Annotated in this window: 64 protein-coding genes, 1 pseudogene and 1 riboswitch (1 of these 66 only partly in view); of the genes and pseudogenes, 54 read left to right on the top strand and 11 right to left on the bottom strand. The window is 39.0% G+C overall.

Annotated elements, in window-relative coordinates; all coding sequences use genetic code 11:
- The 11 genes and pseudogenes from nrdE to GVV22_RS03350 form a co-directional block, all read left to right on the top strand.
- Positions 1–1792, top strand: partial view of a class 1b ribonucleoside-diphosphate reductase subunit alpha gene (gene nrdE, locus GVV22_RS03400; protein ID WP_159648765.1) — the 3' portion only. 323 nt of this gene lie to the left of the window's left edge; only the last 1792 of its 2115 coding nucleotides appear in the window; the start codon falls outside the window, past its left edge; the stop codon is at positions 1790–1792.
- Positions 1793–1813: 21 nt separating this feature from the next.
- Entirely contained in the window at positions 1814–2890 is a 1077-nt protein-coding gene (nrdF, locus tag GVV22_RS03395; RefSeq protein ID WP_159640850.1) for a class 1b ribonucleoside-diphosphate reductase subunit beta, read from the top strand.
- Entirely contained in the window at positions 2887–3144 is a 258-nt protein-coding gene (locus tag GVV22_RS03390) for a glutaredoxin (RefSeq protein WP_159635608.1), read from the top strand. The genes nrdF and GVV22_RS03390 overlap by 4 nt, the downstream gene beginning before the upstream one ends.
- 120 nt (positions 3145–3264) lie before the next feature.
- Entirely contained in the window at positions 3265–5343 is a 2079-nt protein-coding gene (locus GVV22_RS03385; RefSeq protein WP_159648764.1) for a glutamine synthetase III, read from the top strand.
- A gap of 209 nt (positions 5344–5552) precedes the next feature.
- Positions 5553–6929: a dicarboxylate/amino acid:cation symporter gene (locus tag GVV22_RS03380; RefSeq protein WP_159648763.1), complete on the top strand. Its 1377-nt coding sequence runs from the start codon at positions 5553–5555 to the stop codon at positions 6927–6929.
- Positions 6930–7064: 135 nt separating this feature from the next.
- Positions 7065–7244 carry a hypothetical protein gene (locus GVV22_RS03375; protein ID WP_159648762.1) on the top strand — a complete coding sequence of 60 codons (180 nt, stop codon included), beginning with the start codon at positions 7065–7067 and terminating at the stop codon, positions 7242–7244.
- Between the two features lie 108 nt (positions 7245–7352).
- A complete protein-coding gene (locus GVV22_RS03370) occupies positions 7353–8639 on the top strand; it encodes an Ig-like domain-containing protein (RefSeq protein ID WP_159648761.1) in 1287 nt (428 codons plus the stop codon).
- The gene (locus GVV22_RS03365) at positions 8640–8936 is read left to right on the top strand and encodes a Cna B-type domain-containing protein (RefSeq protein WP_159649201.1); all 297 of its coding nucleotides are present in this window, start codon (positions 8640–8642) and stop codon (positions 8934–8936) included. It begins immediately after the preceding gene.
- Positions 8937–8948: 12 nt separating this feature from the next.
- Positions 8949–9308 (top strand): annotated as a pseudogene (locus GVV22_RS03360) (Cna B-type domain-containing protein); the annotation flags it as partial.
- A gap of 149 nt (positions 9309–9457) precedes the next feature.
- The gene (locus tag GVV22_RS03355; protein ID WP_159648760.1) at positions 9458–10246 is read left to right on the top strand and encodes a YihY/virulence factor BrkB family protein; all 789 of its coding nucleotides are present in this window, start codon (positions 9458–9460) and stop codon (positions 10244–10246) included.
- Positions 10247–10255: 9 nt separating this feature from the next.
- Positions 10256–11089, top strand: coding sequence for a mechanosensitive ion channel family protein (locus GVV22_RS03350; RefSeq protein WP_159648759.1), 834 nt, complete (start codon positions 10256–10258; stop codon positions 11087–11089).
- A 20-nt stretch (positions 11090–11109) separates the two neighbouring features.
- Here GVV22_RS03350 and fabV read toward each other — a convergent pair whose 3' ends face one another.
- Positions 11110–12267 carry an enoyl-ACP reductase FabV gene (gene fabV / locus GVV22_RS03345; protein WP_159648758.1) on the bottom strand — a complete coding sequence of 386 codons (1158 nt, stop codon included), beginning with the start codon at positions 12265–12267 and terminating at the stop codon, positions 11110–11112.
- 85 nt (positions 12268–12352) lie between these two features.
- Here fabV and accB point away from each other — a divergent pair, with 85 nt between their 5' ends.
- The 12 genes from accB to GVV22_RS03285 all read left to right on the top strand — a co-directional run bounded on the left by accB (position 12353) and on the right by GVV22_RS03285 (position 21273).
- Positions 12353–12769, top strand: a complete 417-nt coding sequence (gene accB, locus GVV22_RS03340; protein WP_159648757.1) for an acetyl-CoA carboxylase biotin carboxyl carrier protein — start codon at positions 12353–12355, stop codon at positions 12767–12769.
- 2 nt (positions 12770–12771) lie between these two features.
- Entirely contained in the window at positions 12772–14127 is a 1356-nt protein-coding gene (gene accC, locus GVV22_RS03335; RefSeq protein WP_159648756.1) for an acetyl-CoA carboxylase biotin carboxylase subunit, read from the top strand.
- The gene (gene accD / locus GVV22_RS03330; RefSeq protein ID WP_159648755.1) at positions 14120–14968 is read left to right on the top strand and encodes an acetyl-CoA carboxylase, carboxyltransferase subunit beta; all 849 of its coding nucleotides are present in this window, start codon (positions 14120–14122) and stop codon (positions 14966–14968) included. The genes accC and accD overlap by 8 nt, the downstream gene beginning before the upstream one ends.
- 1 nt (position 14969) lies before the next feature.
- Positions 14970–15761 (top strand): acetyl-CoA carboxylase carboxyltransferase subunit alpha, encoded by a 792-nt coding sequence (locus GVV22_RS03325; protein ID WP_159648754.1) that lies wholly within the window; start codon positions 14970–14972, stop codon positions 15759–15761.
- Positions 15748–16713: a beta-ketoacyl-ACP synthase III gene (locus GVV22_RS03320; protein WP_159648753.1), complete on the top strand. Its 966-nt coding sequence runs from the start codon at positions 15748–15750 to the stop codon at positions 16711–16713. Before GVV22_RS03325 ends, GVV22_RS03320 begins: the two co-directional genes overlap by 14 nt.
- 67 nt (positions 16714–16780) lie before the next feature.
- A complete protein-coding gene (locus GVV22_RS03315) occupies positions 16781–17005 on the top strand; it encodes an acyl carrier protein (protein ID WP_159635569.1) in 225 nt (74 codons plus the stop codon).
- Positions 17005–17904, top strand: a complete 900-nt coding sequence (locus GVV22_RS03310; RefSeq protein WP_159648752.1) for an ACP S-malonyltransferase — start codon at positions 17005–17007, stop codon at positions 17902–17904. The genes GVV22_RS03315 and GVV22_RS03310 overlap by 1 nt, the downstream gene beginning before the upstream one ends.
- Complete coding sequence (gene fabG, locus GVV22_RS03305) at positions 17894–18619, top strand: 3-oxoacyl-[acyl-carrier-protein] reductase (protein WP_159648751.1); 726 nt, start codon at positions 17894–17896, stop codon at positions 18617–18619. Before GVV22_RS03310 ends, fabG begins: the two co-directional genes overlap by 11 nt.
- A gap of 8 nt (positions 18620–18627) precedes the next feature.
- Positions 18628–19857: a beta-ketoacyl-ACP synthase II gene (gene fabF / locus GVV22_RS03300; protein WP_159648750.1), complete on the top strand. Its 1230-nt coding sequence runs from the start codon at positions 18628–18630 to the stop codon at positions 19855–19857.
- Between the two features lie 4 nt (positions 19858–19861).
- Positions 19862–20287, top strand: coding sequence for a 3-hydroxyacyl-ACP dehydratase FabZ (gene fabZ / locus GVV22_RS03295; protein ID WP_159648749.1), 426 nt, complete (start codon positions 19862–19864; stop codon positions 20285–20287).
- The gene (acpS, locus tag GVV22_RS03290; protein WP_201290686.1) at positions 20256–20609 is read left to right on the top strand and encodes a holo-ACP synthase; all 354 of its coding nucleotides are present in this window, start codon (positions 20256–20258) and stop codon (positions 20607–20609) included. The genes fabZ and acpS overlap by 32 nt, the downstream gene beginning before the upstream one ends.
- Positions 20602–21273, top strand: a complete 672-nt coding sequence (locus GVV22_RS03285) for a lysophospholipid acyltransferase family protein (protein ID WP_159648748.1) — start codon at positions 20602–20604, stop codon at positions 21271–21273. The genes acpS and GVV22_RS03285 overlap by 8 nt, the downstream gene beginning before the upstream one ends.
- Before the next feature lie 12 nt (positions 21274–21285).
- Here GVV22_RS03285 and ybaK read toward each other — a convergent pair whose 3' ends face one another.
- A complete protein-coding gene (gene ybaK, locus GVV22_RS03280) occupies positions 21286–21798 on the bottom strand; it encodes a Cys-tRNA(Pro) deacylase (RefSeq protein ID WP_159648747.1) in 513 nt (170 codons plus the stop codon).
- A 170-nt stretch (positions 21799–21968) separates the two neighbouring features.
- Positions 21969–22059, top strand: a riboswitch (THF riboswitch).
- A 42-nt stretch (positions 22060–22101) separates the two neighbouring features.
- Here ybaK and GVV22_RS03275 point away from each other — a divergent pair.
- The 25 genes from GVV22_RS03275 to GVV22_RS03155 all read left to right on the top strand — a co-directional run bounded on the left by GVV22_RS03275 (position 22102) and on the right by GVV22_RS03155 (position 42356).
- On the top strand, positions 22102–22611 hold the full coding sequence (locus GVV22_RS03275; RefSeq protein WP_159648746.1) for a folate family ECF transporter S component: 510 nt from the start codon (positions 22102–22104) through the stop codon (positions 22609–22611).
- Positions 22612–22660: 49 nt separating this feature from the next.
- Positions 22661–24301 (top strand): formate--tetrahydrofolate ligase, encoded by a 1641-nt coding sequence (locus tag GVV22_RS03270; protein WP_159648745.1) that lies wholly within the window; start codon positions 22661–22663, stop codon positions 24299–24301.
- Positions 24302–24402: 101 nt separating this feature from the next.
- Positions 24403–26574, top strand: coding sequence for a Tex family protein (locus GVV22_RS03265; protein ID WP_159648744.1), 2172 nt, complete (start codon positions 24403–24405; stop codon positions 26572–26574).
- Between the two features lie 221 nt (positions 26575–26795).
- Positions 26796–27137, top strand: coding sequence for a hypothetical protein (locus GVV22_RS03260; RefSeq protein ID WP_159648743.1), 342 nt, complete (start codon positions 26796–26798; stop codon positions 27135–27137).
- A gap of 51 nt (positions 27138–27188) precedes the next feature.
- The gene (locus GVV22_RS03255) at positions 27189–27350 is read left to right on the top strand and encodes a hypothetical protein (protein WP_159648742.1); all 162 of its coding nucleotides are present in this window, start codon (positions 27189–27191) and stop codon (positions 27348–27350) included.
- 50 nt (positions 27351–27400) lie between these two features.
- Entirely contained in the window at positions 27401–27631 is a 231-nt protein-coding gene (locus tag GVV22_RS03250) for a hypothetical protein (protein ID WP_159648741.1), read from the top strand.
- 138 nt (positions 27632–27769) lie between these two features.
- Entirely contained in the window at positions 27770–28333 is a 564-nt protein-coding gene (locus tag GVV22_RS03245; RefSeq protein WP_159648740.1) for a hypothetical protein, read from the top strand.
- Between the two features lie 11 nt (positions 28334–28344).
- Positions 28345–28893 (top strand): hypothetical protein, encoded by a 549-nt coding sequence (locus GVV22_RS03240; RefSeq protein WP_159648739.1) that lies wholly within the window; start codon positions 28345–28347, stop codon positions 28891–28893.
- A gap of 87 nt (positions 28894–28980) precedes the next feature.
- Positions 28981–29727 carry a polysaccharide deacetylase family protein gene (locus GVV22_RS03235; protein ID WP_159648738.1) on the top strand — a complete coding sequence of 249 codons (747 nt, stop codon included), beginning with the start codon at positions 28981–28983 and terminating at the stop codon, positions 29725–29727.
- A 1-nt stretch (position 29728) separates the two neighbouring features.
- A complete protein-coding gene (locus GVV22_RS03230; RefSeq protein WP_159648737.1) occupies positions 29729–30652 on the top strand; it encodes an ABC transporter substrate-binding protein in 924 nt (307 codons plus the stop codon).
- Positions 30653–30957: 305 nt separating this feature from the next.
- Positions 30958–31308, top strand: a complete 351-nt coding sequence (locus GVV22_RS03225) for a hypothetical protein (protein ID WP_159635527.1) — start codon at positions 30958–30960, stop codon at positions 31306–31308.
- Positions 31295–31969: a F0F1 ATP synthase subunit A gene (locus GVV22_RS03220; protein ID WP_159635524.1), complete on the top strand. Its 675-nt coding sequence runs from the start codon at positions 31295–31297 to the stop codon at positions 31967–31969. The genes GVV22_RS03225 and GVV22_RS03220 overlap by 14 nt, the downstream gene beginning before the upstream one ends.
- A gap of 19 nt (positions 31970–31988) precedes the next feature.
- Positions 31989–32228, top strand: a complete 240-nt coding sequence (gene atpE / locus GVV22_RS03215) for an ATP synthase F0 subunit C (RefSeq protein ID WP_159635521.1) — start codon at positions 31989–31991, stop codon at positions 32226–32228.
- An 18-nt stretch (positions 32229–32246) separates the two neighbouring features.
- The gene (locus tag GVV22_RS03210) at positions 32247–32759 is read left to right on the top strand and encodes an ATP synthase F0 subunit B (protein WP_159635518.1); all 513 of its coding nucleotides are present in this window, start codon (positions 32247–32249) and stop codon (positions 32757–32759) included.
- On the top strand, positions 32743–33273 hold the full coding sequence (atpH, locus tag GVV22_RS03205) for an ATP synthase F1 subunit delta (protein ID WP_159648736.1): 531 nt from the start codon (positions 32743–32745) through the stop codon (positions 33271–33273). Before GVV22_RS03210 ends, atpH begins: the two co-directional genes overlap by 17 nt.
- Positions 33270–34790, top strand: coding sequence for a F0F1 ATP synthase subunit alpha (gene atpA, locus GVV22_RS03200; protein WP_159648735.1), 1521 nt, complete (start codon positions 33270–33272; stop codon positions 34788–34790). Before atpH ends, atpA begins: the two co-directional genes overlap by 4 nt.
- Complete coding sequence (locus GVV22_RS03195; protein ID WP_159648734.1) at positions 34783–35559, top strand: FoF1 ATP synthase subunit gamma; 777 nt, start codon at positions 34783–34785, stop codon at positions 35557–35559. Before atpA ends, GVV22_RS03195 begins: the two co-directional genes overlap by 8 nt.
- Positions 35560–35561: 2 nt before the next feature.
- A complete protein-coding gene (atpD, locus tag GVV22_RS03190; protein WP_159635506.1) occupies positions 35562–36950 on the top strand; it encodes a F0F1 ATP synthase subunit beta in 1389 nt (462 codons plus the stop codon).
- A 4-nt stretch (positions 36951–36954) separates the two neighbouring features.
- Positions 36955–37347, top strand: coding sequence for an ATP synthase F1 subunit epsilon (gene atpC, locus GVV22_RS03185; RefSeq protein WP_159648733.1), 393 nt, complete (start codon positions 36955–36957; stop codon positions 37345–37347).
- The gene (locus GVV22_RS03180) at positions 37344–38696 is read left to right on the top strand and encodes a TrkH family potassium uptake protein (RefSeq protein WP_236261916.1); all 1353 of its coding nucleotides are present in this window, start codon (positions 37344–37346) and stop codon (positions 38694–38696) included. Before atpC ends, GVV22_RS03180 begins: the two co-directional genes overlap by 4 nt.
- Before the next feature lie 9 nt (positions 38697–38705).
- The gene (locus tag GVV22_RS03175; RefSeq protein WP_159648732.1) at positions 38706–39377 is read left to right on the top strand and encodes a potassium channel family protein; all 672 of its coding nucleotides are present in this window, start codon (positions 38706–38708) and stop codon (positions 39375–39377) included.
- A gap of 133 nt (positions 39378–39510) precedes the next feature.
- Complete coding sequence (locus tag GVV22_RS03170) at positions 39511–39984, top strand: hypothetical protein (protein WP_159648731.1); 474 nt, start codon at positions 39511–39513, stop codon at positions 39982–39984.
- A gap of 157 nt (positions 39985–40141) precedes the next feature.
- Positions 40142–40453 (top strand): thioredoxin, encoded by a 312-nt coding sequence (gene trxA / locus GVV22_RS03165; RefSeq protein ID WP_159648730.1) that lies wholly within the window; start codon positions 40142–40144, stop codon positions 40451–40453.
- 2 nt (positions 40454–40455) lie between these two features.
- Positions 40456–42111, top strand: coding sequence for an FAD-dependent oxidoreductase (locus GVV22_RS03160; RefSeq protein ID WP_159648729.1), 1656 nt, complete (start codon positions 40456–40458; stop codon positions 42109–42111).
- A 5-nt stretch (positions 42112–42116) separates the two neighbouring features.
- On the top strand, positions 42117–42356 hold the full coding sequence (locus tag GVV22_RS03155) for a metal-sensing transcriptional repressor (protein WP_159635488.1): 240 nt from the start codon (positions 42117–42119) through the stop codon (positions 42354–42356).
- Between the two features lie 35 nt (positions 42357–42391).
- Here GVV22_RS03155 and GVV22_RS03150 read toward each other — a convergent pair whose 3' ends face one another.
- From GVV22_RS03150 to GVV22_RS03130, 5 genes are all read right to left on the bottom strand, one after another.
- Positions 42392–43066, bottom strand: coding sequence for a hypothetical protein (locus GVV22_RS03150; RefSeq protein WP_159648728.1), 675 nt, complete (start codon positions 43064–43066; stop codon positions 42392–42394).
- 62 nt (positions 43067–43128) lie between these two features.
- Entirely contained in the window at positions 43129–43542 is a 414-nt protein-coding gene (locus tag GVV22_RS03145; protein ID WP_159648727.1) for a gamma-glutamylcyclotransferase family protein, read from the bottom strand.
- Positions 43542–44183 (bottom strand): pyroglutamyl-peptidase I, encoded by a 642-nt coding sequence (pcp, locus tag GVV22_RS03140; protein WP_159648726.1) that lies wholly within the window; start codon positions 44181–44183, stop codon positions 43542–43544. Before pcp ends, GVV22_RS03145 begins: the two co-directional genes overlap by 1 nt.
- A 13-nt stretch (positions 44184–44196) precedes the next feature.
- A complete protein-coding gene (locus GVV22_RS03135; RefSeq protein WP_159648725.1) occupies positions 44197–45147 on the bottom strand; it encodes a DUF979 domain-containing protein in 951 nt (316 codons plus the stop codon).
- On the bottom strand, positions 45147–45836 hold the full coding sequence (locus tag GVV22_RS03130; protein WP_159635473.1) for a DUF969 domain-containing protein: 690 nt from the start codon (positions 45834–45836) through the stop codon (positions 45147–45149). Before GVV22_RS03130 ends, GVV22_RS03135 begins: the two co-directional genes overlap by 1 nt.
- 290 nt (positions 45837–46126) lie before the next feature.
- On the opposite strand from GVV22_RS03130, the gene GVV22_RS03125 reads away from it, so the two are divergent.
- Both GVV22_RS03125 and GVV22_RS03120 read left to right on the top strand, forming a co-directional pair.
- Complete coding sequence (locus GVV22_RS03125) at positions 46127–47353, top strand: DUF349 domain-containing protein (RefSeq protein ID WP_159648724.1); 1227 nt, start codon at positions 46127–46129, stop codon at positions 47351–47353.
- Positions 47354–47436: 83 nt separating this feature from the next.
- On the top strand, positions 47437–48492 hold the full coding sequence (locus GVV22_RS03120; protein WP_159648723.1) for a hypothetical protein: 1056 nt from the start codon (positions 47437–47439) through the stop codon (positions 48490–48492).
- Positions 48493–48526: 34 nt separating this feature from the next.
- On the opposite strand, the gene GVV22_RS03115 is transcribed toward GVV22_RS03120, so the two are convergent.
- Positions 48527–49825: a dicarboxylate/amino acid:cation symporter gene (locus tag GVV22_RS03115; RefSeq protein ID WP_159648722.1), complete on the bottom strand. Its 1299-nt coding sequence runs from the start codon at positions 49823–49825 to the stop codon at positions 48527–48529.
- Between the two features lie 295 nt (positions 49826–50120).
- Here GVV22_RS03115 and GVV22_RS03110 point away from each other — a divergent pair, with 295 nt between their 5' ends.
- Complete coding sequence (locus tag GVV22_RS03110) at positions 50121–51299, top strand: NAD(P)/FAD-dependent oxidoreductase (protein WP_159648721.1); 1179 nt, start codon at positions 50121–50123, stop codon at positions 51297–51299.
- A 70-nt stretch (positions 51300–51369) separates the two neighbouring features.
- Positions 51370–51939 (top strand): VanZ family protein, encoded by a 570-nt coding sequence (locus GVV22_RS03105; protein ID WP_159648720.1) that lies wholly within the window; start codon positions 51370–51372, stop codon positions 51937–51939.
- Between the two features lie 29 nt (positions 51940–51968).
- On the opposite strand, the gene GVV22_RS03100 is transcribed toward GVV22_RS03105, so the two are convergent.
- Positions 51969–52250, bottom strand: coding sequence for a hypothetical protein (locus GVV22_RS03100; protein WP_159648719.1), 282 nt, complete (start codon positions 52248–52250; stop codon positions 51969–51971).
- Between the two features lie 156 nt (positions 52251–52406).
- Between GVV22_RS03100 and GVV22_RS03095 the strand changes: the two genes are divergently transcribed.
- Positions 52407–54182: a DUF885 domain-containing protein gene (locus GVV22_RS03095; RefSeq protein WP_159648718.1), complete on the top strand. Its 1776-nt coding sequence runs from the start codon at positions 52407–52409 to the stop codon at positions 54180–54182.
- A gap of 16 nt (positions 54183–54198) precedes the next feature.
- Here the strand turns inward: GVV22_RS03095 and GVV22_RS03090 are convergent, their stop codons facing one another.
- Together GVV22_RS03090 and GVV22_RS03085 are read right to left on the bottom strand one after the other, a co-directional pair.
- Positions 54199–56070: an FtsX-like permease family protein gene (locus GVV22_RS03090; RefSeq protein WP_159648717.1), complete on the bottom strand. Its 1872-nt coding sequence runs from the start codon at positions 56068–56070 to the stop codon at positions 54199–54201.
- Positions 56071–56169: 99 nt separating this feature from the next.
- A complete protein-coding gene (locus GVV22_RS03085) occupies positions 56170–56733 on the bottom strand; it encodes a TetR/AcrR family transcriptional regulator (protein ID WP_159648716.1) in 564 nt (187 codons plus the stop codon).
- Positions 56734–56830: 97 nt separating this feature from the next.
- On the opposite strand from GVV22_RS03085, the gene GVV22_RS03080 reads away from it, so the two are divergent.
- The gene (locus GVV22_RS03080) at positions 56831–57157 is read left to right on the top strand and encodes a zinc ribbon domain-containing protein YjdM (protein ID WP_159648715.1); all 327 of its coding nucleotides are present in this window, start codon (positions 56831–56833) and stop codon (positions 57155–57157) included.
- Positions 57158–57306 lie beyond the last annotated feature (149 nt).

Below are 57306 nucleotides of genomic sequence, written 5' to 3'. Positions count from 1 at the left end.
TGCAATGAAATCAAATGATGAACGCCGTGTATTCCTGGAGCGTTATGAAGATCGACTTTCAATTATTGCGCTCTACCATGCGGATGGTGATGTAGAGACAGCACGTCGTCTTATCAAATCACTTATTGCTCAAGACTTTACGCCAGCAACACCAACACTACTCAATACAGGGAAGAAAAAACGTGGCGAATTTGTCTCGTGTTTCTTATTGGAAGTGGATGATTCTTTAAATGACATTGCACGTGTTCAAGAGTTTGCGATGCAACTTTCAAAACTGGGTGGTGGAGTGTCGATTAACTTAACCAACCTTCGTGCGAAAGGTGAAACCATTAAAGACATCCCAGGAGTCGCTAAAGGTGTCGTAGGGGTAGCGAAACTTCTCGATAATGCGTTCCGTTATGCTGATCAAATGGGTCAACGTCAAGGTGCGGGTGCTGTTTACTTAAACGTATTCCACAGTGATATTGAAGATTTCCTCTCAACTAAAAAGTTGAATGCTGATGATGATGTTCGTGTTAAAACATTATCAATGGGTGTGGTCATGCCTGACAAGATGATTGAATTAGCACGAGAAGATAAAGATATGTATGTCTTCTATCCGCATACTGTTTATAAAGAATATGGAATTCCGTTCTCAGATATCGCAATTGATATGGATAACTGGTATGAGAAACTTGTAGAAAATCCAAATGTTCGTAAGCGTAAAATAAACCCTCGTAAACTCTTCGATATGATTGCGCAATTACAAGGGGAATCCGGATACCCATATATCATGTATGCTGATAACGTTAATAAGGAAAACCCTCTTGCGGATCCAATTAAGTTCTCTAACTTATGTACAGAAATTCTGCAACCATCTGTTGTCTCAACATATGCAGATTACAACAATCGTGATAAAGACCAAATTGGTTTAGATATTTCATGTAACCTTGCAAGTGGACACATGGGAAATATGATTAAAAATAATACTATTGAAGAAACAGTATATGCTGCCATGGACATTATGAACTCTGTATCTGAAAAGACAAATATCGCTCATGTACCAGCAGTTGCTCGTGCTAATAATATTATGCGTTCTGTTGGTTTCGGAATTATGGGCCACCACGGCTATATTGCGGAAAATTATATTGCTTATGGTAGCGATGAAGATATCGATTTAATTGATGTATTCTTCAGTCTTGTTAACTTCTATAGTTTGAAGCACTCGATGACGAAAGCACGTGAAACAGGACTTCGTTTCTATGGTTTTGAGCGTTCAAAATATGCTGATGGGTCATACTTCAATGATCGTGGACCTGTTCATGCACAAACGGATGTAGTTAAAGATATTATGAAAGATATCTATATTCCAACTGAAGAAGAATGGACACAATTAAAAGATGACGTCATGACATTTGGTCTCTATAACTCCAACCGACTAGCAGTTGCTCCAAATGGTTCAATTGCATATGTTATGAGTGCAACACCTTCATTAACACCGATTAAACAAATTGTAGAAGAGCGTACTTACGGGAACTCAAAAACATATTTCCCAATGCCGGCATCTGATGTAGCGGGCTTTATGTATGAATCTGCATATACAATGGACAAATATAAAGTTATTGATGTTATTGCAACAGCACAAAAACACGTGGACCAAGGAATTTCATTCGAATTATGCATTACATCAGATGAAACCACACGTAGTTTGCAAAAATACTACTTATATGCACATTACCAAGGCATTAAAACACTATACTATACACGAACACATAAATTGAGCATCGAAGAATGTATCGCATGTGCAGTTTAGTTTGGGAGGGAAATGATTGATATGTTACTAAAAGAAATTGAAGCAAAAAGTGCAGTTCGCCATTACGATGGTGCAAACTGGAACGAAAATGAAGATAACTTTACACAAACGTTTTATGAACAAAATCTAAGTCAATTCTGGAGACCTGAAGACATCAGTCTTCAGCCAGATTTGAACTTGTGGGCAACCTTGCCTCAAGATGTTCGTAAAGCTTACTCACAAAACCTTGCTGTTTTAACATTCCTTGATACGTATCAAGGAGATATTGGGATGCCTGTTGTGTCACGCTCAATTGATGATCGTTTCCATCAACGTAAGGCAGTGTTAAACTTTATGGCCGCCATGGAAAATGCGGTTCATGCGAAGTCATACTCAAATATTTTTATGACATACCTGCAAAATGACGAGATAGATGAAATGTTTGCATGGACAGAAAACAATAAAAATATGCAACGACTGCTTGCGTTGATTGTTGGCTATTATGAAGATTTGGACCGTCTTACTTATAAACGTCGCTATGATGATTTAGGGACACCTGTTGATTCATTAGAATTTGATGTCGCACAGTGGAAAGCGATGGTTGCGTCCGTCTTTTTGGAATCGTGCTTATTCTACAGTGGTTTCTATTACCCACTTTATTTCTATGGACAAGGAAAACTTATGCAAGCTGGAGAGATCATTAACTTGATCCTTCGTGATGAAAGTATTCATGGGCTTTATGTTGGAAACTTGGCAATGGAAATTTATAACAAGTTTGATAAATCACTTCAAGCTGAATTGTATCAATGGCTAACAACATACCTTGACGAAATCTATGGAGAAGAAGTAGAATTAATTGAATCCATCTACGATGCAGTAGACTTGTCCCATGATGTTAAGATCTTTGTGCGTTATAATGCAAACAAAGCGATGATGAACTTAGGGTTTGATCCATATTTTGACTACGAAGAGGTAAACCCGGTTGTCTTGAATGGATTAAATACCGAAACAAAAACAATGGATAACTTCTCAATGAAAGGAAATGGGTATCAAAAAATGAAATCAGAATCACTTCAAGATGATGATTTCTCATTTGACGCTCCAAGAATTAAACGATGAGCAAAATTAAAATGTTGACACAGGACAACTGTGCTAAATGTGTTACTTTAAAACAATTCTTAGAACTTGGTCTTCGCAACAAATATGCGGACGATATTGAAATTGTAAAAAAAGAAAACAATCCAGAGGCATTTATGAAGCTAGCATTAGATAATGATATTATGGCTACACCTGCATTAATTGCGGATGGCGATGTACTTCTTGATGTTGCGCCTTCAAAGGTGACGGCTTTCCTCGAAAAGCATATTCAATAAAAATAGTGGACCTGAAAGGGTTCACTTTTTTTGTGGATGTTTGCACTTTTCAGTAAATACCTCAAAAATATTTACATATTCCCGATATTTTTTTAAAATAATGCAATCAAGGAGAAAAATATGACAAATATCATGGAAAATTTTGGAACAAAACTCTTTTCGTCGGAAAAAATGCGTAAATATATGCCGCGGCCAGTCTTTTTAAAATGGGAACGGTCGGTAAGTCAAGAAGAACCAATGGATCGTGAAACTGCTGACGCGATTGCGCACGCGATGAAGGTTTGGGCGATGGAAAATGGTGCAACTCACTACTCACACTGGTTTCATCCTATGACGGGTTCTAGCGCCGAAAAGCATGATGCATTTATTGAAGTCACTCCAAGTGGCGAAACAATTACCCGCTTTTCAGGAAAAAATCTGATCAAAGGTGAAACCGATGGCTCTAGTTTTCCCAATGGTGGGCTTCGTCAAACATTCGAGGCTCGTGGTTATACATACTGGGATGTGACCTCACCAGCATTCTTGCGTGGCCATGTTCTCTTCATACCCTCAATTTTTATTGCATACCACGGAGAATCATTGGATGAAAAAGCACCATTAATTAAGGCGATGGACGCATTGAGTGAACAAGCAACTCGAGTCGTCCATGCGCTAGGTGATAAGTCCGTCACTTCAGTTCGTGCAATGGTCGGTTTAGAACAAGAATACTTTCTCGTAAATAGTGAAACGTTTCAGGGACGCGATGATTTAAAATTTACGGGACGAACCCTTCTCGGTCATGAAATACCGAAAGATCAAGAACATGTCGGTCATTACTTTGGAGCGATTCCAGCGAAAGTTATCGATTACATGGAAGCGGTCAATGAGGAACTATGGAAATTAGGAATTCATGCAAAGGTTGAGCATAATGAGGTGTCCCCTGCGCAGTTCGAAATTGTTGTAATCTATGCTGAGGCGAATATAGCGATTGATCAGAATATGCTCGTAATGGAGACATTAGAGCGTGTAGCGTTAAAACATAATATGAATGCATTATTGCATGAAAAGCCATTCGCTAAGGTTAATGGATCAGGAAAGCATAATAATTTTTCGCTTGTCACGGATACTGGACTCAATCTCTTCGATCCTGGGGATCGTCCTCATGAAAATGTTCGGTTCTTGATTTTTGTAAGTGCTATGATTCGTGCCGTAGATACACACGCAGAATTACTCCGATTCGCGGCTTCGACTCCGGGTAATGATTATCGTCTGGGTGCAAGTGAAGCGCCTCCCGCAATTATATCAATGTTTGTGGGTCAAACCTTGGAGTCGATTCTCAATCAATTAATGCAAACGAAAGAGCTAACACTTAATAAAGATGATCAGTACTTTAGTCCTTTAGCATCTTTGTCGGCTACGCGTAAAGACGGTGCCGATCGCAACCGAACATCACCATTTGCGTTCACTGGTAACAAATTTGAGTTCCGAATGCCGGGTTCTGCAATCTGTAGTGCTTTCGTGAATACTGTATTGTGTGCGATTCTGGCAGAGTCGCTTGAATTAGTTGCAGATGAATTGGAACAATACAAATATGTTCAGGAAAGCCGCGAGCGTGCGCTTGAAGTTTGCCAAGAGATTGTGCAAGCCCATCATCGTATCTTATTTAGTGGTGACGGTTATCATGAATCGTGGGTTGAAGAAGCGTCCCGCAGAGGGCTTGCAAATGTTACAACCTATCTTGAGTCGACCCACTCATTGCTCTTGGACAAGTCACAAAATATGTTTGAGAAAACACGTGTCTTAAATCGTCGAGAATTGGAGGCGCGTTACGAAATTGCTCGTCACCGTTATGTAGAAGACGTGCGAACAGAAGCATTAACCTTGATTCAGATGATTAATCGTCAATTACTCCCAGCTGCGATGAAACAAATTCATGCATTAATGTTACCCAACGGTACAATACTACCAGGGAACTATGCAGCAACGCGTCATGCTCAAATCGTAAATCTTAGTGACCGGATCGTGGAAAAAATCCAAGCAATGGAACAGTTGGTTCAAGGCGTGGTAAATAAAGACCTTGATGCACAATGCCTTGTGCTTGATCGAGAAGTTGTTAAACTGTTGGCGTCGATTCGTGTTGATGCGGATCAATTAGAGACATATATGGATGCTTCATTGTATCCTTTCCCAACATATAGCGATTTATTATTTCATGTATAAAAACACATCACACGTGATGTGTTTTTTTTTAGAGGATTATCGTTGCATAAAAGCGGATACTTTGATAAGATACATACGAATCCTTTAAGTAAGCACAGAGATGTTTATAAGGAAACATACACACTAAGAAACTAGTCATGTTTTCCGTATATCTTTTCACGTTCTTATTTGATTCGAAAAGTCAGATCATACATACGGAGGTACATTTCATGGCTAAGAATCATTTTACACGTAAGATACTCATCACCCTCGCATGGGGCCTAATTGTTGGAATTGGGTTCATTTTTCTGCGTGAGTATTTAATATCAACCAATCACCAAGCACTCTGGACGTCGATAGACAAATTGTTGTTTGCCGATATCAGTGTGCCAGGTAATAAAAATGCAGTCGGAATCTTCTACATAGTAAGCCAAATTTTTATGAGACTTTTACAAATTGTTTTAGTTCCACTAATCTTCACTTCTATTATTAAAGCAATTGATCATATTCGTGAGTCAAGCTTACTCAACAAGCTGGCAACAAAAGGTATTAAGAATTTTATTCTGCTTCTAACTGTTGCAGTTATCCTTGGAACAACAGTTGGTTACTTTGGTTACAGCATGGGTTGGTTCCAGTTATCGAATCTTGAATCGATCGAGCTTGCTCAAACAACGGTTAACGACAATAATCCTTTGATGATTGTCTTAAATGCCTTCAATAATAACTTTGTATCGATGCTTTCAAATAACGGAAATATCATTGCTGTGGTTGTCTTTGCGCTTATCGTTGGTGTTGTCATGCAAAGTGTACGCGATCAAATCGATATCTTACGTAAATTTATCAACGAAGTCTACATTATTACGATGAAACTTCTTGAAATCGTCATTGTTAAGTTTGGACCATTCGCAATTTTTGCATTATTGGTTAGAACGCTTGCATCCTATGGAACAAACTATCTGCAGCCAGCAATGGTTTACATGGTATTGACATCCTTAACCTTACTGGTCTTGATGTTTGTAGTCTTCCCATTAATTGTGTTTGTACGTACTGGGTTATCTCCAGTTATTTTCCTAAAGAAAATGTATAAGGTAATCGCGTTTGGTTTCTCAACATCGTCGTCAGCAGCAACATTACCCTTAACGCAAGAAACCGTAATGCATGATTTAGGTGTTGATGAAGCGATTGCTTCGTTCATCGTGCCACTTGCATCTGCCATTAATATGACAGGAACGGCCATTATGCAAATTGTCGCAACCTTATTCATAGCATCGGTAGGGGGGTATGAAGTTGGCCTTGTTCAAATGATTTCAATTATTGCGCTTGTAGTAATTGGATCGATAAGTACCCCTGCGGCTCCAGGTGCTGGTGCAGTCTTGCTCTTCACAATTATTAGTGGGATGGGGTATGTTAATCCGGAAGCACTTGCTGCATATAGTTTTATTTTCGCAATCAACCGTCCGGTAGAAATGCTTGTTACTGCTGCGAACGTCATGGATGATGGGGTGAGTGCGTTATGTGTCGCTCATGAACTAGACATGGTTGACGAAACGCTGTTTCACAAAGGGTGGGATGCTCAAGCAACTCCGACTCCATCAATAGAATCTTAAAAGCGCTAATGCGCTTTTTTATTTGGTTTGTAAAAAGATATCTTAAGTAGTACACCTAAACCTCTCACACCTTTCAAATGAATTACTGATATGGTAATAGTACGCACAAAAGCACAGAGTACAGGGATAAAGGTTATGGAAAACACAAGAAACAATGATTTGAAACAAACAGGATACGATGTATTTTTCACGGAAATGTATGATGAAACGGTAAGTTTGGTATACAGTATCGTCTATAAAATTACCAATAATCAAAATGACGTCAGTGCATCTGTGAGTGCAGCTCGGAAGTATCTTGTGAACGGACTGGAATAATATTTTCTGAAATTTGAGACTTTGTGCTGACGGATTCGTTGGATTAAGGGAGAGACACTTCCGTTTACTGCATAATGGAAATTCTGTCAGAAGGGAGAACTTGAAAACATGAAACAAAAAATAAGTATTGTTATGGTGATTGTTGTCAGTATTATGCTGTCACTTGCACCAGTGATTCAACAGATTGAGGCGGCTGATCGAAAAGAAATTGTGTTAGAAACACTGGATGCAAAAGTAACCAATGAAAAAGGGGACGTTATTGGTTCAGCAAATCAATATACAGTTATTAAGTTTGCGTTTGACTTTAAAATTCCTAACAATATCGGAAAGAAAGGTGACTACACAAACATCACCTTGCCGGATGCCCTTAAATTCGAAGGAAACAATAAATTTGAGGTGAAGGATAGTCTTGGGAATATCGTTGCGTATGCCACCGTTAATCCACTTACAAAGACCGCGGAGCTCGTTTATACAGATTATATCGAAAAGAATTCGAATATTGCAGGATCATTGGAATTCCTCACACGAATCGACACAACCACAACTCAAGTAGGTGAAACGGTTCAGATTGAAATTGATATTAATGGCACGGTTGTTTTTGGAGGCACGATTGAAATCGAACATAATAGCGACGATCCAAACGAAAAATTCTCAAAGTACAATTGGTTCTTAAACGAAGCGGGAACTCAAATTCAAAACATTCTACGGATTAATCCTTCGGGTGGGACTTTTAATGCTGCTGTTGTTTATGATGAATTGCGCACTGACGGTCTAGAGTACGATCTGACATCGTTCAAAATTTTAAAGGGAGATTGGATTCTAGATACTCAAGGCATTTGGCGAATGGATAATGGCGTTGATGTGACGGCAGACTTCACGATTAAATTGGGGAAAGACAGGCGCTCTTTTAGTATTGATTTTGGCGAGATTATGAACTCAGATGAATACATGGTTCAATATATCACTGCGATTTCTTATCAGCCTGTGTCGGATGAAAGATTTGAAAACTATGCCAAACTTGAAGGTACAGAGGTCATCATTAAAGAAGAGATTCGAAAGATGGTTTATTATGCTGGCGGTGGTGGTGCAAATGGGTATAACCATGGAATTAAACTCCTTAAAGTTGATAAGCAAGGTAATCCACTTGAAGGTGCAACGTTTACACTAACTCGAGACCGTACGAACCAAATCGTGGCAACAAGCACATCAGATGAAGATGGTATCGAGGCTTTTTCGGATTTACTGAAGGATGATTATACAATCGATGAAACAATTGCGCCAGATGGGTATCTGCTGCTGGAAAGTCCGATTGCGATACCTAATGGTTTACTGATTGCGAACGGTGTCTATGAATTGATGGTGGAGAATGAGAAAGTTGTACCACCGATAGATTGAATATCGATCAATGGATCCAAAACATGGGTTGATGGTGAAAGCCCGCTTCGGCCTGAAACAATCACTGTACGCTTGTATGCGGATGGAACTGAGGTAACGAATGTTATACCAATCTGGGTCAAAGCAGGTGATGTATGGATTTATACGTTTAAGGATGGTCCAAAAATGAATCTCAATCAAACAATTATTTATACTGTAAGTGAGGATGCGGTAACGGGCTACCAAACAAATATCACGGATTTCAATATTACGAATACGCTTGTGGAACCACCGCTTGAACTTATTTCAATTCAATGAACTAAAACATGGGTTGACCAATCCAATCAATCAGGGCAACGTCCTCATGCCATAACAGTACGCATATACGCTGATGGTAAAGAGGTACAAAATGTTAAACCTATGTGGTCTAAAGCCGATAATGTTTGGTACTATGAATTTGCAAATTTACCAAAATTTGCAAGGGAACGAAGTATTGAGTATACAGTTCGTGAGGATGCTGTTCCCGTCTATACAACACAAATTGAAGGATTCGATATCACGAATACATTAAATCCTAAACCTGTATTACCAGAAACAGGATTAGCAGATAATGATTACGGATGGATCTTAATTGCGGGTGGTTTTATCATGATGCTCGCATCAGGAATGAAACGCCGTCCAAAACACTAAGAATCACAAATAAGTTAAAAAAACCGCAACTTTAAAAACTGCGGTTTTTTTAACTGCTATTAAGGTCTATAAAAAACTACAACGAATCCTAACCTTATATAGTGGAAACATTGCCCCGTTTTTTGTTATGATAGGAATGAGGGACTCTTATGAAAAAATATCGCAAAAATCTAAAGGCATTGTTTACAATGATGTCTTCAAATGAAGGAACACTTTTCACATACGCATTCGCATATTCACTAATCGTTGGGATTGCTCCCATTTTAATTTTATCAGTTGTTTTTATTGGGAAATACGTTGTTCCAGTAGAGCAACTTATTTCATTTTTACAGCGCTATATTCCGAAAGACTTAATTGAGCCGTTTGTACTCTATATCTCGGCTTCTAATTTTGATAACTTAGGACTTTTGATTACATTGTTTGCAGCGAGTGTATGGGTTGGATCCAAAAGTATCTACTCATTTTTAATTCTGAGTAGTGAGCAAGATCAAGTATCGGTTAATGGTTGGTTACTTCGCGGGCTATCGGTTACTTATTTCTTGCTGATTTTAGTTGGAGTTGCAAGTGTGGGGTTGATTATGGGATTCTTTGACTTTTCATACAAGCTTTTTGTCATCCCATTGGTCATCGGCTTCTTTATGGTTTTTTACCGTCTGATGTCTTTTCGCTATACCAAGTGGCGGGAGGTGCTTCCAGGAGCTATTATTGCAGCATTAATATTACTGCTTTTAGGGCAACTATTCTTTGTTTATATTAATCGCTTTACGAATTATCAAACGATTTATGGTCCGCTAGCATCCATTATGATTTTACTGATTTCAGGATGGTTTATTGCTTGGATTATTTTCTTTGGCTATAGTATCAATTATGTCTTTAGAGATAATGAATCAGAATTGCCAGAAAAGAATCGCTTTATACGATTCTTAACTAAGTTTTAGGAGGTCGTTATGTCACCAGAATTCAAAACTGAAGTTGATAATGTTACATCGTTATGGGGATATATCTCGTCACCATTTGCACAACGTGTCATTGCGACCGCAATCTTATTCTTGGGAGTGTGGGTCATTAACCGTGCGATTGAAAGTGCGATTGAGCGTATTGCCAACGAGCGTCGAATTGATATCAACAAACGCACAATTTACCAATTAATCGCGAAAATTATCCGCTACATCCTCTATGTCATTGCATTTACTTTTATGCTGGAAATTTTCAACATCTCAATTGCTCCGTTACTCGCAATTGGTTCTGCAGTCGGTGTTGCAGTTGGGTTGGGTGCACAAGAGGTTGTACGTGATACGATATCTGGATTCTTAATTCTTACAGAAAATCAATATGTAATCGGCGATGTCGTAAAAATCGAAGATTCTGTTGGGGAAGTCGTTGAAGTAACGCTACTGTCGACGATTTTGCGTAATGGATTAACAGGTGAAGTCATTACCATTCCCAACGGTGAAATTAAAGTTATCGTGAATTACTCAAAAGAGTATATGAATGCCTATGTTGATATTCCGATGCCTTATGAAATGAGTACAGATTCCATCATCTCAACTTTACAGGACATTGTGTCCCCAATGAATTATGAGGGCGCCCTTACGCCGGTTGAGGTTATTGGTATCGTCGACTTTGCTCAAAGTGCTATTAAAGTTCGGGTTAGTGTTAAAACCGAAGCGGGCAAGAATTATGAAATTGAACGCCGTATGCGCAAAGATATAAAAAATGCGCTGGACGAAAAAGGAATTGCAATGCCGTATAATACTCAAACAGTTCATCTTAAACAATAAAAGGCTCCGAAAGGAGCCTTTTATTGTTGGTAGTCAACATCCGAGAGGTCGAAGCCATTAAGTGCTAAAAAATCATGCTTAAATTGTTCGAAATCTGTGACGGACTGAAAGTTTTCTGCTGTAACGTCATTTAAAATGGTCTGTACATCAAGTTGGGTTGCAGCATCTAGCTCATACGCGTCTAAACGATAGAGTCCATCCGCATCAATAATGGCTTGATTTCCATAAATCATATCTTTGTATAAACGGTATTTATGCATCGTGATTGACTCATGTGTTTGCTTCATTTTCATGACTTTAAATAATGCGCTTGCATACAAGGCAACAGTTGGGATAAATACTGACGCTTTGGTTACAACAGTTTTCGATGCTGAAATAATGGCTTCACCACGGATCGGTTGAAGCTTCTTATTAATTGCGTCATTAGCACGTTCTAAGTCTCGTTTGGCATTTCCAATTGTGCCATCCTTATAAATAGGATACGTGACTTCAGAACCGACATATGTATAGGTTACAACTTTAGCGTGGTCGTTTAGAAGATTGGCTTCTAGGAGTGCATCAACCCAAAGTTCGTAGTCGTCACCGCCCATAACAACCCGTGTATTTTCAATCTCTTGAGGTGTTGCCGGCTGTAATGATTCTTTGAACAGTGTCTCTTTCGCAATATCGATTGAATATCCTTCAAAAGGCGTACCAATGGGTTTCAATGTTGATATAAATTTCTCTTGGGTATCGGGATGAATACGAATACCACTAGCAACAGAATAGACGACTAAATCAATTTTTCGACCAGCTTCTACAAAATCAGCAATAACTTTTTGCTTCGTTTCATGGCTAAACGCATCAGCATTCAAATCATCAGATGCATAGCCATGTTCCTGTGCCAATGTCGCGAAAGCAGTATTGTTGTAGTAACCAGCACTTCCAGTGCTACGACCTTTAGGACCGCGCTCAAAACTCACGTTGTAAGTATAGGCATGAGCGTTGAATGTTAAGGCAATACGGGTTGCTAATCCATAGCCCGAACTCCCACCGATTATCAAGACATTGAGTGATTTTTCTGTGATATTTGGAAGATTTTGAACTTCTTTAATTTGATTTTTGATGTTTTGGAAACACCCTTCTGGGTGGGCATTGAGTGCGATATTATCGCGAATTAACGGTTTGATTGTCATCATAAACACGATTCTCCTTTGTTGACTTACAAAAATCATTATATTATCATTTAGTTTGAATATCAAACTATTTGTTTGGAGGTAAATTATGAACATTGATGATATCAAGCAATTAATAGACATTTTAGAAACATCAGGACTTGAGTCCTTAACCTATAAAAACCAAGATTTTGAAATCGCATTACAAAAACCAGTAACAAATACATTTGTACCATCGCAAGCGATTGCCCAGGCAGTGATTGCACCAGTTAATTCAGAACCAGCACCTGCAACCAACGCGATGACATCTCCGTTAGTCGGTGTTTACTACAGTAAACCATCACCAGATGCACCTGAATTTGTAAAAGTTGGACAAACAGTCAAAGTCGGCGATATCCTTTGCATTATTGAAGCGATGAAAGTCATGAATGAAATCAAAGCGACACAAGCAGGTGTCGTAAAAGAAATCTATGTATCAGAAGGTGCTACGGTAGACTTTGATCAACCGTTATTTGTAATTGAATGACAATGATTCAAAAAGTTTTAATCGCAAATCGTGGTGAAATTGCTGTTCGGATTATTCGTGCATGCCGCGAATTGAACATCAAGACTGTGGCAGTTTATGCCACGGTTGACCGTGATTCGTTACATGTAAAGTTAGCCGATGAGGCAATATGTATTGGCGATCACCGTCTTGAAAATTCATATTTAAATCACAACGCAATTCTACAAGCTGCTGTGAATACTCAAGTCCAGGCGATACATCCTGGATTTGGTTTTTTGAGTGAAAATGCAGATTTTGTCCGTGCATGTGAACGTGTTGGAATTACCTTTATCGGACCAAGTGCAGACTTAATTGATAAAATGGGCGATAAACAAACTGCCAGAGAAACGATGATTGCTGCTGGCGTACCAATTGTGCCCGGATCAAAAGGGCTGATTCATGATTTAGCACAGGCTTATCAGGTTGCAAAAGAGATTGGTTATCCTGTATTAATTAAGGCAACGGCAGGTGGCGGTGGTAAAGGCATGCGTGTCTGTTATGAGGCCGCTTTATTGGAGGATGCTTTTAACCAAGCACGTCAAGAAGCTTTTAATGCATTCAACAATGCAGACGTCTATATCGAAAAATTTGTTGAAGGTCCCCGCCATATTGAAATTCAAATTCTAGGAGATAAGCATGGGAATAGTGTGCATCTTTTTGAACGTGAATGCTCGGTTCAACGCAACAATCAAAAAATGATTGAAGAAGCACCGGTCCAAAACCTATCGTCTAAGACTCGAAAAAAACTGTATGATGTCGCTACAAAAGCTGCGAAACAAGTTCAATACGTCTCTGCCGGAACGTTGGAATTTATCATGGATAAAGACGAAAATTTTTACTTTATTGAGATGAATACTCGCATTCAAGTGGAACATCCAGTTACCGAATTAATAACTGGCGTGGATATTGTAAAAGAACAAATTCGAATTGCGGAAGGAAAGCCACTCTCTTTTAAGCAATCAGACTTAAAGACAAATGGTCATGCTATTGAAATTCGTGTCAATGCAGAAGACCCTGACCAAGGCTTCAGACCCATGTCAGGAACGTTGAATGGGCTTCATTTTCCGGGTGGAAATGGTGTTCGTATTGACTCGTTTGTGTACCAGGGGTATAAAATTCTTCCATTCTACGATTCGATGATTGCGAAAGTAATTGTACACGGAAGCAATCGAGATGAAGCGATGGAGAAAGCCATTCGTTGTCTAGAGGAAATTGACTTGGATGGTATTAAAACGAATGTGGACTTCCAACTCGAAATTCTTCTCAATCAAAAATTCCAAGACAATGTGTATGATACGACATTAGTTCAGACACTATTGAAGGGAGATAAACATGTTTAAAAATTTAAAAAATAAAAAATCAAAAGTAGATGCAATAAAAAATCCAGAGTATTTATCTGCGTCGATTGAGGTGCCGGATGGCATGTATGACAAATGTCCCAAATGCGAAAAAACGCAGTTACTCGAAGTGATCCAGAAGAATCGATGGGTATGTCCAACGTGCGACCATCACTACCGTATGCATGCGGCTTCACGCGTGCAAATGACCTTTGATAGCTTCCGTGTATTCAACCATCGGGTTAAATCAAAAGATCCTTTGAATTTTCCTGGATACGCTTCTAAGTTGGATGACTTAAATTCAAAACAAGGAGTCTACGATGCTGTAGTCTGTGGGGAAGCAACCCTTGGCAATCATGAAGTAATCGCAGTCATTATGGATTCAAACTTTCTCATGGGTTCAATGGGAACTGTTGTTGGAGAAAAAGTGACACGTGCCTTTGAACGTGGCATGCAACAAAAGAAACCTGTCATCGTATTTAGTGCTTCTGGTGGCGCACGAATGCAAGAAGGAATGCTAAGTCTGATGCAAATGGCAAAAACCAGTGGAGCTGTGGGCCGTTTTCAAGATAATGGTGGCTTATTTATTAATGTCTTAACAGACCCAACTACAGGTGGTGTCACTGCTAGTTTCGCCATGCTCGCAGATATCATTCTTGCAGAACCTAAAGCACTGATTGGTTTTGCTGGACCGCGGGTAATTGAACAAACATTGAAACAACCATTACCAGAAGGGTTTCAAAAATCTGAGTTTTTATTAGAGAAGGGATTTGTGGATGCAATCGTATCACGTCATGATATGAAACAAGAACTCGTAAAAATACTAAGCATTCACGGTAAGTAACATGACGACTGCATGGGAAAAGGTTGAACGCGCACGTTCAAAAAACAGAATTAACACACAAACAATTTTCGATACCATCCTTACAGATTTTACGGAATTTCATGGTGATCGCTACTTTGGTGATGACCCAGCCATTAAAGGCGGTATTGGCATGCTCAAAGATATGCCAGTCACTGTGATTGGTGTCGTTAAAGGACGCGATACCGAGGAAAACCTGAAAGCAAATTTTGGAATGGTACATCCTGAAGGGTATCGTAAAGCACTTCGTCTTATGAAACAAGCCGAAAAATTTAAACGACCAATTATAACGTTTATTGATACACCGGGAGCGTATCCTGGAATCGGTGCAGAAGAACGCGGACAAGGGGAAGCAATTGCTCAAAATTTGATGCAAATGATGACCTTTGAAGTACCTATTATTGCGGTTATTATTGGCGAGGCGGGGAGTGGTGGTGCATTAGCACTTGCTGTTGCGAATGAAGTATGGATGCTTGAAAACTCAATTTATAGCATACTCTCGCCAGAAGGCTTCGCCTCGATCTTATATAAAGATGCATCGAGGGCAAAGGAAATTGTTGATGATATGAAAATCACGAGTGATGCCCTCCTAACCCTGGGAATCATTGACGATATCATTGTGGAACATGACGATAACCAAGAATTGGCTCAACAAATCGGTGATAAACTTTATAAATCGCTTTTAAAGTATAAGAAGAAGCGTGGTTCAAGTCTTGTAAAGCACCGTTATGAACGATTTAGAAATATGGGTGAGGTAGAACATGGTAACAAGTAAAATAATTGCAACGGGAAGGCATGTTCCTGATTTTAGTGTGACCAATACAGACTTAAGTAAAATTATGGACACCAACGATGAATGGATTCAAAAAAGAACTGGAATTGAAGCCCGCCGTTTTAGTGACAAGAGTACAACCTATATGGCAACAGAAGCAGCTTTTGAAGCAGTCGCATCCTTGGATGTTGAGACCATAGATTGCATTATCGTAGCAACTTATACTCCGGATTCATTCATTCCAACGGTTGCGAACCAAGTTCGCTCAAATCTTGGAATTAAACGATCCATTCCTTCATTCGATATCAATGCAGCATGTTCGGGATTCCTCTATGCCTTTCAAAACGCTCATGCATTCATCAAGGCCGAAGTATACAAGCGAGTCCTTGTGATTGGTGCGGATTTTAACTCGCGTTACCTAGACTTTGCGGACCGATCGACTGCAATTTTATTTGGTGATGGTGCTGGTGCGATTGTGATGGAAGCGGCATCTTCAGGAACGATTGATTGTGTCATTGGCGGCGAAACGGATGTTTTAGCAAGTATTACTGCGCCCAATTTAACCGATCATCCCAATCCGTTGTTGCCTCGCGATCTAATTGCCCATGAACATTTCAAAATGAAAGGTTCGGATGTCTTTAAATTTGCGGTGAAAACGATGGAAACTGAAATTAATGCCATACTTCAAAAGCATAATTTGAGTATGGACGATATTGATTATGTGGTGTCACACCAAGCCAATCAACGTATTCTTGACAGTGCAGCACGTGCACTCAAAGTACCAACAGATAAATTTTTGAGCAATGTTAAAGGGATTGGTAATACGTCTGCGGGAAGTGTGCCTATATTACTGGATGAAGCAGTTAAAGACGGCCGAATTCAACCCGGAATGAAGGTAATTATGATAGCGTTTGGCGGTGGTCTGACCTATGGGACCGCGCTTTTGGACATCTAATTCAGTTGACAGATAAACGATAAATCTATATAGTTTGAATATCAAAGTAAATTAAAGGAGCAAAACTATGAACGAAAAAATTAAAGAAATAGTAGCAGAAATTTTAGATGTTGAGGTAGCAACAATTGCCGAAGATGCATCAATCTTAGATGATTTAGGAGCGGATTCAATTGCTGTGATGGAAATTGTCATGGAACTTGAAGGCGAGTATGGTGTTGAAGTCCCAACTGAAGATATTCTGACATTAAAAACAGTAAATGATATTGTCGCATATATCGAATCGAAACAGTAATGACAGTTGGTTATATTTTTGCAGGCCAGGGCCAGCAGTTTGTATCCATGGGTGAAGATCTTGTAGCGTTGTACCCCAGTGCGGCACGTACATACGCTCAAGCATCACAAATACTAGGATATGATGTCTTAAAATTAGATGAATCACAACTTAGTGAGACGCGATTTACCCAGCCTGCACTCTATGTACTGCATACAGTTATTGCCCAATTACTAGAAACAAACAACATTGCAGCAAATGTCGTTTGTGGTTTGTCATTAGGAGAATACAATGCCATTACTGAAGCAGGAGTCATCGACTTTGAAACAGGACTCACACTCATCCAAAAACGAGCAGAAATTATGCATAATGCCCTCACTCCGTACACAAGTGGCATGGCAGCATGTCTCAAGACTGATCGTCAAACGGTAGAAGCGGTACTTCAAGGTCATGATGTCGCAATTTGTAATGTTAATACACCGTCACAAATTGTAATCGGTGGAAATATAAACGCGCTCGAAACTGTAATTCCAGCACTCAAAGCAGCTGGTGTTCGAATGGTGATACCTTTGAAAGTATCGACGGTATCCCATATGGCATTGCTTAAGCCTGCAAGCGTATTATTACGCGACGTACTTGAATCAATTCCCTTCGGAACACCTAGGATTTCATTCATCAACAATATTCATGCACAAGTCCAATCCGATAATTTTGTGGATACATTAGCACGTCACATTTCCGAACCAACGGAACTTGCGGCATCAATCCAAAAAATGGTAGATATGGGTGTGGATACGATCATTGAGATTGGACCTAAAGGTTCAATTTCTAAATTTGTAAAAGAGATATGTGGCGATACAGTAAAAACGTATAACGTCTATTCTGCTGAAACATTGGGAGGACTTATTAATGACCAATAAAATAGCAATCGTAACGGGTGCAACAAAAGGGATTGGCTTGGCGATTGCCCGTCAGCTAGAAAGTGACGGCTATCGTGTATATGGAACATATGTTCGAGATTATGAACCGGGCTATGTTGCACGTCTAGAAACACCAACTTTTAAATTACATCAAGTCGATGCACGCAACCTTGAAGCGTGTGATGCTTTTATTAAAACAGTGCAGACCGAACAAGGACGTATTGATGTTCTTGTCAATAATGCAGGTATCGTTAAAGATAATTTAATGATGCGTATGCAAGCGAGTGATTTTACTGATGTTGTGGATGTTAATTTGGTGGGACCTTTCAACATGGTTAAGGCAATCACTAAGCCCATGATGCGCCAGAAAAGTGGTGCAATCGTCAACATTACGTCAGTAATTGGTGTCGTTGGTAATATTGGACAAGCAAATTATGCAGCAAGTAAAGCCGGTCTCATTGGCTTTTCTAAAAGCATTGCTAAAGAATTCGCAACGCGCGGTATTCGCGTTAATTGTGTTGCTCCAGGGTTTATTGAAACTGAGATGACAGCGTCACTTGACGATGCCATCCGAAAACCAATCTTGGATGCAATTGCACTAAAACAATTTGGGGAACCCGAAGACATTGCACACGCCGTAAGTTTCTTAGTGAGTGATCAAGCAAAATATATAACTGGTCAAACACTGAATGTGTGTGGTGGCATGGTGATTTAGAGGTAACTATGAAAAAACGTGTAGTGATTACAGGACTCGGAATCGTGAGTCCTTTAGGTAATGATGTTGAAACGGCGTTTCAAAATGCGATCAATGGTATCAGTGGTATTGAACGCATTACACATTTCGACACAACAGATTTAAAAGTAAAAATTGGAGCTCCGGTTAAGAATTTTGATGGGTTAAAGTATTTAAGCAAACGGGATGCGCGTCGTCAAGATCTTTTCAGTCAGTTTGCGGTCTATGCTGCAAACGAAGCATATCGCGATGCTGGACTCAATGATGAAAATCACGATCCAAAGCGAACTGGAGTGATTATGGGAACCGGTATGGGTGGTATGCAGACCTTTGCAAATGACTTAAATCGTGCCTTTGAAGGTGGATATGGTAAAATTCCGCCAATGTTTATTCCAATGATTATTCCCAACATGGCAGCTGGTAATGTCGCGATTTCGCTAAATACAAAAGGTCATGTTTCATGTGTCACAACAGCTTGTGCTGCCGCAACACATGCAATAGGTGACGCATTTCGCATGATTCAGTATGGCGATGCTGACATTATGCTAGCGGGGGGAACAGAAGCTGGTGTATCACCGTATACACTTGCAGGATTTAATGCCTTAACCGCATTAAGTACAGAAGAGGATCCGGTACGTGCTTCACGTCCATTTGATAAAAACCGTAACGGTTTTGTTTTAGGTGAAGGATCAGGAGTCCTTGTCTTAGAATCATATGATCATGCGATGGCTCGTGGGGCAAAGATTTATGGCGAGATGGCTGGTTATGGTTCAACCTGTGATGCCTTTCATATCACTGCTCCAAATGGAGAAGGTGCTGTAGATGCGATGCGTCAAGCCTTAACTGATGCAAACATGGCTCCGGAAGATATTTCATATATTAATGCACACGGAACTAGTACACCTTTAAATGATAAATTTGAATCTCAAGCAATCATGGAAGTTTTTGGAGATCAAGCATCTAAGGTTGCAATCTCGTCAACAAAATCTATGCATGGCCATGCTTTAGGTGGAACTGGTGGCATTGAAGCTGTTTTGTCAATTAAAGCAATGGAGCGAAGCATTGTCCCACCAACTATAAATTATGAAACACCTGACGAAGACTGTCCTTTAGACTATGTACCCAATGTCGCTCGCAAGATGGAAGTTAATGCAGTGATGTCTAATTCCTTAGGATTTGGTGGGCATAATGCCGTTATTGTCTTCAGAAAGGAAGTGTAGTCGTATGTTAATGAATTCAAATGATATTCAAGCGATCATTCCGCATCGATACCCATTTTTACTGGTTGATGCGGTGAAAACGATGACGGAAACATCCATTGTCGCAATTAAAAATGTATCTGTAAATGAGATGCATTTCATGGGTCATTTTCCTCAAAAACATGTGATGCCTGGCGTCTTAATTACTGAAGCTTTAGCACAAGCTGGAGCGATTGTATTGTTGTCGCAACCGCAATTTAAAGGGAAAATAGCCTATTTTGTTGGAATCGATAACTTTAAATTTAAGAAACAGGTGATTCCTGGAGATCAATTAGAACTTCATGTTGAACTCGTAAAACTCAAGAGTATTATGGGAATTGCAGAAGCAAAAGCATATGTTAATGGGGAGGTTTGTGCCCTTGGAACAATCAAATTCGCCATTGGCGATTAAAACTGGGATCGATTTAGTGCACATGCCTCGTTTCGAGAAACATGTCACTGATCAGCGGTTTTTGCAACGTATTTTAACAGACCGGGAACTGGTATTGTTTGAAGAACTTACCACAACCCGTCGAAGATTAGAGTTTCTTTGTGGTCGTTATGCGTGTAAAGAAGCATATTCAAAGGCTATGGGAACTGGAATTGGTGTGACTGATTTTCATGATTTTGAAGTCTTGAAAAATGATTCAGGAGCTCCAGTTAGCGATAAAGGCGCGGTCTCAATCAGTCATGATGGAGCGTATGCGATTGGAATGGTGATTATTTATGGATAATTTTTATATGTTAGTAACTTTTATTGCGTTGCCGTATTATTGGATTCGTTCGCAATGGTTGCGCCGTTATGGCTCAGATGACCAAATTGACCGTGAGTTGAAGATGTATTCACGTCATTATTTTGGTATCAGAGGTAAAACGATTACTCCGGTGAATCGACCGGTGGATCCAGGCACCTGTATCTACTTATCGAACCATCAATCCCATAATGATATTTTTGTTGCTCTAGGAATTGTTGAAACACCATTCCGCTTTGTTGCCAAAAAAGAATTGTTTACAAGTTTTATAACAGGGTCATTTATGAAAATGTCCCGTTCTTATCCGTTAGATAGGGAAGATCCACGCCAATCATTGACCCTACTTAAACAAGCACTTGAAGATACTACTGAAGGTCATTCTTTACTGGCATTTCCAGAAGGAACACGGTCCCATCAGAAAGAAATGGTTGAATTTAAAGCGGGCATGTTTTCTGTGCTTCGAAAGAGCACGGTTCCCATTGTCCCAATGTATATCAAAAATAGCTATAAGAAAAACACACGTAATTATGAGGTGTTCTTTGGCGAACCCATGCTCCCAGAAACTTTTAATAAACTGAAGGGAACAGAATTAAGCCTTGAAGTGAAACGTCGTATGGAGATGTTGATGCACCAAGCTTATCAATAAAAAAGCGACTTTTTAAAAGTCGCTTTTCATGTCATCGTCTGAAATGTGCGTTTCATCGACTGTAATTGCGGCAAATAATCCCCGAGTTACTTCTTTGAGTTGGAGTGGGTTAAGACCCATCTGCTGTCCAATTTTCCCTGCTGATACGATGATTTCATCCATCGACTGCGCAGCGTCAGCAATGACTGTTGGAAACTGTTTCTTCATGCCAAGTGGAGAGCATCCTCCCCGTACATATCCGGTCAAGTCAAACAATTTATTTAAATGTAAAAGCTCGACCCGTTTCACTCCGAGTGCCTTGGCTGCCTTTTTCATATCGATATGATCAAAAATTGGAATAACTGCAACAAAGTGATCACTGCCACTTTCAAGGACGATCGTCTTGAATACCTTTTGGGCTGGCTGATTGATTTGAGTAGGCACATCGATTCCTTTTTCTATCTCATCTTTACTATATTCGTACATGTTATATGCATATTTTTTTTGATCAAGAATACGCATTGCGTTAGTTTTCTTTACTTTCATGTAATCACCTATAAATAGTCTAACACAGAGTCTTAACGAGATATAGGAAATTGCGTATAATCATGTCCCTGTCGCTTTTGCTTAACATAAACACAGGAATTATGTGGAATGTTAATTCATTGGGTAAATGCTTGAATATGTGTCTTGCTATTGGTATTCTTGTTATATCAAGCAAAGTAAATAACATGTGTTAAGTGCCAGAAGGATGGGAAGTCGCCTCTGGACGAAACGAAAGTGCAGTATGTTATTGCCTCCGTTGCATAACTTTTCTTTAACTTGCTTGAAAAGAAAAGAGGATTTGAAATGAAAACAAAAAAAATAGCAGTGATGGCAATGTTTGTTGCAATACAAATTGTTGTATCACGTTTGTTGAGTGTGACGACTCCAATCACAAAGATCAGCTTTACGTTTATACCCTTAGCAGTAACTGGGTATTTAATGGGAGTGAAAATATCGATGCTTATCGCGATAATTGCTGATCTAATTGGAGCTACACTATTGCCTTCGGGGCCCTATTTTCCAGGGTTTACCGTCTCTGCAGCAGTGACTGGTGCAGCATGGGGAATGTTGAAAGGTAAGGATAAACCGTGGCTTTGGGTCATTGGGATTTCTTTCTTTCACTTTGCATTTGTAAGCTTACTATTGAATTCGACCTGGATCTATATGATGGGTGGAAAAGCCTTTTCGGCAATCATTGGGCCCCGTGTTTTAAAGTCAGCGATTATGCTCCCACTAGAAATAATTATTAACGGTTCACTCATCACAGCGTTACAACGTCAAAAATTTGGTGAGAAACTGATCAATGGTCTATAATAGACCATTTTTATTATGGTACACTAGGTATAATTGAAAGGGTGATAGTATGAAAAATGATGCATTAATTTCACAAGAAGCAAAATATGAAAAAATTAGTGTCGTTGCGGACCAACTTGGTCTTAAAGAAACCGAGTATGAAGTATATGGGAACTACAAAGCAAAACTTGATTTATCACTGTTAGACCGCCCACGAAAAGCAAAACTAATACTGGTGACAGCTATTAATCCAACACCTGCGGGTGAAGGGAAAACAACGGTTAATATTGGATTATCGATGGCGATGAACCAACGCGGTTATAAGACGGTGACAGCACTTCGAGAACCCTCTTTGGGGCCAGTGTTTGGTATGAAGGGTGGCGCGACAGGTGGTGGATATTCACAGGTCATTCCGATGGATGATATTAACCTCCATTTTAATGGTGACTTTCATGCAATTACGGCTGCGCATAACTTACTAGCAGCTATGATTGATAATCATATTTATCATGGTAATGAACTCAAAATCGATCTTAATAATATTGTTTGGGGACGGGCATTAGATACGAATGATCGTGCCCTACGACGTCTCCAAATTGAAAACAAAAAAACACCACATCAAACATTTTTTGACATTACAGCGGCGTCGGAAATTATGGCGATTTTCTGCTTAGCAAAAAATATGGATGATTTACGAAAACGTCTGTCAAATATTATCGTTGCTTATGATATCGAAGGCCGCGAAATACTGGCTAAAGACCTCGAAGCAGTAGGAGCGATGTTGCTCTTACTAAAAGATGCGATGCGTCCTAACCTTGTGCAAACGCTCGAAAATACACCTGCAATTATCCATGGCGGACCATTTGCTAATATTGCCCATGGTTGCAACTCAATTATTGCGACTGAGATGGCAATGAAACTTGGTGATTACGTTGTAACTGAAGCGGGATTTGGGGCTGATTTGGGTGCGGAAAAATTTTACGACATTAAATGTCGCATTGGAGAATTTAAGCCTGATGCAACAGTTTTGGTAGCGACAATACGTGCATTGAAGTATAACGGAGGCGTTTCGGTTCATGCCTTGAATGAAGAAAACCTTGAAGCATTGGCACTTGGAAGTGCTAACCTTAAGCAACATCTTGAGAACATGCGGAAGTATAGTGACAACATCGTAATCGCTATTAACCGATTCCCAAGCGATACGAAAGCAGAAATTGAGTACCTGCAAACATTAGCGTGGACGCTCAATGTTTCAATCATTCTAACTGATGTTTATAGCCAAGGGGGTTCGGGTGCGCTCGAACTTGCTGATCACGTTGTTGCCTTGTGCGAAAAAAACAACCGTTTCAATTACCTTTATGAGGCATCCGTCGATGTTTATAAAGCAATCGAAACTGTTACTTCGGAAATATACCGTGCGGATCGGGTAGAATATTCCGATGTAGCCAAAGCGAAAATTGATAAAATTATGGAAACCTATCCACAAGGATTACCGGTGTGTATCGCTAAAACACAATATTCCTTTAGTGATGACCCTAAAGCACTGAATGCCCCACGTGATTTTGTCGTCAATGTTCGTGATGTGCGTTTAGCCAAGGGTGCTGGATTTTTAGTAGTATTATTGGGAGCAATTATGACAATGCCTGGATTACCAAAAACACCAAATGCGGTAAACATGGACTATGATGGTACAGTCATTGGATTAACATAAGACGCATATGCGTCTTTTCTTTTTTATTCAAATGAAATCGCATCCAACATAGGCTCATAAATTGTGATAAACTATCTGTAGTAAATGAGGTCAGAAAAGATATGGAAACTAATGTCAATGAATTACTAAAAAATGAATTAAACCAATTCAAAGCACACCAAATTGATGCTGTTTTGGATTTAATGGCAGATGGCAATACTGTTCCGTTTATTGCACGTTATCGTAAGGAAGTTACGGGAAGTCTTGATGAGGTACAAATCCGTGAAATTGCAGACCGTTTCGAGTATCTTACAAATCTTGAGAAACGAAAAGAAGAAGTTATTCGTCTCATTGATGAGCAAGGGAAATTGACGGAAACGTTACTTGCAGACATTCAAAATGCGTCGGTTCTTCAAAAAGTCGAGGATTTATACCGTCCGTATAAACAAAAACGCCGCACCAAAGCGACAATCGCTCGTGAGCGCGGCTTAGAGCCATTAGCAATCGAGTTTATGGCATTACCAGATGCGTTCAATCTGGAAGAGCTGGACTCATACCTAAACGAAGCGTTTGAACTCAATACCCGTGAGGATGTTTTAGCGGGTGTTCACGAAATTATTGCGGAGGTTGTTTCGGATGAGCCAACTTACCGCGAATGGATTCGTGATATGACCTCAAAACATGGGGTTGTCGTAAGTAAAGTTAAAGATGCAAAGAAAGATGAGCGTGAAGTCTATGAAATGTATTACGAGTTTTCACAGCCTGTGGATAAAATTGCATCGCATCGAATTTTAGCACTAAACAGAGCAGAAACAGAAGGTGTTTTAAAAGTTGATATTGAGATTGATGAAGCTCGTATTCTTGAGTATTTCCGTCGTCGCATAATTGGAAACAAGAGTAACTCTGCAACTGTTGAATATGTCCAAAATGGTTACACAGATAGTTACAAACGGTTCATTAAGCCAGCCATTGAACGTGAAATTCGAAATATGATGACTGAAAAAGCAGACAAACAAGCAATTCATATTTTCGGTGAAAATCTTCGAAATTTACTGCTTCAAGCACCTTTGAAAGGCCAAACGGTTATGGGATTTGACCCAGCGTATCGTACGGGTTGTAAATTAGCAATCGTTGACGCAACGGGTAAAGTCGGTTCTATTGATGTTATTTATCCACATGAACCGGCCCCTGAGCATAAGCGTGCTCAAGCTGCGACAATTTTCAAAAATCTTATTACAAAATTTGATGTAGATACTGTTGCAATTGGTAACGGTACAGCGTCTCGTGAATCGGAAGCTTTCGTTGCTAAAGCCTTAAGTGAACTTGGTGGTAAAACAGCCTTCGTTATTGTGAATGAGGCAGGAGCGTCTGTGTATTCTGCTTCTGATGTTGCACGTAAAGAATTCCCAGATTTACAAGTTGAACAACGTTCGGCTGTAAGTATTGGACGTCGCCTTCAAGATCCACTGGCAGAACTCGTGAAAATTGATCCGAAATCAGTTGGTGTCGGCCAATACCAACATGATGTTTCCCAAAAAGAGTTAACGACTGCACTTGATTTTGTCGTTGAAACAGCAGTTAACCAGGTTGGGGTTGATGTAAATACAGCATCACCACAGCTCTTGGAATACGTTGCTGGGCTAACAAAAACAACAGCACAAAATATTGTAAATTATCGTGAAGAACATGGCGTTTTTAAGAATCGTAAGGCGATTAAAGATGTACCACGTCTGGGTCCTAAATCATATGAACAAGCAATTGGTTTCTTACGAATTCCAAACGGAGAGTACATCCTAGATAACACTGCAATTCACCCTGAAGCATATGCTACTACTGAAAAAATCTTAAAGCACTCAAATATTAAACCTGAGGAATTGGGAACAGAAGCAACTAAAGCCAAAATTGAAGGCATGTCAATTAATGAGCTCGCTTCGTTATACGATATTGGGAAGGTTACCTTAGAAGATATTTTTGCAGCATTAAAACAACCAGGACGTGACATGCGTGAATCAATGGCAGGGCCATTATTACGTAAGGATGTCTTGAGTATGGAAGATTTAAAACCGGGTATGGAACTTCAAGGAACTGTTCGAAATGTCGTGGATTTCGGTGCCTTTGTTGATATTGGAGTTAAACAAGATGGCCTGGTTCATATTTCTAAATTAAGTAAACAATTTGTAAAACACCCTACTGATGTTGTTTCAGTTGGCGATATTGTTCAAGTCTGGGTATTGGAAGTTGACCTAAAGAAACAGCGAATTCAGCTTTCGATGATCAATACGGGCGAAAATTAGTACATGGAAAGTACCGCTAAAAACAAAATATTTATCTTACTTATCGTTAGCTACAGCTTGATGCTTGTCTCATTAATCATGGATAGAAATAGTCTCATCATGATCTTAGCTCTTGGAATTAGGCTAATAGTAACAGTTTTCCTAATGAGAAGTATCAAAGACAAGTTATTGGTGGTTACATTTTTGTTTCAAGTTCTAATTTCGTTGTTGTATTTGGAAGTGTGGTACTCCTTGAAGTTCAATTAATCGATTTATACGAAACAGTGATTTTACAATCGTATTCGCTACAAGCTGGCTACATTCTCATGGGTGCAGCTGATGCTCTCATTATTTACAACTCATCGCGTTTCACTCAAAACTTCATATTTGTGAATATTTATCGCATATTATCGTTGCTGATTGTCGTATTCGAGATAATTGGAATTGTCGCTTTTCTTTATCCCATACCGATGTTTTTCGGAGTTCTTATGTCGGTTATGGAGTTTACAACTTTTGGCGGTTATGTAGGGGCCTTGATTTATGATTTTAAAGAACACTATAATCAACAGAAGGTTACTAAATAAAGGACAGAGCTAAAAGCTCTAAAAATGACTGATCAATAAAAAAATAGAGACATGGAATTTATAAAAATTCTAGCAAGTAGTTATATTCTTTCAGCTGCATCATTAATTTTTCAGCGAAATGAAATACTTATGACATTTGCAATCTTGCTTCGCATTATGATAACGATATATGGATTTAAGAAAACGAAGTCACTTGTATTTGGATGGACGTAGCAGCACAGTTCCTTAGCTTTTTGATCGTTTTCATAAGTGGTTCGCTATTAATGAATCGGCAACTCGACCTATTTACGATTGTTCGGTATCAAGCGATTACGCTACAAATCTCATACGTGTTGATAGACATCAAAGATGCACTTATTATGCTGTTTGTGGCGAAATCAACCGCAAGTATATTTTTGGTTAAACCATATTATGTACTCTCAATGACTATGGTGCTATTTGTTAGAGTTGGAACTGTCGTTTTTTTAACACCGATCCTATCCTTCTCGAGGTGATTGTTTCCGTATTCTAATTTACGGGATATTTAGGATTCATAATATTAATGCTTGTTGAACTCATTTTCGAATCCAAAGACATTTATGAATGAGTCAAAGTTTTAGATTTTCAAAATCATGTCAATAAGGGGGCGAACGATGACGAAGCATAAACATTTCTTACTGGTTCAAGGATTGCTCATTATAGCATACACCTTTTTTCTGATTTCGATTCTTTTGCGAAGACATGAAGCATTAATGATTGTTGGATTGACAATTAAGCTTATAGGCACATTCGTTAGCTATTTGAATTGGAAATCCAAAATGCTTTTAGTCGGCCTCGGGTTACAAATTGTTAGTTTTGTAACGGTACTTATTCTTGGAAATCGACTTGAAGGTGCTGGATATGCTATGATTCAGTTCATGGAAATCCAGGCTATGGTATTAGAAGGGGCATACGTTAGTCTCGCGTTATCTGATGTAATTTTAATGTATCAATCTTCAAGGATAACTCAAAAGGCTTCGCTTGTGCCGGTATACCGAGGTTTATCGTTGTTGGCTCTAGGGATTGTAGTTATCGATATTTTGGGCTATAGTTTTCTCATTCCAACAGTTTTAATCGTAATGATTTCAGTGTTAGAGTTCGCGAGTTATTTTGTCTATGCAGTGATACTGTTTTATGAGATGATACAATACCGCAAGAATATAAAATTTTATGCATAAAAGGAGAAGGTATGAGAACTAAGGAACAGATCACACAAACCATTATTTTAATTAGTGGACTGATTATTTCGATGCTGGCGACAATATTTAAAGAGTATCCTATTGTCATGGTCATTGGATTAGGAACACAAATATTCGCTACATTCAAATTATTCACAATTACTAAAAATAGGTATTTAATTTGGAGTCTAGCATCCTTAATGCTTAGTTTTGCGATTGTCTTTTTGAGCGGAACATTTGTTCCTATGATGACAACTGATATGTTCACAATGATCGCAATCTTATCCAATTTCTTGTTGATTACGTATGTTCTAATTCGGATGGCGGATGTCCTTCTAATGGTTTACGCGTCAGAGAATGCGTATAATGATTTCTATAAGCGATTCTATCAATTTCTTGCCATTTCGTTTACGGTGATGATTTTAGTAGGTTCCATCGGAACTTTCCTTGAAGGATTCACAATTATTCTGGTGCTTGTCTCAGTATTGGAGTTTGTATTCAGAATAGGTTTTATTCTAGCATTGATTCTAGAAGTCTATCATTCAAAAAAAGAGGCCTAACCTCTTTTTTGTTTAAAAGGCAGTTGATTTCACAATATTGTATTTCGACCTAAAACTGTCTAAAATAACCTAAGAAAGAGGTACCACATGGAATTTATTACCCTTTGCTATCACGAATTTCGAGATACCCCAATAAATACGGAAATACAGTCTATCCCCGTTGAAGTTGCGAACGGCTACCAGGATAGTTTACCCGTCGCGTTGTACACGGACATTCAAGACTTTAAAGCACAAATGCAGTACTGTATCGATAATGACTTTAATTTCATAACTCTAGAGGATGTTGAAGCTTTTTATAAAGATAGAAAGATGTTGCCGTCTAAAGCTATATTATTGACATTTGATGACGCTTATCAGTCCATGAAAAAACTTGCTTATCCGCTGCTTAAAGAAAACCAAATCCCAGCTACTATGTTTGTAGTTAGTGATTGGATGCATGAAAAGAGCAAGGCGTGGGATGCGACTTTTGCTCAAACAATGTCTTGGGCCGATCTCGATGCTATGTCAGATTGTCTCACAACAGCAAATCACACCCATTGGATGCATCAACGCATACATCTTCAAGGTTCAATTCAGACAGAACCCAAGCAAGCCGTGGTAGATGATATTCTAAAGTGTGCAGTATATGTCGATGCACCTAAAATATTTGCATATCCATTTGGATTTTATGATTCCTCAGTATTTGCGTCTTTGAAAGATGCTAATATTGAATTCGCATTCACAACGAAGCCAGGTATCAACACCTTAAGTACCCCACGGTTCGAGCTTAAACGTAATATCATTCCTTATAAAATGCCACTTTCGGCATTTATTGAACTGTTAGAAAAGAGATAAAATGAAAAAAATAATAACACTGTTACTCTGTTTATTCGTCCTTGCTGGATGTTCAAGCACACCCAAACCAGATTTAGAAACGCCTTTAAAAGTAGGTACCCTTGCAGCTGAATCCGCATTGCCAATCATTATTGCGCATGAGGAAGGATTCTTTAAGAGTGAGGGGATAAATGTGGAAATTGTCCCATTTGCCAATCCTCAAGAACGAAATGCAGCAGCACAAAGTGGTGCTATTGACATAATGATTGCAGATGCAATGACAGCATTTGCGTTTCAGGAACAAGGATTTCCATATATTATAACCTCAGATATTAACGAAGATTTTAAAATTATTGCATCACCTAATTCCGGGATCACAACGATGAAAGACCTACAAGATCAACGTGTTGCGCTGATTCCAGGTCTGTTATTAGAGTATGTAATGGATGAGATTGCTGCAAAAGATGCGTTTGATTATCAAGTTTTGGCGATGGCATCTTTTCCAGGGCGTTTTGAGGGACTACTTCAAGACCAATTTGAAGCAGTAGTGTTTACAGAACCACAAGCAGGTATGCTAGTCGCTCAAGGTGCATATTTACTCGGAAGCTCGAGTGAGTATGGTATCAAGGGCGGAAGTTTGCTAACGAAAAAGGATCGTATTGAGAAAGATCCAGAAATTATTGCTCGCTTCTACCGTGCGTATAATCAAGGCGTTGAGTACCTTAACAAGAATCAATCAGATGCGTATGCAGACGTCTTGACGCAATATGCATTCCCACCTCAAATGGGAGCCTATATTGATCAAAAAACGACCCCATTTGAGAAAGCAAAACCAGTTTCAAATGATCAACTCGAATCGATTGCGACATGGTCTCTCAATAAGGGATTAGTAGAACAGTTACCGACCATCAAAAATACCGTTAATTTTAGTTTTATCGAAGAATAGGCCAGCCCTATTCTTTTTTTTGATTGTTAGTAGTATTTGGCCTAATGACGGATGATTCATCAAAATATATTGGTCTGTTTTTCTAGTTTTTCCTCTTCCTATTTATATAGTGAATAATGTGGGGGACAATTTTTGGTTATCACAAAATTAAATTTTGGTAAGTTATTGATATTCGGCTTAAATAGCGTAATATAGTAGGGAAGCTTGTTTGATTGAGACGCATGTTTATGGTACGATTTACCTAGCATGCTCGAACTAAAACAAGTGAAAAGAAGAAGCAATGCAAACATGAAAAGGAGGCAACGATGACACGGAAAATAAAAATTGCAATTTGCGTTGTTGGAGCAATCATTCTATCGATAATCGATTGGAGATTGGGCGTAGGTTGGTTGATTGGTTGGACTAGTTTACTGACACTCGAACATTTCAGAAATTTGTTCTATAACATCATCCTCGATGAACAACAGTTTACTGTCAAAAAGTACGTCGGATATATCATCTTTGTATTTGTGATTTTATGGTTACCCTTGCTCTTGGCATTTATGTTCCCAGCATGGATTAATCCTTATGCGATAGCGGCAACATACTTGCTAGATCGTTTGCTGCTTTTTATGACAGGAATTTTTACAAAGGAGAAGGCAAATGTTGCAAGTTGAAGTTTATTCGATTTTGATCATTACAATTGGTCTCTCCATCGCGTTTTATGTCGGAGGCAAGCGGCTTAAGAATTTGCCGCTTACTGAAAAGCCTCGCGGAGGCGTCTTAAAAGCAATACTTTATGTCAAGACGATTTCTGATTTCACAATTCAAAACATGGGTGAAAAACACGGGCGACGAATGGCAGCGTATATTGGAAGTGTATTTATTTACATTCTAGTTGCAAACATGTTCGGACTAACAGGATTAGCTGCACCTACAAGTAACTATTCAGTAACACTTGTACTTGCAATTATTACATTTCTTTTAATCCAACATGCAAAAATAGATGCAAATGGCGTAAAGGGATACGTCAAAGGATTCTTTGAACCGTTTTTCCCCTTTGTCATTCCGAACTTTTTCGGAACGGTAGCACCACTGATCAGTTTGTCACTCCGTTTATTCGGAAATGTACTCTCAGGAACGGTTATTATGACATTGCTCTATACGTTTACGGGTTGGATTAGCAGTTTTATCCCCGGTATCGGTGGATTTAACTTCTTCGGAGTGATTGTTGCTCCAGTATTACATTTATATTTCGATATGTTCTCTGCATTTTTGCAGGCGTTCATATTTATATCATTAACATCGATCTTAATCGCTGTTGAATATCAAGACTAAACTAAGGAGGATATTATTAATGGAAGCAGTAAGTATTGGAAAAGGATTGGTAGCAATCGCTGCCGCACTAGCAGTTATGACAGGTATTTTCTCAACAGTAGGACAAGGTTATGCAGCTGCTAAAGCTGTAGAAGCCGTAGGTAAAAACCCAGAAGCAGAAAGTAAAATTCGTTCAATGTTAATTCTTGGAGCGGGTATTGCTGAAACAGCTGCGATTTACGGTATGCTTATCGCATTCTTATTAATTTTTGTATTCTAATAATCAAAGGAGGGTATTATGAATTTAGATATTGCTGCAAAGCTAATGCCAGATCCTTGGACGATGGCTGCACAACTTGCGGCCACTTTTGTAATCTACATTATGTATCGCAAGTACCTTCACGAGCCGGTACAAAAATATTTGGACGCACGTGCTGAACGTATGGCTGAAGAAATGAAAGAAGCAGAAGCGTACCGATTGGAAGCAAAAACAATGAGTGCTCAAGCACAAGAAGCATATTCTGAATCAATGGATAAACTAAAAATCGTAGAAGCGGATATGTTGCGCGATGCTGAAAACAAAAAACAAGCAATTATTGATTCTGCTCAAGAAGAAATTGAAAATGAGAAAATCAAAATGGCAGAAGCCTTAAAAAATGAAAAAGCTGCACTTTACCGGGAGGTATCTACATACATGTTGGATACAGCCGTTGCGGTAAACCGCAAAGTATTGTCGGAGCGTGAATTAGATCACTCTTCAATGCTCCAAGACCTAGAGAAGGAAATGGAAGCTTATGATCATAAGCACTAAGCAATACGCTCAGGCTCTATTTGAAGTATCTCTGGAACAAAACGTAGTTATGGATGTCTATGCGGAGTTACAAGCCGTATCGCTGATACTTGAAGATGAAGAGATCAAATGTATTTTTACCCGAACATATCAGGACGAAACAATTCTTGATCCATTGTGGAACACGTTGCGATCGACCTTTTCAAAGCAAGTTGTCAACTTCTTACAACTTCTTTATCAAGCAAACATGATGAAGAGTTATGAACGCGTAATGGCAGCATTTCGTGATTTATTAGAAATTCATGAATACTTAAGTCGTGTGGATGTAGTTAGCGCGATAGCATTGAGTGATCAAGAAAAAATATCATTACAACAAACTTTAAAAGAAAAATATAAAGGTGATTTAGAAATGCACTATGAAATTGATGCAAGCTTGCTTCAAGGCATGATTGTGCATGTTCGTAGTGACATCTATGATACTTCAGTAAAAAGTAAACTGGATCGTATTATTAACCAAGGAGGATTACAACAATGAGCAATCACTCAGCAAACATTCTCGAAATGTTAAAAGAACAAATTGCTGGAATTGAATTTGACACGAAGAGCGAGGATATTGGTCGCGTATTTAAAGTAGGTGACGGTATTGCGTTTGTTCGTGGTTTAGACCAAGTCCTCTCGGGGGAAATGCTACGTTTTAGTGATGAGGTTTATGGACTCGCACTGAACCTTGAAGAGAACCAAGTCGGAGTTGTTCTACTTGGTGATGACTCATTAGTTAAAGAAGGCGACGTCGTCTATCGAACCCAACATATCATCGAGGTTGGTGTTGGTGATGGTCTTTTGGGACGTGTCGTTGACGCATTAGGACATCCTATTGATGGTCTTGGAGAAATCAACTATGAAGGACACCGTCCTGTTGAACGCGTTGCTCCAGGTGTTATGACGCGTCAGTCAGTACACCAACCTTTACATACGGGACTTAAAGTCATTGACTCTATGATTCCAATTGGTAAAGGGCAACGTGAATTAATTATTGGCGATCGTCAAACAGGTAAAACAAGTATTGCATTGAATGCAATTATCAACCAAAAAGGGCAAGATGTTAACTGTATTTATGTTGCTATCGGTCAAAAAGCATCAACCGTTGCAATGGTTGTTGAGAAACTCAAGGAACACGGGGCAATGGATTATACCGTTGTCGTATCAAGTACAGCCAGTGAGCTCGCACCACTACAGTATCTTGCACCGTATACGGGGGCAGCTATTGGTGAACATTGGATGGATAATGGTAAAGATGTACTAATTATTTATGATGACTTATCAAAACATGCGGTAGCATATCGAACCATCTCATTACTATTACGTCGTCCTGCAGGTCGTGAAGCCTATCCTGGAGATGTTTTCTACCTTCACTCACGTTTGCTTGAGCGAAGTGCAAAACTAAACGAAAACTACGGTGGTGGATCAATGACTGCGTTACCTATCATTGAAACACAAGCTGGTGATATATCCGCATATATACCAACGAACGTTATTTCAATTACAGATGGCCAATTATTCCTGAACTCGGATTCATTCAATAGTGGTTTTAGACCAGCTGTCGATAGTGGAATGTCAGTTTCACGAGTTGGATCAGCGGCACAAACAAAAGCGATGAAACAAGTTGCCTCATCATTGAAACTTGAATTAGCGACATATCATGAGCTGCTATCATTTGCTCAGTTTAGTACTGACATTGATCCAGCAACCCAAAAAATTATTGACCATGGGAACCGTCTTACTGAATTGCTCAAACAAGGAGCACTTTCAAAGACGCCTCACGAATTGATGATTGTAAGTATGTTCTTAAATAAATACGGGTTCCTCGACATGCTAAGTGTAAAAGAAGTTTTACCATTCGAAAAGTTCTTACACGAACGCTTTGTTTCATCACATCAAGATCTTTTAGATCAAATAAAAGCGAACTTTACACTTGACGATGCCCTAATCGAGACGCTCAAAACAGTAATCAACGAAGAATTAGAGCGCTTTAAGATAAGAAATAATGCCTAATACACAAGCTATAAAAAAAAGAATCCGGTCCATCAAATCGACACAAAAAATCACGAAAGCAATGAAGCTTGTTTCGTTGAGCAAACTTCAACGGTATCGTGATCGAAAAGGACACTTTGAAGCCTATTACGATGCTGTGAGTCATGCGACAACACAGTTTATAGATTTTGAAGTGGCGACTGACAATAAACCGAAGTTGTATTTTGTCGTGATGCCTGATTTAGGATTGTGCTCAGCTTATATTCAAGGTAATATGCGAAAGCTGCTTTCTGTATATAAACCTGAAGACAGTGCTGTTGTTATTGGGACACAAAGTTATGAATCACTAAAAAATAAGTCAGTTACAATCGTTAACCCAATGCAATCGAGTGAACATTTTGAGTTACTTGATGCTGTAAAACTATTAAAACCGTATCTTGCAACACACCAAATTGTTACGATTGTTCCTGATTATGCGAATGCACTGAATCTTGAATTTGAACTCCATACATTGCCTACAGTGGTATCGGGAGCCCGTGATCAAGTAATTTACGAACCAAATTTTGAAGATGTTGCAACAATCATGATCCAACAAGCATTAATAGCCTTGTTGCGTCACACATATTTGACATCAAAAGTAAGCGAGCATACAACACGTCGTATTGCGATGGAAAAAGCGACAGACAGTGCAGAAGACATGATTGAAGACTTAGGTCGAAAATATAACCGTATTCGTCAAGAGGCGATTACACAAGAGATATCTGAAATTGTTTCAGGAATGGAGGGTTAACGATGAAAGGTAGAATTGTACAAATAGTAGGACCAGTTGTTGATGTTCGTTTTGATAGTGAACATATGCCGAAACTCTACAATGCGCTTGTAGTTGAACATGGTGAACTCAAAGTAACACTTGAAGTATCACAACATATTGGTAATGATTTAGCCCGTTGTATTGCAATGGGAACTACTGATGGATTATCTCGTAATCTTGAAGTCGTTGATACAGGAGCAGCTATTAAAGTTCCTGTCGGCCAAGCTATTCTTGGACGTATGTTTAATGTCTTGGGTGAACCAATTGATGAAAAACCATTTGACAGTGAAGGCGTGGAATTCCATGAAATCCATCGTTCCGCACCGTTATTTAAAGATCAAAAAACAACCAATACAGTATTAGAAACCGGGATTAAAGTCATTGATTTACTTTGTCCTTATCCACAAGGTGGAAAAATTGGTCTCTTTGGAGGGGCTGGTGTTGGTAAAACCGTATTAATGCAAGAACTTATTCACAATATTGCGATTGAGCATAGTGGACTTTCAGTAGTTGCCGGTGTTGGAGAGCGAACACGTGAAGGAAATGATTTGTATCACGAAATGAAAGATGCAAATGTTCTTGATAATACAGTTCTTGTCTATGGACAAATGAACGAATCCCCAGGGGCCCGGATGCGTGTTGCATTATCAGGGCTAACTATGGCGGAAAACTTCCGTGACAACAATAAGCAAGATGTTCTTTTATTCATCGATAACATTTTCCGATTCACGCAAGCTGGATCTGAAGTATCCGCATTGTTAGGGCGTATGCCTTCGGCTGTTGGATACCAACCAACACTTGCTACAGAAATGGGACAACTTCAAGAACGCATTACATCTACGACAGATGGATCAATTACATCCATTCAAGCGATTTACGTTCCAGCGGATGATCTAACTGACCCTGCTGCAGCGATTACATTTACGCACTTGGATGCGAAAACAGTATTGGATCGAAACATTGCGGCGCTTGGAATTTACCCAGCAGTTGACCCATTAGAGTCAAGTAGTAATCTGTTGTCTGAAGATGTTGTTGGTGAAGAACATGTCTATGTTGCAACAGAAGTTCAAAAAATACTTCAACGATACAAAGAACTCCAAGATATTATTGCGATTCTTGGAATGGACGAACTGAGCGAATCTGATAAGCAAATTGTAAACCGTGCACGTAAAATTCGTAACTTCTTGTCACAACCATTCTTTGTTGCAGAAACGTTCTCAGGAATATCGGGATCCTATGTATCCATTGCTGACACTGTTCGAAGTTTTAAAGTAATTCTTGACGGTGAAGTCGATCATTTACCAGAGCAAGCCTTCCTCTTTGTCTCGACAATTGAAGAAGTGTACAAGAAAGCAGAAGGGATGATGTAACGTCATGTTTACCTTTAAACTGCTTACACCCAATGGGCTCTATAGAACATTAGAAATAGATTCCGTAACTTTGCCAACCACGGATGGCCAGCGAACCATGCTCGCCAACCATATGGCAACAGTAATGCCAATTGATATTGGTGTTATGTATACAAAGACAAACTCTGAAATCGAAAAATTTGTGGTTTCAGGGGGACTCTTTACATTTGAAAACAACGTTGCTACACTATTAGTATCTTCAGTTGAATCAGAATCAGATATTGATTTTGAACGTGCAGCCAAAGCAAAAGCACGTGCTGAGGAACGCATAGAAAGTAACAATCAACAACTATACGATATGAAGCGTGCTGAACTCGCGCTAAAACGATCGTTAACGAGGTTAAAACTTAGAAAATGATACGTTCAATTAAATCATTCTTGAAGAAACGCACTATTCCTCAATATATCGCAATGGGCTTCGCATCAACAATTTTTGTTGGTGCTTGTTTGCTTTCTTTACCTATCGCATCTCGTGATGGGACGTGGACCAATTTTCTGGATGCGCTCTTTGTCGCAACATCCGCGGTTTGTGTTACTGGTCAAACTACCGTAAATACAGCAGCACATTGGAACTATTTTGGAAGCACAGTCATCATTTCCCTAATTGAAATTGGTGGGCTTGGATTCATGTCTGTTATTGTGTATTTCTTCCTGTTTATGGGTAAGAAAATGACATTACGACAACGCCATTTACTCCAAGAATCTGTTGGTGCTGAAAATGCTGCCGACGCACAAAAATTAATCCGCTATATCGTTAAATTCTCATTGTCAGTACAGGCACTTGGGGCAGCGGTATTAGCAATCGATTTTATTCCTAAATTTGGATTTCTAAAAGGAATCTACTTCTCAATGTTCCACTCCATTTCCGCATTCAATAATGCTGGATTTGATTTGTTTGGAAACAGTCTCGAAGGGTTTACACAAACACCTCTAGTACTACTAACAATCGGAGGTCTCATATTCTTTGGGGGTCTTGGATTTATCGTATGGCGTGATTTGTTGACGTTTAAGCGAAAAAAACGTTTACTTATTCATACAAAAATTACGTTAATTACGACAGTTGGTATTCTAATTATCAGCTTTGTTCTTTTCTGGGTCAGTGAATCAAGACATGGGACATTTGCTGGATTGCCACTTTGGGATCAACTTGTCAATACACTCTTTATGGCGATTACGCCTCGTACAGCAGGGTATGCCAATGTTAACTATGCGTTTATTTCTCCAATGGGAATATTCTTAACCATCATTCTGATGTTTATCGGTGCTTCATCCGGTTCTACAGGTGGTGGAGCCAAAGTTACAACATTCGCAACATTATTCCTCTTTATGCGTGGTGTATTCAGTGATACCCAACCGCGTTTTCAATCTAGAGCTGTTCCGATGGATCGCGTAATTAAAGCGTTGATGATTCTATTTATTGGGATTGCGATTGTCGTCACTGCATCACTCATTCTATTCATCACTGAAACCATTCCACCAGAGTTTGGTATTGAATATATCCTGATGGAAGTCTTCTCATGCTTTGGAACTGTTGGACTCACCATGGGATTAACACCAAACTTAACCAGTATTGGAAAAATCGTATTAATTATTGTAATGTTCGCAGGCCGTATTGGGTTGTTAACATTCTTCTTATCATTCGGAAATCATTCGGATATGAAAGAACCAACTTTAAAATACCCAGAAGCAAATATATTAGTGGGTTAGGAGAAAACTATGACAAATAAAACAGTAGCAGTCCTAGGACTAGGATTGTTTGGAGCCTCTGTTGCAAAAACACTTGCACGTCATGATGTGGAAGTTATTGCAATGGATAAAAAAATGGAACGGGTCGATGAAGTCGCGATGCATGTTGAACATACGATTCAGGGTGATTTTACAAAACTAGAACATCTAGAAGCTGCAGATATTGGTCAAGCTGATATTGCAGTCGTTGCCTCTGGTGAACGATTGGAAGAAGCTATTCTATGTGTTTTAAATCTTAAAAAAATTGGTGTTGCCCAAGTTATCTGTAAAACCAAAAATAGAGATTATCACGATGTTCTCAAAAAAGTTGGTGCAGACCGTGTCTTATTACCGGAAGTTGAAATGGGTAAACGACTAGGGAATGAACTTGCACGTCACTCTGTAATTGATGCCTTGCGAATTGATGATCGATACAACTTAGTCGAAGTTCACCCACTTAAAGAATGGGAGAATAAATCAATTCAAACACTAAATTTACGTCAAGAGTATGGCTTTAACATCGTTGCTCTCAAATGCTGTGTGAACAACGAGTTTATTATTAATGTATCACCAGACTATATTATTCGAGATGGTGACCTTCTTTTCGTACTTGTTGAAGAAAAAGACTTAGATCGCTTCAATGATATGGAAGATAATAACTAACAAATAATAATTTAAGTAATGATAGGATAACTATCATTACTTTTTTATATCTGTAAAGGTTTCTAAACTGGACGAATGTTACAGGATTTCATAAAATAAAAACACGTAAGTTTAAAATAAAGGAGTGGTGATGATGGAACAAAAAACATTTCGACCGAGCGTTGTCAAAAGTTGTCTGATACCATTCGGAATTCTTAGTATCGCATTCCATGGACTTGTGATTCTCGGATTTAGTTTTTTTATAATGGGTGGAATGAAAATTGGCTGGTCTTATGTCGTACATTTTCTAGTAAGTGAGAAGCTATTCCAATGGATTATTGTTCCCGTCACGATTGTGTATCTTTTACAGTGGGGATATGGGGTCGTATATGCTCGAAGAGCATCCATTCAATGCGATCACGACCAGATACGTATAAACACGATTTACAGGCACTATGATATTGCACATGCTACAATTGCCCATGTTTGGTTGACTGTGAGCGCTGCAGACCTTGGAACACGTTTATACGTTAAAGGAAAAGATAAGAAGTTATCAACAGTAATTCGGTTACGTCTGTATACGACCTATGATGTGCAAAAATTACGCGCTATACTTGAAAGTGTTTAAATCAAAAAATTCGTGAAGCTAAAATAAACCCTCATAAGTATGTGACGATGCATAACGACAATGTAAAACCTGGTAACGATCAGGTTTTTTTATAAGCAAATATCTTGCAACATATACCTATAGGGGTATAATGGAAATAGATACAGGAGGTCATGGTATGACAATACACATTACAAACAAAGATTTTGAAACACAAATTGCAGAAGGACTGACATTTATTGATTTTTGGGCAGAATGGTGCGGACCATGTCGTATGTTAGGTCCTGTAATTGATGAACTTTCAACAGAATTCGAAGGTAAAATCAAAGTAGCGAAAGTTAATATTGATGAAAACCCGGAAATAGCACAAGAGTTTGGTATCATGTCGATTCCAACAATGATTCTTTTTGAAAATGGAAAACCTGTCGAACAAATTCAAGGATTCCAACCTAAAAAAGCATTGCAAGAGTACCTGGAAAGTAAGATCTAGCAATGAGAGTTGTTGTAGTTGGAGGTGTTGCCGGAGGAATGTCCTTCGCAACCCGTTTTCGAAGACTTAACGAAAATGCAGAAATTATTGTTTTAGATAAAGGACCCTATGTTTCATTTGCAAACTGTGGACTACCTTATCATATTGGTGGTGAAATCGAGAGTCGTGATGATCTCATCGTCGTGTCACCAGAAACACTGAAAGCACGATTTCAGCTAGATATTCGTCCCAATCATGAAGTTGTCGCAATACATCCAGAAACTAAAACAGTAACGGTTATGAATGATGAAGAAACATTTGAACTAAGTTATGATAAATTACTTCTATCACCTGGAGCGAAACCGATTGTTCCACCAATTCCAGGTTTGGACAAGTCTAACAATATTTTTTCACTTCGCAATCTGCCTGATATGGATAAAATTGTGCGTCACATTGATCACAATGCGCCTCAAAAAGCAGTCGTAATTGGTGCCGGATTTATTGGTCTAGAGATGGCTGAAGTATTGAAACATCGTGGATTGGATGTCACAATTGTCGAAATGGCGCCGCAAATACTTGCGCCCTTAGATACTGAGATGGCTCAATTTGTGCGCGAAGAACTCGAAGCCAATGGAATTCAAGTACTTGTCGGTAAAGGTGCTCAGGAATTCAAGAATAATGGCAAAACGATTATTTTATCTGATGGTACTGACATTGAATCCGATTTAACGATTTTGTCAATTGGTGTTATGCCAGATACGGAGATTGCTCAAAAGGCTGGTATTGAAACTGGTTTTAAGGGAGGAATTCGGATTGATGAGTTCTTCCGGACGAATGTTCAGGATATCTATGCTGTGGGTGATGCAGTATTAGTCAAACATTTGATTACTCAAAAAGAGACGCTTATTTCACTTGCGTCACCTGCAAATCGTCAAGGGCGACAATCAGCGGATGCGATGTCGGGGCTTCCGCGTAAACATCGCGGTTCGTTAGGTACTTCGATTCTTCGTGCTTTCTCGATTGGTGCTGGAAGTACGGGTCTCAATGAACGCCAACTCCAAGCGTTAGGGTATCCATATGAATCGGTTCATATTACAGGAAAAAACCATGCAGGATACTTCCCCAATGCAACTGCGATTAACCTTAAATTAATCTTTAATCCACAAACTGGTGCAATTTATGGTGCACAAGCTGTGGGTGAAGATGGGGTTGATAAACGTATTGATGTTATTGCTACTGCGATTAAAGGTGGTATGACTGTTGAAGATCTTCCGGAATTAGAATTAACTTATGCACCACCATTTGGTACAGCGAAAGATGTTGTAAACATTGCTGGTTATGCAGCCCTAAACATTGTGGAAGGTTACTCGGAAGCCATTCAATGGGATGAAGTCGATCAGTATCGTAATCAAGGAGCATACCTTCTAGATGTTCGAGATGCTATGGAAGTGAAAGAAGATGGGGCACTTGACGGGTTTCATAATATTCCGTTAAACTATCTTCGCTGCCGCTTGCATGAAATTCCTGAAGATGTTGAGGTTATCGTTGCATGCCATAGTGGTCAACGTAGTTATTCAGCAATGCGTGTTTTAAAACAAGCGGGGTATAAAGCGAAGAATCTTGATGGAGCGTTTAAGTATCAAGCGCTGATGCACCCAAAATCCGTTTCTAAGGAGTGATAACGATGAAATGTGATAAGAACCTATTAAATCGCCTAAGTCGCGCAGAAGGGCAACTAAGGGGTATTACGAAGATGATGGAAGAAGGACGTCCTTGTGAAGATGTCCTAACACAGCTTACAGCTGTTCGTTCCAGTATTGACCGTTTGATGCGCTTAGTCGCAATTCAAAATCTCATGGAACATGTTGATGTTACGGATCAGACAAAAGTTGAATCTGCAGTCAATCTTCTTACTAAAGTTTAATACGTAAAAAAGACATCCACTTGGATGTCTTTTTTTTATGCTTTGAGTGTTTGAGCAAATTCAGTAATAAGTGGGTAAACGTTCATTTCTTCAATGAGAGATACTGCATCTTGCAGTGCTTTATCGTCATGGTTTAGAGAAGCATTTACTGCATCGACATAATCGATGATTTGCTTGTTGAGACCATTGACTTTACCAAGTGGTGTAATTGCATCAACAAACTGTTTGTCATGCGTTAATGCACTCAAGTGTGCGAGATATAATAACTTAAAACGTCCATTATCGTGCAGTCTTCCACCCATGACGCCTTCAAGATAATTCTGAATATCATGATTATTTGAACCGGTCAGAAACATTGATAGAGCTGTTGCATAATAGAAATCTGTAGAAATAAATGATTGTCTTAAAGCACTTGGAAAATTAGCAATAACATACTGAAAGACTTCACGTGCCCTGTCAGCATCCTTTTCTTCAAACAGGACATGGTATAGTTTTTCCCGATCCATTTCGGCTGCGAGTAAGTTAAAAACGATTGTGGCTGCAGCTAAGAAAAAAGCAAAGATAACGGTAATAATTGAGACAGAACCAGGTTGTCCGACATTATAGATTAAATATAAAAAACCAAGAATAATCACAACAAGTGATATGACTAAGCGTTTCATAATTGTTTTGATAAAGTTTTGAGCGATGTGTTCAGGTGTAGTCTCCATAATGACCTCCAATACTAATCTAATTATAACACAGAGAACCATAAAAAAAGAGCCGAAGCTCTTTATAATGATTCCTTAAATGCACGCCAACTTCCCTCTGGAAGGTAGATTGCCTCTTTTTCAAACTGTGTGTCCAAATGCTTACTTGTATAGACGTAAACATCTAGGATAGTTGTGGATCCATCTGCCAGTGTAATGGTTTTAGGAATCCGTGAATACTCATCATCTGCTTGACGATTATAGCCCTCCATCTTATCAATGGCTGGAAGAATTGCAGCTAAGTCTTTGACATGAATAACTTCACCATGAACGGTATCATCACCATCTAAGATTGCTGGATAGCCTTTATAAGGCATATCGTAAAGTTTTCCTTGAACTGTAGCAGGTTGAATGTCCAACACATGACCACGTAGATATTTTTCGTAGTTATGGAAGTTCTTCATGAGTGATCCATAAACAAACATGACATCAGACATTATGAAATTGCGCCACCTTGGACTTTAATGTCTTCTGCAGTTGTAACGGTTGTTGCAATTGCAATCTCCAATCCTTTTGAGATTTGTTCGATTGAAAGAGCTGGTGCTGTTGGTTTATCAACAACTTGTTGTGTTGCGAATGGAACATGAATAAATCCGCCACGAACATTTGGGAATTTTGTCTGAATTAAATATAGAAGTCCATACATTAAGTGGTTACATACAAATGTTCCCGCTGAATTTGAGACACTTGCAGGTAATCCTGCTTTTTTAATGTTGTTAACGATTGCTTTAATTGGCAACGATGCAAAGTATGCAGGAGCACCATCTTCACGAATTGCTTCGTCAATAGGTTGGTTTCCTTCATTATCTTTAATACGAGCGTCGTCTTCGTTAATCGCAACGCGTTCTGGTGTAATGCCGAAGCGACCACCAGCTTGTCCAACCGTAATGACATAATCAGGTTGGTGTTCTGTAATTGCTGCTTCTAAAACATCAATTGATTTCCCAAAAACTGTAGGTACTTCGAGTTTAATAACTTCGGCACCTTCAATTGTATCAGGTAATAATTTAACTGCTTCGTATGCAGGGTTCATGGCTTCTCCGCCAAATGGATCAAATCCAGTAATAAGTACTTTCATTGGTTTACCTCCTCTAGAATGCTAAGAAATACATAAGGAAAATATGTACTACTAATAGTATTATAGCAAATGGTGCTTGGAACTTGATAACAGAATACTCATTTTTTGTTTCTAACAGTGTTGCTGAAAGAATATTAAAGTTTGCTGCCATTGGTGTTAGAAGTGTTCCACAGAACCCAGCAGTCATGGCAATCGCACTTGCAATGATTGGATCACCACCAGCTGCAAAGACGAAAGGAATCCCGATTCCAGCAGTGATAACTGTAAATGCTGCGAATGCGTTACCCATAATCATTGTGAAAAGGGCCATCCCAACACAATATGCAATGACGCCTAAGAATGCGTTACCTTGGGGAATTACGCCTCCAAGAAGTGTTCCAATTAAGTCACCGACACCTGCCGATGTAAAGACAACACCAAGAGCACCTAAAAGCTGAGGAAGGATTGCTGTTGACCCCATGGTACGCATTAAGCGTGTTCCATCAGCTGCGGCAGTCTTAATTGGTGCTTTTGTTATAATGAAGACTGTTGCCAACCCGATGGCTGCTGAAAGACCAATCGCGATATAACCAAGGTTTCCAGAAGATACTGTACTTGGCGCAATCATTGGTAATAATGTTGAAAGTGCAAAGGCACCGATAGCGATCATTACGGATGGTAAGAAAATTAAAGTACCAATACGTCCAGATTGTTCATCACGAAATGATTGAGCAATTTGTTCGATATCTCCAACATTTACAGATTTTGTAATTGAGAAGACACCAAGTGACAAGACAAGAATTCCGTTGATTGCATTTGGAATTTTAGGTCCAAAAATAAAGAGAACAGCTAAGATAGTCCAGAAACTAAATGCTCCGTAACGACGAACATCTTCTGTTGAACGATATACGTTTATTGCTGTAGCGAAGAGTATAAATCCAATGAGGATATACCACATTTCTAAAAAGAGTGCCCAAAAATCCATTATTTCTTACCTCCTGATTTAATTTTACGATCAAGGAGCGCCATTTGAACACCACCAAGTAAAATTGCGCTTATGAAGACTGGCATGGACCATGCTGAAATTCCAGCGTTGGATACACCATGAATACCTGCATCTGTAAGGGTCGAAACAATTAAGTTAACACCACTACTTGCAGGGAATAAGTTTTGCCCGAAGAAGTTACCATAGTTTTCTGCTGCGGCTGCTGCACCTTTAACGGTGTCTGCTTCCACATCATTGAGCGGTACGCCACCTCGATCGGCGATTGCTGCCCCTTCCGCCATTGGATGAATTAATGGACGAATGAACTGTGGATGCCCCCCTAAACGTAACGATAAGGCTGCGGCTGTCTGACGAATAACTTGGTATAACCAAATAACGCGTCCAGCGGTTAGTGCGCTCATGCGTTGGATTAGAGCAACTGCTTGCTCACGTAATCCGTAACGTTCACTCATACCGACAACAGGTAAGGTAAGAATGAAAATACTCATACCTCGGTTTCTCACAAATTGAGAACCAAGCGTCTCGAGAATTTCCATAAAATTCATGCCGCCAATTAATGCAGTTACGACTGCAGCGACAAGAACGACTGCAATTGAATCAAGCTTCATTGCGAAACCGACAATAATAATACCGATTCCAACAAGGAGCCATAAATTAACATCTGCCATGCTTTTTTCTCCTTTATATTCTATTTATCTTTGGTTAATTATATCTAGTATCTTGGTTTCTTACAACCGGATTATGTAAGATTATGCTATTCTATGAAATATTTTATGAAAAAATCTGAAACAAATACTAAAAGAATATCGGTTCCTATATATTCCTTAACATTATTATATAGAATTCATATATGAGAGGATGTGAAGAGACTTTCAAAGAAAAACTTAACCAAAAATACATCAAACATTACATATTGACTGAATTATGCTAAAATAAGAAGTAGTGATTAGAGAAAGAGGTGTTTATTATTAACGAAGAAAAATTGACTCAGGTCGAAGACAAAGAAGAAGAAACAAAACAACCAGGTTACTCACGCAATGATTTTGGTTGGGAAAGTCTTGCTTCTGTAGAAGAGTCACGCCAAAACCAATTGATTTCCGAAGTTTACAGTATTATGAATACAGGTGACGATGAGAAACTGGAATTCATTAAGCGTGAATGGGATTCGCTATCAGAGGAAGGCATCGATGCTGCCCTTGAAACGCGCTTCACCCAAGCAATTCATCGTTACGAAACGCGCCAAGAGCGTCTTGAAGAAGCTCAATCTATCAAACATGAACTGATTGAAAAAGCTGATAAAGTCAAAGATTCAACAGACTGGAACAAGACTTCCACTTATTTACAGGAGTTGCAAAACGAATGGAAAGAAGCTGGATTTGCGGGGCAAGATATTGATCAGGATTTATGGGAGAAATTCCGTGCTATCAATGACCATTTCTTCGACAAGCGCAGTAAACATTACGAGCAACTAACAGAAGATCGTAAAGATACCCGTGCATTGAAAGAACAATTAATCGTTGAAGCAGAAACATTAAAGGATTCGACAGACTGGAAGAAAACATCCACAGATATGCGTAACTTGATGACACGTTGGAAACAAGCAGGATTTGCTGGACGTGAATTCGAAGATGAACTCTGGGAACGTTTCAATACTGCTCGTCAGTATTTCTACCAACAACAACGCGTCTTCTTTGACGAAATGCGTGAAACACAAGGTGAAGCTCGCAAAGCCAAAGAAGCTATCATTACACGTGCTGAGGCATTGGTACAGTCGTTCCATGATGCAACACAACGTTCCGAAATGGAAGCAATGTTTGAAGAGTGGAAAAAAGCAGGTCATAGTGGTCGCGAATTTGAAGAGAAGTTGTGGAACCAATTCCGCGCCATTCAAGATGATTTCTACGATCGTTTCAAAAAACGTGAACAAAGCCGTCGCGAAGCAACAATAGCGGATGCAGAAAATCAAATCGAAGATTTAGATGCACGTATCTCGGCACTTGAAAGTATCAATGATAAAATTGAAGCAAAACTCTCAAGTCTTGAAGGTCAACTTGCAAGTAATGACTCCGATGCAATTCGTGAAGAAGTTGCCGCATTGAAACAAACACTTGCCGATAACAATCAAAAACTCGACGAGTATACACAAGAATACAATAAGTTAGACAGCCAACTTAACCGCTTCTAATCTTAAAAACACAAAGGGTATATTTCCGCGGAAATATACCTTTTGTGTATGAAAGTGTGGTTTAATAATTGCAGAGGTGACCTATGAAGAAAATTCTTAAAATGGTTTTACTATATTTTGTACTTATTGGACTTGGTTTGTATGGTGGCTTAATGATTGGCTATCTTGCTGCCGAGGCCGATTATTCAATTTGGCTTTTATTAGGTGTTGGCGGTATCGCCGTTGTCATTAGTCTGTTGATTCATCTTCTTATTCATGAGTTTGGACATCTAGTGTTTGGTAAGCTAAGTGGTTATGACTTTGTGTCATATCGAGTCGGAAGCCACATGCTTCAAAAATCGAAGGGTGTTTATAGCTACAAACGTTATCAAATACCGGGAACCGGTGGTCAATGTTTGATGAGTCCATCAGGACTTCCTGAAACCTACCCGTACGCAATGTATAACTGGGGTGGCGTTATTTTTAATGGCTTTGCGAGCTTCATCGCCCTACTTATTTTCCTTAGTTTCTCAAATCTTATGGTGAAGTATGTCGCAACTATATTTATCATTATGGGAATATTTCTAGCGATTATGAATAGTGTTCCAATGAAAAATGGTACATCTGATGGTAGCAATTTGGCGGCTATTAAAGCGAATCCCAAAGCACGGGAAGCCTTGTGGTATGTGCTTAAGCAAAATGAGCTATTTGTTGCAGGGGAAACACTCAATACGATTGACAAGCGATTCGTGCCTTTGTTTGATAAACAAGATGTGAAAGATGGCTTAACGATGAATGCATATGTGAATGCTGTATTTGCATCGGCCCGCAATTTATCACCACTTCAAAAACTAGAATATTATGATGAGTTAGTTACTGACGATCTTCCGTACATTCCTGTACTTAAAGGTGCATTTGACCTGGAGTATCACACGCAACAAATGCTTGCTACTGATACGATACCAACTGCAAGTAGAGAATTGGAAATTATCTTAAAAGGGATGAAACACACACCTGAAGTCATTGTGTATCAGTATCTAAAAGTAAGAGGAACAGAAAAAGCGCGATCACAGGCACTTGCGACCTTAGAAAAAATGCGTAAGACATACCCTTATGTCGGAAATGTAACAGAAGCGGAAACACTGATTCAAAAGTATTAAAAAACCCCAAGTTGCTTTGCAACTGGGGTTCTTTTTATGAAGCGGCTTGAACAGGTTCTTCGATTGCACCTTCTCGTGTTGCCACGATTACGGTTGCTGTTGCAGATCCTGTAACGTTTGCCATCGTACGTGCCATATCGACAATAGCCGAAATTGGTGACAAGACAAAGATAATTTCAATAGGTAATCCAGCAGCTGTTAGTACGGCAGTTGCTGCAATGGTTGCAGTTCCAGGTACTCCGGCTGTTCCTAAACCAACGACAACTGTATAAACAATCAATAATAAGTATTGTTGCGTTGTGAATGGAATACCTAAAGCGTTAATACTAAATACGGCGAGTAAAACTGGCCACATTCCAGTACATGCCGGCATACCGACATTGGCTCCCAGACCGGCAACAAATCCTGCGATATCATCTTTGACACCAAGTTTTGTTGTGACTTGGTCGATGACGACTGGAACCGTTCCGATACTGCTTTGTGATGTAAAGGCAACCACTTGAGCAGGCCAAATTGCTTTAAAGAAACGAATTGGATTCATTTTTGCAAATACACTAATTAACGTACCGTGAACAACAAAGGCTTGGAAGAAACTAATCGCATAGGCAATCACAATAATCATTGCGAATGATGCGAGATCTTTTCCACCATCACGCGTGGGAACGTTAGCAATGTAGGCAACAACAGCGAATGGTGTTAGTGCGATAATTGATTTAACAACGCGATACGTAAGTTTGTTAGCAGATTCAAAGAATTGAATCATTGGGCTTGCGCCCTCAGGATCCTTGGTGTTAAATTTGACCAATGCCACACCGACCATTACCGAGAAAATAATAATCGGAATAATTTGGTTCTTTGCAACATGATTGACCAAGTTACTTGGGAAGAATCCGACAATTGTATCTATAAAAGTTGGAACTTCACGAGCAACATAATCTGTTGGCAATGAAATGGTGAATCCAGAACCAAGTTTGAGGCTAGTAGCTACAATTAATGTAATTGTACTTGCAATCAATGTATTGAGAAGTAACCAAAATACTGATCGAAAACCTAGCGTTTTAAGACGGGTAATACTGTTAAGTGACGCGATACTTGAAATAATACTGAAGAATAGTAGCGGCGCCACAATTGCATAAATTAATTGTGTAAAGATTGTTCCAAATGGTGTGACGTATTGTGTATTCCCTTGAAATACAAATCCGATTACCAATCCGAAGCCCATCGCAATAATCGTGCGAAGCCCGAAATTCACACGTTTCTTACGCAAATGTTGAAGAAATGCAAACACCACGAGCGTCGTCGCGAATGCGATCCATGGTAAGTATGTAGACATAATAAAATTCTCTCCTCCTTATAAAAAAAGATGTCGCATGACATCTCAAGAATTCTCTTATCTGTGCAAGAGATTAAATGTGTCATGCAAAAAATTACACTTTCGTGTTCCCGTTATAGATTGAAAATGTACAGCAGCATAGATTTTCCATTTTGATCCCCTTTATGCCTAAAACATATTAAACATATATGTAATACATGTTTCGTTGTAATCATATAGAATGTATCGAAAGTTGTCAACACATTTACTCTTCAAAACGAAGTTTGTTATAATAGCCACAATAAGGAGAACTTGTATGAAACAAATTATTGTAATTGGAGGTGGTCCATCAGGGATGATGGCAGCAATCTCATCTAAAGAACATTGGCCAGAAGCTAATGTAATTTTACTTGAACGTAATGAACGTTTGGGAAAAAAATTACGTTTAACAGGCGGAGGCCGATGCAACGTTACCGCAGATGTCGATGTTCAAGAAGTAATAAAATATGTCCCGAAAAATGGAAAATTCCTAAATAGTGCGCTCAACAACTTTAATCCCCAAGATATTCAAGCCTTTTTTGAAGCGAACGGGTGCCCATTAAAAAAGGAAGATCACGAACGAATGTTTCCAGCATCGAATAAATCACACTCAATCGTCGATGCTTTACAATCACGATTAGAAGCATTAGGGGTAGACATTCGACTGCACAGTTATGTAGAAAGCCTTGACTCTCATGCACGTATTGTAACTGTGAATGGCAAAGATGTCCGTTATGATGCTCTCATTTTAGCAACGGGAAGTCGTTCTTTATCAGGTACAGGTTCAGACGGAAATGGCTATGTCCTTGCATCCTCATTTGGTCATACGATTACAGATTTGTTACCAGCCGAAGTACCGCTCGTTTCAAATGATGTCTTCATCCAAGAAAAAGCACTTCAAGGCTTATCCTTTCATGATGTTGTTTTAAATGTTCATCAAGGCAAAAAAATTAAAAAAGCAATTACCCACGATTTACTTTTTACACATTTTGGTTTATCAGGACCAGCAGCCCTTCGCGGAAGTTTTTATGTACAACAAGTCCTTGAAAAAGAGACACCCGTAAGGCTAACGATTGATTTTTTGAAAGATGTAAGTATCGATACACTAATGCAAGCAGAAGATATTGAAGCGTTTGCGCTTGAAGCGGGTGTACCCAAACGACTGTTAGCGTTTATCAAAGAGCAAGCAAGTAATAAAAATATGATAATTGACTATCTTAAACGGTTTCCAATGACTACGTACGAAACTCGAGGTTTCTCTCATGCTTTCGTAACAAACGGCGGTATATCATTAAAAGAAATTAATCCCAAAACACTAAAATCAAAACTAGATCCACATATCTCATGTATTGGTGAGTTGCTAGATTATAATGCGTTCACTGGTGGATTCAATATTACGTCTGCCTTTGCTACAGGATTTACCGCAGGTAAATATGCATTAGATATCGAAGCATAGTTTCATAAACATTTCGCAAGGACTGCATTGGGTTATGGTATAGTTTTTACACTGAAAAAAGGAGAGCATTATGTTTGGACGACACAGTGGTCCAGGTTGGATTCCGACCGGAATCCTTATCTATATACCACTTTACCTTATCGTGTATTATACGATCTTACGTCACAAAAATACGTCTCAGAAAATTACTGGTTCGATACTATTGCTTTACGTCTTACTTGTGTTTGATGTTACACAATTTCCATTTCCATGGGGTAAAGAAGCACAACTCCATGTACTTGAAGCGCATCGTTTCCGCTACAATGTAAAGCCTTTGAACAATTTGTATTGGAACTTGTGGGTAGATTTTCAACCACGATACCTTGTCGAAAATTTTTTGAACATTGCTATTTTTGTGCCCATTGGCTTTCTCATGGGACGTTATCTTAAAGGTCAAAATAAACCTTTCATAAAAACGATGGGATTTGTCATAGCATTTACGTTAACGATTGAGCTGCTTCAATTAGCGGGAATGTATTATGGTTTTAATGTTCGCATCTTCGATGTTGATGATCTCATCATGAATACACTTGGTGGACTCATTGGTTATGGTCTGTGGATTCTTGTGGTGTGTGGCCGAAAGTTGAAAAAAGAAAAATAAAAAATGTTGGAGATTAAATCCAACATTTTTTATACTTTACGTGATTGGTAAAGTTTAATGACAATTAAGATTGCAATCGCAATCGCAGCAGATGTGATAATCAATGATTGCCATGAACCAAATACGCTAATCGCAATATAGTTCATAATCAAGATTACAAGTGCAAGTACACCCGTAATAATATAAAACTGTTTGGGTGTTGTTTTGAATATTTTTTCGATAAATTTTGTTTTCGCATCTAAGTAATACGCCCCCACAAAGAATAAAATTGCGACAACAAGCATAATCAAATTCACTTGGAAAAATTCCATAATAAGCCCCTCCTATTAAGGACATTATAGCGAAGTCGGAAAGCACTTTCCATACAAATAAATTAAAAATAACATCAACAAAATAAAAACTGTGAAAAACTTCTCAAGCCTTGTCCAAACATGGTAGGATAGTATTAGAAAATAGTGGGAGGGACTATGAAAAAAATATTGATCAGTGCATTAATTGCACTCTTAGTTTTAACGGGTTGTACGACAAAACCTAAGAGCGTTGGTGGAACGGATACACCCAATGCTGAATTCACAGCATACCTAGATGAACTCTTGCCGGAGTTTGTAGATCCAGAGGACTTTTCAATCAATCTAATGTTTGAAAATCCAGCAACATACGGCATCGAAAGTAAAGATTACAAATTGGATTTTGTAAGTGAAGAAGACTATAAGGAAGCTGCAAAAACATCCAAAGAAGTATTGGACGAAGTGAAGGGCTTTGATGATGCAACGCTATCACCACAGCAACAACTTGATAAAAAAGTAATTGTGCAACACCTTGAAGATATTGTTGCGTTACAAGACTATTACGATTTTAGTGTCGGGTCGTCCGTCCTTGGATACAGTCGTAACTTGATGGGTTCATTCCCAGCATATCTTGAAATTTACGAATTTAGAACAGAACAAGATTTAAATGGATACTTTACATTGTTGGAATCGCTGCCAGAAACGATTTCAAAATATATTCAGTTGGAAAGAGACCGCCAAACACGTTCAACAGGATTTACCCAGTATGAATTAACTGAAATGGCTCGGGTAAGTGGTGTGACGGCTCAGCAAATTGCACAACCAGACTACTACTTAATTGCCTATATGAATGAGAAAATCGATGGTGCTACATTCTTAGATGCATCGCAAAAAGAAACTGCAAAGGCAAGAAGTCAGGCTTTAATTACCAAACAACTTTATGAAAGTTACCAAATGATGGCAACGGAACTAGGTGCCATCCAAGTTACAGATACAACTCTAGCAGGAATGAGCACGCGTCCAAATGGTAAGGCATTCTACGAAGAACTCTTACAACAAGAAACTGGTAAACGATCGACCGTTAAAGAAATTTTACGTTTTACCGAAAAATCGCAACAAGCAGCTGTTGAAACCTTATATTTATCAAATGAGTATACAACTGAAGAGCGTGATCGTTATATGGAACTCATGATGGCTGAATCGTTTGGCAATTATGAAAATGGTGAAGCTCTTTTAGAAGATATTCATGCGTCGTTCGGGGAAGATTTCCCAACGATTCCAATGCCATTCTATGAGCTGCGTAAGGTGCATCCTTCGATTTCCGAATCGTCTGCCCCTGCGTTTTACTTCTCACCACCAGTTGACTACACTGGAGATGAAGCACAAGTTATATATATCAATGGAGAGTTTGATAACAGTCTCTATACAACATATGCTCACGAAGGAATTCCAGGGCACATGTATCAATTTAGCTACTTTAAAACATTGAAAGACATGCACCCGATCCGCTCTCTTATTTCGCCAGCAAACAGTGCCGAAGGATGGGCTAATTATGCTGAAAAGTTGGCGGTAAAATATGTTCATGATGAAAAATTCGAAGCGTTTTACAACGCCTACATGACATTGATCGAAACGATTCATATCCGTGCTGACATCGGTATTCATTACGAAGGTTGGACTATGGAACAATTTGATACATACATGTCTGATTTCTTCACATTGGATGAAGCAGGACTGGAATCATTCTATTACCAGATAATTCAAACACCAGCAGTTTACCCAACATATTATTTAAGCAACCTCTATATTAGGGATCTTAAGAAGACAACCAAAGAGGCCTTAGGGTCACAGTATTCTGAAGTTGAATTCCACAAAGTATTGCTTGATAGTGGTGCTGCTTCCATGGATATCATGGAACAACAAATGCAAGCATATATTAAAACAAAGAAAAAGTGAGATAATTCTCACTTTTTTACTGTAAGACAATGCGTTGAACAGATTTTAGCGTTGTGAATCCATATAAACCATATGCGAACATAAAGCCAAGGGTAACGATGATTGCAATTAAGGGACTAGAAGGCGCTAAACCTCCAAGAGATAAGGTAAGGTTGGCGGCTTTGATACCGACAACAGCATGCACCAATGCGATAATTAAAGGTAACGCAAAATAAAGAGTGAGTTGGGTGGTTATTGATTGGAGTTTCACCGATTCCTCAACCCCAATCTTGGTAAGAATGCTATAACGATGGATGTTGTCGCTCGCTTCTGAAAGTTGTTGGAGTGCCAATAATACGCAACTACAAATTAGGAAGACAGCGCCAATGTAGAAACCAAGGTAGGTGAATAGTAGTTCGGTACCTGCCATTTCTAGTTCCACATCACGTGCTGAAACAAGTTGTGTTCCATCGGGAACGTGTGTAGATAGGGTATCTTGCAGGGTAGCAATTGATTGTATATCGTGGGTATTGATGTTGGTGTAGTATGTAGGTGTAAGTTGGGGCTCGAGTTGCTGGAATGTTGTATCACTCACAACAATTTTAAGTGAGTTCATTAAAGCACTGTTCGTTAATCTTAAATCTGAAACGGCAGTTGCCACAGAGTCTGTTAATCCATATTTGCTAAAGTCAGGTGTTTCTACTGGTAAATTGGGGTGTTTGTAGAATGCAAACTGATTGTCTAAAAGTTGAATAGGTTGCTGGTGATCCCGTCTTAAACTTTGGTTTGCGTCATGTTGAGCAATAAATATTACAGGATAAATTACTTTGTCTGATGCATTACCATTAAGAACGTAAAACTGATAGCTGTCTTTTATTTGGGAGGTATCAAAATCGTTGAGATCAAAGGGTTGTGTATGGGTTGCTGCGATATCGTAGGCGATCATTGAATCTTTGAATTGTGCGAGTACATTATTCAAATTGAAAGCAGTGACCAATGCGGTTATGGCAGTTAAAAGCATAAGACATATGATACTCATCGAACGATATGTTGTACTAATTTTTGATGATAGTTGTCGAAAATTAAAGGCATTTAAACCTGAGTAGTAGTGATTTTCGAAGTGCTGCACACTCTGTAGAAGAAAGCCAGATAAGGCTTTGAAGAGCAATAAGGTTCCAATCGCACCGACAACGATTACTGACACCATCTGATTTAAGATACCATAAGGTTGTAACGAGATGGTGTATGAGTAAGCAATACATGATACACCAAGGACTAGCAAGAGCACTGTTGTGCGCGTGCGTGGTGCCTTGATGGATTCGTTTTGTCGATGTGCTGTCAACATATCAAGTAATGTAAAACGACCAAGGATGAGCGTATTAAAACAAATAACAACAGTGTAAATTGCACTGAAAATTAGGGTCGTTGTGAAAAGCGCAGGCACCGAAAAAATGAAAGTATAAGAAGCATTAACACTGAGAATTGAAGCACTAAACATGGCCATGACTTGTGATAATCCAATTCCAATCGTGAAGCCGACGATAAGCGAGGCAAGCGCTGCAATCAATGTTTCGAAAAATAGAATGATTCTGATTTTTCGAATTGGCATGCCCATTAAAGTATACAAACCCAATTCTTGTTTTCGACGGCGAATCAGAAACTGATTGGCATAGATAATTAATAGCGCAAAGACGACGCTAATAATTACGGACATTGTATTCAAAACCATGATTAGGGAAGCAACTGCGGTTCCTTGGGATGGGTCGAGCTCAAGAATGCTCGACTGCATTTCAAACGACCGTAGTAAATAAAGTAAAACTACAGAAAAGGTAAGTGTCACAAAGTAAAGACTGTAGTCTTTGTAGCTTTTGCGAACATTACGAAAAGCAAGTTGAAGATAAGATGTCATGGAAATTCCTCCTACGTCCTATGATACGAGAATGTAGCTGAATTATTGAGTGAACTATCGTACAACTTGCTTACAGTATTGTAAGATGAACCAACTTGGTTATTTGTAAAGTGTATGACTGATGAGCTCAAGTAAAAAGTCAATATCCTCATCACCATGTCGTAGTGATTCTAAGAAATTACGAACGACAAAAGCATTAAACTTTTCTCTGGTAAAATTATCATTCCAAATACTTGAATTCTGGTAAACATCAGCATCTAACGCTTGCCTAAAAATGTCTTCAATTGCTTTGAGATTGCGGTGGTGTGTTTCTATTGTACGCTTGCGATCATCTTCAGAAATTGTACGGTAGTATCCAATGAAGATCGAATGGTAAATACGCGCGTGATAGGAAGCTTTTACAAACGACTCTTTAAGCATCGTTGTATAACGATTGTAGTGGTTGAGCTTTCCAAGATCACCAATCATTACCTTGTCCCAAAATTCATTAATTACTTCAATGGTAAGGTCGTTTTTAGATTCAAAGTAATTATATACAGAACCAACTGAAACATCAGCGTCTTTAGCAACGCGACGGATACTTAAAGCATCCAAACCATCGGTAAAAACAATGTGACGTGCGACATCAATAAGGGCTTGTTTACTAATTGTACTTTTCTTCATAGAATCACCATCCTGAACTTCGTTCATTATAGAACTCATTCGAAAACTTGTCAAATAAAACGGTTACTGTATACTTAAAGCGTAAAGGAGATTATCAATGACATATCCAAGTTGCCCACAGTGTAATGAAAACTATACGTATGAGGATCGTGGCATGTTTGTTTGCCCAATGTGTGCTCACGAGTGGTCTGAGAATGAAGCCATGGCTGAAGATGTTATCCGTGATGCTCATGGATCCATTCTTAATGACGGTGATTCAATAATAATCATCAAAGATTTAAAAGTTAAAGGCGCGTCTGCTCCTTTAAAGCAAGGGACAAAAGTGAAAAACATCAAGCTTGTAGAAGGTGATCATAATATTGATTGCCGAATCGAAGGTTTTGGTGCGATGAGTCTCAAATCTGAATTTGTAAAGAAAGCATAAAAAAAGTTCCTTACGGAACTTTTTTCCTAAATTCAAGTCTCAACCGCACCACCAAGGTGCGGTTGTTTTTGTATAATAAAAGGAGCCCACCCGACTAAAAGGAGCTCCCATATGAAGTATAAGCAATTAAATAAAAAAATAAAAGACCA

This window comes from Erysipelothrix aquatica, from assembly GCF_009828825.1.
Lineage (GTDB): Bacteria > Bacillota_I > Bacilli_A > Erysipelotrichales > Erysipelotrichaceae > Erysipelothrix > Erysipelothrix aquatica_A.
The sequence above is the reverse complement of the archived record's forward strand: the minus strand, read 5'-3'. Positions and strand labels throughout refer to the sequence as shown.

Excerpts from the sequence above, each read along its gene's own strand:
- nrdF (WP_159640850.1), top strand. The coding sequence starts at position 1,814 with ATGTTACTAAAAGAAATTGAAGCAAAAAGTGCAGTTCGCCATTACGAT.
- GVV22_RS03390 (WP_159635608.1), top strand. The coding sequence starts at position 2,887 with ATGAGCAAAATTAAAATGTTGACACAGGACAACTGTGCTAAATGTGTT.
- GVV22_RS03385 (WP_159648764.1), top strand. The coding sequence starts at position 3,265 with ATGACAAATATCATGGAAAATTTTGGAACAAAACTCTTTTCGTCGGAA.
- GVV22_RS03380 (WP_159648763.1), top strand. The coding sequence starts at position 5,553 with ATGGCTAAGAATCATTTTACACGTAAGATACTCATCACCCTCGCATGG.
- GVV22_RS03375 (WP_159648762.1), top strand. The coding sequence starts at position 7,065 with ATGGAAAACACAAGAAACAATGATTTGAAACAAACAGGATACGATGTA.
- GVV22_RS03370 (WP_159648761.1), top strand. The coding sequence starts at position 7,353 with ATGAAACAAAAAATAAGTATTGTTATGGTGATTGTTGTCAGTATTATG.
- GVV22_RS03355 (WP_159648760.1), top strand. The coding sequence starts at position 9,458 with ATGAAAAAATATCGCAAAAATCTAAAGGCATTGTTTACAATGATGTCT.
- GVV22_RS03350 (WP_159648759.1), top strand. The coding sequence starts at position 10,256 with ATGTCACCAGAATTCAAAACTGAAGTTGATAATGTTACATCGTTATGG.
- fabV (WP_159648758.1), bottom strand. The coding sequence starts at position 12,267 with ATGATGACAATCAAACCGTTAATTCGCGATAATATCGCACTCAATGCC.
- accB (WP_159648757.1), top strand. The coding sequence starts at position 12,353 with ATGAACATTGATGATATCAAGCAATTAATAGACATTTTAGAAACATCA.
- accC (WP_159648756.1), top strand. The coding sequence starts at position 12,772 with ATGATTCAAAAAGTTTTAATCGCAAATCGTGGTGAAATTGCTGTTCGG.
- accD (WP_159648755.1), top strand. The coding sequence starts at position 14,120 with ATGTTTAAAAATTTAAAAAATAAAAAATCAAAAGTAGATGCAATAAAA.
- GVV22_RS03325 (WP_159648754.1), top strand. The coding sequence starts at position 14,970 with ATGACGACTGCATGGGAAAAGGTTGAACGCGCACGTTCAAAAAACAGA.
- GVV22_RS03320 (WP_159648753.1), top strand. The coding sequence starts at position 15,748 with ATGGTAACAAGTAAAATAATTGCAACGGGAAGGCATGTTCCTGATTTT.
- GVV22_RS03315 (WP_159635569.1), top strand. The coding sequence starts at position 16,781 with ATGAACGAAAAAATTAAAGAAATAGTAGCAGAAATTTTAGATGTTGAG.
- GVV22_RS03310 (WP_159648752.1), top strand. The coding sequence starts at position 17,005 with ATGACAGTTGGTTATATTTTTGCAGGCCAGGGCCAGCAGTTTGTATCC.
- fabG (WP_159648751.1), top strand. The coding sequence starts at position 17,894 with ATGACCAATAAAATAGCAATCGTAACGGGTGCAACAAAAGGGATTGGC.
- fabF (WP_159648750.1), top strand. The coding sequence starts at position 18,628 with ATGAAAAAACGTGTAGTGATTACAGGACTCGGAATCGTGAGTCCTTTA.
- fabZ (WP_159648749.1), top strand. The coding sequence starts at position 19,862 with ATGTTAATGAATTCAAATGATATTCAAGCGATCATTCCGCATCGATAC.
- GVV22_RS03285 (WP_159648748.1), top strand. The coding sequence starts at position 20,602 with ATGGATAATTTTTATATGTTAGTAACTTTTATTGCGTTGCCGTATTAT.
- ybaK (WP_159648747.1), bottom strand. The coding sequence starts at position 21,798 with ATGAAAGTAAAGAAAACTAACGCAATGCGTATTCTTGATCAAAAAAAA.
- GVV22_RS03275 (WP_159648746.1), top strand. The coding sequence starts at position 22,102 with ATGAAAACAAAAAAAATAGCAGTGATGGCAATGTTTGTTGCAATACAA.
- GVV22_RS03270 (WP_159648745.1), top strand. The coding sequence starts at position 22,661 with ATGAAAAATGATGCATTAATTTCACAAGAAGCAAAATATGAAAAAATT.
- GVV22_RS03265 (WP_159648744.1), top strand. The coding sequence starts at position 24,403 with ATGGAAACTAATGTCAATGAATTACTAAAAAATGAATTAAACCAATTC.
- GVV22_RS03255 (WP_159648742.1), top strand. The coding sequence starts at position 27,189 with ATGGAATTTATAAAAATTCTAGCAAGTAGTTATATTCTTTCAGCTGCA.
- GVV22_RS03250 (WP_159648741.1), top strand. The coding sequence starts at position 27,401 with ATGAATCGGCAACTCGACCTATTTACGATTGTTCGGTATCAAGCGATT.
- GVV22_RS03245 (WP_159648740.1), top strand. The coding sequence starts at position 27,770 with ATGACGAAGCATAAACATTTCTTACTGGTTCAAGGATTGCTCATTATA.
- GVV22_RS03240 (WP_159648739.1), top strand. The coding sequence starts at position 28,345 with ATGAGAACTAAGGAACAGATCACACAAACCATTATTTTAATTAGTGGA.
- GVV22_RS03235 (WP_159648738.1), top strand. The coding sequence starts at position 28,981 with ATGGAATTTATTACCCTTTGCTATCACGAATTTCGAGATACCCCAATA.
- GVV22_RS03230 (WP_159648737.1), top strand. The coding sequence starts at position 29,729 with ATGAAAAAAATAATAACACTGTTACTCTGTTTATTCGTCCTTGCTGGA.
- GVV22_RS03225 (WP_159635527.1), top strand. The coding sequence starts at position 30,958 with ATGACACGGAAAATAAAAATTGCAATTTGCGTTGTTGGAGCAATCATT.
- GVV22_RS03220 (WP_159635524.1), top strand. The coding sequence starts at position 31,295 with ATGTTGCAAGTTGAAGTTTATTCGATTTTGATCATTACAATTGGTCTC.
- atpE (WP_159635521.1), top strand. The coding sequence starts at position 31,989 with ATGGAAGCAGTAAGTATTGGAAAAGGATTGGTAGCAATCGCTGCCGCA.
- GVV22_RS03210 (WP_159635518.1), top strand. The coding sequence starts at position 32,247 with ATGAATTTAGATATTGCTGCAAAGCTAATGCCAGATCCTTGGACGATG.
- atpH (WP_159648736.1), top strand. The coding sequence starts at position 32,743 with ATGATCATAAGCACTAAGCAATACGCTCAGGCTCTATTTGAAGTATCT.
- atpA (WP_159648735.1), top strand. The coding sequence starts at position 33,270 with ATGAGCAATCACTCAGCAAACATTCTCGAAATGTTAAAAGAACAAATT.
- GVV22_RS03195 (WP_159648734.1), top strand. The coding sequence starts at position 34,783 with ATGCCTAATACACAAGCTATAAAAAAAAGAATCCGGTCCATCAAATCG.
- atpD (WP_159635506.1), top strand. The coding sequence starts at position 35,562 with ATGAAAGGTAGAATTGTACAAATAGTAGGACCAGTTGTTGATGTTCGT.
- atpC (WP_159648733.1), top strand. The coding sequence starts at position 36,955 with ATGTTTACCTTTAAACTGCTTACACCCAATGGGCTCTATAGAACATTA.
- GVV22_RS03180 (WP_236261916.1), top strand. The coding sequence starts at position 37,344 with ATGATACGTTCAATTAAATCATTCTTGAAGAAACGCACTATTCCTCAA.
- GVV22_RS03175 (WP_159648732.1), top strand. The coding sequence starts at position 38,706 with ATGACAAATAAAACAGTAGCAGTCCTAGGACTAGGATTGTTTGGAGCC.
- GVV22_RS03170 (WP_159648731.1), top strand. The coding sequence starts at position 39,511 with ATGGAACAAAAAACATTTCGACCGAGCGTTGTCAAAAGTTGTCTGATA.
- trxA (WP_159648730.1), top strand. The coding sequence starts at position 40,142 with ATGACAATACACATTACAAACAAAGATTTTGAAACACAAATTGCAGAA.
- GVV22_RS03160 (WP_159648729.1), top strand. The coding sequence starts at position 40,456 with ATGAGAGTTGTTGTAGTTGGAGGTGTTGCCGGAGGAATGTCCTTCGCA.
- GVV22_RS03155 (WP_159635488.1), top strand. The coding sequence starts at position 42,117 with ATGAAATGTGATAAGAACCTATTAAATCGCCTAAGTCGCGCAGAAGGG.
- GVV22_RS03150 (WP_159648728.1), bottom strand. The coding sequence starts at position 43,066 with ATGGAGACTACACCTGAACACATCGCTCAAAACTTTATCAAAACAATT.
- GVV22_RS03145 (WP_159648727.1), bottom strand. The coding sequence starts at position 43,542 with ATGTCTGATGTCATGTTTGTTTATGGATCACTCATGAAGAACTTCCAT.
- pcp (WP_159648726.1), bottom strand. The coding sequence starts at position 44,183 with ATGAAAGTACTTATTACTGGATTTGATCCATTTGGCGGAGAAGCCATG.
- GVV22_RS03135 (WP_159648725.1), bottom strand. The coding sequence starts at position 45,147 with ATGGATTTTTGGGCACTCTTTTTAGAAATGTGGTATATCCTCATTGGA.
- GVV22_RS03130 (WP_159635473.1), bottom strand. The coding sequence starts at position 45,836 with ATGGCAGATGTTAATTTATGGCTCCTTGTTGGAATCGGTATTATTATT.
- GVV22_RS03120 (WP_159648723.1), top strand. The coding sequence starts at position 47,437 with ATGAAGAAAATTCTTAAAATGGTTTTACTATATTTTGTACTTATTGGA.
- GVV22_RS03115 (WP_159648722.1), bottom strand. The coding sequence starts at position 49,825 with ATGTCTACATACTTACCATGGATCGCATTCGCGACGACGCTCGTGGTG.
- GVV22_RS03110 (WP_159648721.1), top strand. The coding sequence starts at position 50,121 with ATGAAACAAATTATTGTAATTGGAGGTGGTCCATCAGGGATGATGGCA.
- GVV22_RS03105 (WP_159648720.1), top strand. The coding sequence starts at position 51,370 with ATGTTTGGACGACACAGTGGTCCAGGTTGGATTCCGACCGGAATCCTT.
- GVV22_RS03100 (WP_159648719.1), bottom strand. The coding sequence starts at position 52,250 with ATGGAATTTTTCCAAGTGAATTTGATTATGCTTGTTGTCGCAATTTTA.
- GVV22_RS03095 (WP_159648718.1), top strand. The coding sequence starts at position 52,407 with ATGAAAAAAATATTGATCAGTGCATTAATTGCACTCTTAGTTTTAACG.
- GVV22_RS03090 (WP_159648717.1), bottom strand. The coding sequence starts at position 56,070 with ATGACATCTTATCTTCAACTTGCTTTTCGTAATGTTCGCAAAAGCTAC.
- GVV22_RS03085 (WP_159648716.1), bottom strand. The coding sequence starts at position 56,733 with ATGAAGAAAAGTACAATTAGTAAACAAGCCCTTATTGATGTCGCACGT.
- GVV22_RS03080 (WP_159648715.1), top strand. The coding sequence starts at position 56,831 with ATGACATATCCAAGTTGCCCACAGTGTAATGAAAACTATACGTATGAG.